The organism is Mycobacterium sp. P2_H7 (assembly GCF_056403275.1).
Genome location: NZ_JBFUFU010000014.1, coordinates 55,456 through 112,462, shown reverse-complemented (window position 1 = coordinate 112,462; position 57,007 = coordinate 55,456). Strand labels below are relative to the sequence as shown.

General features: G+C 67.6%; 56 protein-coding genes (1 of these 56 cut by a window edge). 25 read left to right on the top strand and 31 right to left on the bottom strand.

Annotated features, from left to right (window positions below; genetic code table 11):
* Both AC1DY7_RS21985 and AC1DY7_RS21980 read right to left on the bottom strand, forming a co-directional pair.
* Positions 1-1,396 carry the 5' portion of a DNA polymerase Y family protein gene (locus AC1DY7_RS21985; protein ID WP_477495922.1) on the bottom strand. 152 nt of this gene lie to the left of the window's left edge, so the window shows 1,396 of its 1,548 coding nt (coding positions 1-1,396); it begins with the start codon at positions 1,394-1,396; the stop codon falls past the left edge of the window.
* 28 nt (positions 1,397-1,424) lie between these two features.
* A complete protein-coding gene (locus AC1DY7_RS21980) occupies positions 1,425-2,120 on the bottom strand; it encodes a hypothetical protein (protein ID WP_477495836.1) in 696 nt (231 codons plus the stop codon).
* 337 nt (positions 2,121-2,457) lie between these two features.
* Between AC1DY7_RS21980 and AC1DY7_RS21975 the strand changes: the two genes are divergently transcribed.
* From AC1DY7_RS21975 to AC1DY7_RS21955, 5 genes are all read left to right on the top strand, one after another.
* Complete coding sequence (locus AC1DY7_RS21975; RefSeq protein WP_477495835.1) at positions 2,458-2,709, top strand: hypothetical protein; 252 nt, start codon at positions 2,458-2,460, stop codon at positions 2,707-2,709.
* A 32-nt stretch (positions 2,710-2,741) separates the two neighbouring features.
* The gene (locus AC1DY7_RS21970) at positions 2,742-4,376 is read left to right on the top strand and encodes a S53 family peptidase (RefSeq protein WP_477495834.1); all 1,635 of its coding nucleotides are present in this window, start codon (positions 2,742-2,744) and stop codon (positions 4,374-4,376) included.
* Positions 4,376-6,319, top strand: coding sequence for a zinc ribbon domain-containing protein (locus tag AC1DY7_RS21965; RefSeq protein WP_477495833.1), 1,944 nt, complete (start codon positions 4,376-4,378; stop codon positions 6,317-6,319). Before AC1DY7_RS21970 ends, AC1DY7_RS21965 begins: the two co-directional genes overlap by 1 nt.
* An 82-nt stretch (positions 6,320-6,401) precedes the next feature.
* Positions 6,402-7,391, top strand: coding sequence for an alpha/beta hydrolase (locus tag AC1DY7_RS21960; RefSeq protein WP_477495832.1), 990 nt, complete (start codon positions 6,402-6,404; stop codon positions 7,389-7,391).
* A gap of 80 nt (positions 7,392-7,471) precedes the next feature.
* On the top strand, positions 7,472-8,410 hold the full coding sequence (locus AC1DY7_RS21955) for a MerR family transcriptional regulator (protein WP_477495831.1): 939 nt from the start codon (positions 7,472-7,474) through the stop codon (positions 8,408-8,410).
* A 1-nt stretch (position 8,411) separates the two neighbouring features.
* On the opposite strand, the gene guaA is transcribed toward AC1DY7_RS21955, so the two are convergent.
* Entirely contained in the window at positions 8,412-9,965 is a 1,554-nt protein-coding gene (gene guaA / locus AC1DY7_RS21950; RefSeq protein WP_477495830.1) for a glutamine-hydrolyzing GMP synthase, read from the bottom strand.
* A gap of 105 nt (positions 9,966-10,070) precedes the next feature.
* On the opposite strand from guaA, the gene AC1DY7_RS21945 reads away from it, so the two are divergent.
* Entirely contained in the window at positions 10,071-11,519 is a 1,449-nt protein-coding gene (locus tag AC1DY7_RS21945) for a catalase (protein ID WP_477495829.1), read from the top strand.
* Between the two features lies 1 nt (position 11,520).
* Here the strand turns inward: AC1DY7_RS21945 and AC1DY7_RS21940 are convergent, their stop codons facing one another.
* Complete coding sequence (locus AC1DY7_RS21940; protein WP_477495828.1) at positions 11,521-12,072, bottom strand: TetR/AcrR family transcriptional regulator; 552 nt, start codon at positions 12,070-12,072, stop codon at positions 11,521-11,523.
* Positions 12,073-12,133: 61 nt separating this feature from the next.
* Here AC1DY7_RS21940 and AC1DY7_RS21935 point away from each other — a divergent pair, with 61 nt between their 5' ends.
* The 3 genes from AC1DY7_RS21935 (at position 12,134) to AC1DY7_RS21925 (ending at position 16,225) form a co-directional block, all read left to right on the top strand.
* Positions 12,134-13,045 (top strand): TauD/TfdA dioxygenase family protein, encoded by a 912-nt coding sequence (locus AC1DY7_RS21935; RefSeq protein ID WP_477495827.1) that lies wholly within the window; start codon positions 12,134-12,136, stop codon positions 13,043-13,045.
* Between the two features lie 85 nt (positions 13,046-13,130).
* Positions 13,131-13,865, top strand: coding sequence for a beta-phosphoglucomutase family hydrolase (locus AC1DY7_RS21930; RefSeq protein WP_477495826.1), 735 nt, complete (start codon positions 13,131-13,133; stop codon positions 13,863-13,865).
* Positions 13,862-16,225: a glycoside hydrolase family 65 protein gene (locus AC1DY7_RS21925; protein ID WP_477495825.1), complete on the top strand. Its 2,364-nt coding sequence runs from the start codon at positions 13,862-13,864 to the stop codon at positions 16,223-16,225. Before AC1DY7_RS21930 ends, AC1DY7_RS21925 begins: the two co-directional genes overlap by 4 nt.
* Before the next feature lie 10 nt (positions 16,226-16,235).
* On the opposite strand, the gene AC1DY7_RS21920 is transcribed toward AC1DY7_RS21925, so the two are convergent.
* Both AC1DY7_RS21920 and AC1DY7_RS21915 read right to left on the bottom strand, forming a co-directional pair.
* Positions 16,236-18,194: a YhgE/Pip family protein gene (locus AC1DY7_RS21920; RefSeq protein WP_477495824.1), complete on the bottom strand. Its 1,959-nt coding sequence runs from the start codon at positions 18,192-18,194 to the stop codon at positions 16,236-16,238.
* A 2-nt stretch (positions 18,195-18,196) separates the two neighbouring features.
* Entirely contained in the window at positions 18,197-18,898 is a 702-nt protein-coding gene (locus AC1DY7_RS21915) for a hypothetical protein (protein ID WP_477495823.1), read from the bottom strand.
* A 60-nt stretch (positions 18,899-18,958) separates the two neighbouring features.
* On the opposite strand from AC1DY7_RS21915, the gene AC1DY7_RS21910 reads away from it, so the two are divergent.
* Positions 18,959-19,585: a TetR/AcrR family transcriptional regulator gene (locus AC1DY7_RS21910; protein WP_477495822.1), complete on the top strand. Its 627-nt coding sequence runs from the start codon at positions 18,959-18,961 to the stop codon at positions 19,583-19,585.
* Here the strand turns inward: AC1DY7_RS21910 and AC1DY7_RS21905 are convergent.
* The 3 genes from AC1DY7_RS21905 to guaB form a co-directional block, all read right to left on the bottom strand.
* Positions 19,569-21,305, bottom strand: coding sequence for a GMC family oxidoreductase N-terminal domain-containing protein (locus AC1DY7_RS21905; protein ID WP_477495821.1), 1,737 nt, complete (start codon positions 21,303-21,305; stop codon positions 19,569-19,571). The genes AC1DY7_RS21910 and AC1DY7_RS21905 overlap by 17 nt on opposite strands.
* A 71-nt stretch (positions 21,306-21,376) precedes the next feature.
* A complete protein-coding gene (locus AC1DY7_RS21900; RefSeq protein WP_477495820.1) occupies positions 21,377-22,504 on the bottom strand; it encodes a GuaB3 family IMP dehydrogenase-related protein in 1,128 nt (375 codons plus the stop codon).
* Positions 22,505-22,527: 23 nt separating this feature from the next.
* Positions 22,528-24,072, bottom strand: a complete 1,545-nt coding sequence (guaB, locus tag AC1DY7_RS21895) for an IMP dehydrogenase (protein WP_477495819.1) — start codon at positions 24,070-24,072, stop codon at positions 22,528-22,530.
* A gap of 168 nt (positions 24,073-24,240) precedes the next feature.
* Between guaB and AC1DY7_RS21890 the strand changes: the two genes are divergently transcribed.
* Positions 24,241-24,645, top strand: coding sequence for a DUF5319 domain-containing protein (locus tag AC1DY7_RS21890; RefSeq protein ID WP_477495818.1), 405 nt, complete (start codon positions 24,241-24,243; stop codon positions 24,643-24,645).
* A 24-nt stretch (positions 24,646-24,669) separates the two neighbouring features.
* Here the strand turns inward: AC1DY7_RS21890 and AC1DY7_RS21885 are convergent, their stop codons facing one another.
* The 3 genes from AC1DY7_RS21885 to AC1DY7_RS21875 all read right to left on the bottom strand — a co-directional run bounded on the left by AC1DY7_RS21885 (position 24,670) and on the right by AC1DY7_RS21875 (position 27,425).
* Entirely contained in the window at positions 24,670-25,974 is a 1,305-nt protein-coding gene (locus AC1DY7_RS21885; protein ID WP_477495817.1) for an anti-sigma-D factor RsdA, read from the bottom strand.
* Positions 25,967-26,542 carry a sigma-70 family RNA polymerase sigma factor gene (locus tag AC1DY7_RS21880; protein WP_477495816.1) on the bottom strand — a complete coding sequence of 192 codons (576 nt, stop codon included), beginning with the start codon at positions 26,540-26,542 and terminating at the stop codon, positions 25,967-25,969. Before AC1DY7_RS21880 ends, AC1DY7_RS21885 begins: the two co-directional genes overlap by 8 nt.
* Positions 26,543-26,633: 91 nt before the next feature.
* Entirely contained in the window at positions 26,634-27,425 is a 792-nt protein-coding gene (locus tag AC1DY7_RS21875; protein ID WP_477495815.1) for a hypothetical protein, read from the bottom strand.
* A 400-nt stretch (positions 27,426-27,825) separates the two neighbouring features.
* Between AC1DY7_RS21875 and AC1DY7_RS21870 the strand changes: the two genes are divergently transcribed.
* Positions 27,826-28,116 carry a WhiB family transcriptional regulator gene (locus AC1DY7_RS21870; RefSeq protein ID WP_477495814.1) on the top strand — a complete coding sequence of 97 codons (291 nt, stop codon included), beginning with the start codon at positions 27,826-27,828 and terminating at the stop codon, positions 28,114-28,116.
* Between the two features lie 130 nt (positions 28,117-28,246).
* A complete protein-coding gene (locus tag AC1DY7_RS21865) occupies positions 28,247-28,687 on the top strand; it encodes an OsmC family protein (protein ID WP_477495813.1) in 441 nt (146 codons plus the stop codon).
* A gap of 15 nt (positions 28,688-28,702) precedes the next feature.
* On the opposite strand, the gene AC1DY7_RS21860 is transcribed toward AC1DY7_RS21865, so the two are convergent.
* Entirely contained in the window at positions 28,703-29,497 is a 795-nt protein-coding gene (locus AC1DY7_RS21860; protein WP_477495812.1) for a DUF6159 family protein, read from the bottom strand.
* Between the two features lie 230 nt (positions 29,498-29,727).
* Here AC1DY7_RS21860 and AC1DY7_RS21855 point away from each other — a divergent pair, with 230 nt between their 5' ends.
* Positions 29,728-31,044 (top strand): S1C family serine protease, encoded by a 1,317-nt coding sequence (locus tag AC1DY7_RS21855; RefSeq protein WP_477495811.1) that lies wholly within the window; start codon positions 29,728-29,730, stop codon positions 31,042-31,044.
* Positions 31,045-31,118: 74 nt separating this feature from the next.
* On the opposite strand, the gene AC1DY7_RS21850 is transcribed toward AC1DY7_RS21855, so the two are convergent.
* Positions 31,119-31,832, bottom strand: coding sequence for a cutinase family protein (locus AC1DY7_RS21850; RefSeq protein ID WP_477495810.1), 714 nt, complete (start codon positions 31,830-31,832; stop codon positions 31,119-31,121).
* Positions 31,833-32,022: 190 nt separating this feature from the next.
* On the opposite strand from AC1DY7_RS21850, the gene AC1DY7_RS21845 reads away from it, so the two are divergent.
* The 4 genes from AC1DY7_RS21845 to AC1DY7_RS21830 all read left to right on the top strand — a co-directional run bounded on the left by AC1DY7_RS21845 (position 32,023) and on the right by AC1DY7_RS21830 (position 33,629).
* On the top strand, positions 32,023-32,220 hold the full coding sequence (locus AC1DY7_RS21845) for a hypothetical protein (RefSeq protein ID WP_477495809.1): 198 nt from the start codon (positions 32,023-32,025) through the stop codon (positions 32,218-32,220).
* Positions 32,221-32,330: 110 nt separating this feature from the next.
* A complete protein-coding gene (locus tag AC1DY7_RS21840) occupies positions 32,331-32,501 on the top strand; it encodes a hypothetical protein (protein ID WP_477495808.1) in 171 nt (56 codons plus the stop codon).
* Between the two features lie 207 nt (positions 32,502-32,708).
* The gene (locus AC1DY7_RS21835) at positions 32,709-33,215 is read left to right on the top strand and encodes a hypothetical protein (protein WP_477495807.1); all 507 of its coding nucleotides are present in this window, start codon (positions 32,709-32,711) and stop codon (positions 33,213-33,215) included.
* A 102-nt stretch (positions 33,216-33,317) separates the two neighbouring features.
* A complete protein-coding gene (locus AC1DY7_RS21830) occupies positions 33,318-33,629 on the top strand; it encodes a DUF732 domain-containing protein (protein WP_477495806.1) in 312 nt (103 codons plus the stop codon).
* 119 nt (positions 33,630-33,748) lie between these two features.
* Here the strand turns inward: AC1DY7_RS21830 and AC1DY7_RS21825 are convergent, their stop codons facing one another.
* The 3 genes from AC1DY7_RS21825 to groES form a co-directional block, all read right to left on the bottom strand.
* Entirely contained in the window at positions 33,749-34,351 is a 603-nt protein-coding gene (locus tag AC1DY7_RS21825; protein WP_477495805.1) for a cupin domain-containing protein, read from the bottom strand.
* Positions 34,352-34,540: 189 nt separating this feature from the next.
* Entirely contained in the window at positions 34,541-36,160 is a 1,620-nt protein-coding gene (gene groL / locus AC1DY7_RS21820) for a chaperonin GroEL (RefSeq protein WP_477495804.1), read from the bottom strand.
* Between the two features lie 84 nt (positions 36,161-36,244).
* A complete protein-coding gene (gene groES, locus AC1DY7_RS21815; RefSeq protein ID WP_036421278.1) occupies positions 36,245-36,547 on the bottom strand; it encodes a co-chaperone GroES in 303 nt (100 codons plus the stop codon).
* A gap of 195 nt (positions 36,548-36,742) precedes the next feature.
* Here groES and AC1DY7_RS21810 point away from each other — a divergent pair, with 195 nt between their 5' ends.
* Both AC1DY7_RS21810 and AC1DY7_RS21805 read left to right on the top strand, forming a co-directional pair.
* Entirely contained in the window at positions 36,743-37,015 is a 273-nt protein-coding gene (locus AC1DY7_RS21810) for a WXG100 family type VII secretion target (protein ID WP_477495803.1), read from the top strand.
* Between the two features lie 6 nt (positions 37,016-37,021).
* Positions 37,022-37,783, top strand: a complete 762-nt coding sequence (locus AC1DY7_RS21805) for a WXG100 family type VII secretion target (RefSeq protein ID WP_477495802.1) — start codon at positions 37,022-37,024, stop codon at positions 37,781-37,783.
* Here AC1DY7_RS21805 and AC1DY7_RS21800 read toward each other — a convergent pair.
* From AC1DY7_RS21800 to AC1DY7_RS21755, 10 genes are all read right to left on the bottom strand, one after another.
* Complete coding sequence (locus tag AC1DY7_RS21800) at positions 37,737-38,021, bottom strand: hypothetical protein (RefSeq protein WP_477495801.1); 285 nt, start codon at positions 38,019-38,021, stop codon at positions 37,737-37,739. The two genes, AC1DY7_RS21805 and AC1DY7_RS21800, sit on opposite strands and share 47 nt — an antisense overlap.
* A gap of 234 nt (positions 38,022-38,255) precedes the next feature.
* Positions 38,256-38,705, bottom strand: a complete 450-nt coding sequence (locus tag AC1DY7_RS21795) for a nuclear transport factor 2 family protein (protein WP_477495800.1) — start codon at positions 38,703-38,705, stop codon at positions 38,256-38,258.
* Positions 38,702-39,760, bottom strand: coding sequence for a tRNA (adenosine(37)-N6)-threonylcarbamoyltransferase complex transferase subunit TsaD (gene tsaD, locus AC1DY7_RS21790; protein ID WP_477495799.1), 1,059 nt, complete (start codon positions 39,758-39,760; stop codon positions 38,702-38,704). The genes AC1DY7_RS21795 and tsaD overlap by 4 nt, the downstream gene beginning before the upstream one ends.
* Complete coding sequence (gene rimI / locus AC1DY7_RS21785; protein ID WP_477495798.1) at positions 39,753-40,205, bottom strand: ribosomal protein S18-alanine N-acetyltransferase; 453 nt, start codon at positions 40,203-40,205, stop codon at positions 39,753-39,755. Before rimI ends, tsaD begins: the two co-directional genes overlap by 8 nt.
* Complete coding sequence (gene tsaB, locus AC1DY7_RS21780; RefSeq protein ID WP_477495797.1) at positions 40,202-40,834, bottom strand: tRNA (adenosine(37)-N6)-threonylcarbamoyltransferase complex dimerization subunit type 1 TsaB; 633 nt, start codon at positions 40,832-40,834, stop codon at positions 40,202-40,204. Before tsaB ends, rimI begins: the two co-directional genes overlap by 4 nt.
* Positions 40,831-41,295 carry a tRNA (adenosine(37)-N6)-threonylcarbamoyltransferase complex ATPase subunit type 1 TsaE gene (tsaE, locus tag AC1DY7_RS21775; protein ID WP_477495796.1) on the bottom strand — a complete coding sequence of 155 codons (465 nt, stop codon included), beginning with the start codon at positions 41,293-41,295 and terminating at the stop codon, positions 40,831-40,833. The genes tsaB and tsaE overlap by 4 nt, the downstream gene beginning before the upstream one ends.
* On the bottom strand, positions 41,288-42,403 hold the full coding sequence (locus tag AC1DY7_RS21770) for an alpha/beta fold hydrolase (RefSeq protein WP_477495795.1): 1,116 nt from the start codon (positions 42,401-42,403) through the stop codon (positions 41,288-41,290). Before AC1DY7_RS21770 ends, tsaE begins: the two co-directional genes overlap by 8 nt.
* 5 nt (positions 42,404-42,408) lie before the next feature.
* Entirely contained in the window at positions 42,409-43,554 is a 1,146-nt protein-coding gene (alr, locus tag AC1DY7_RS21765) for an alanine racemase (RefSeq protein ID WP_477495794.1), read from the bottom strand.
* Between the two features lie 94 nt (positions 43,555-43,648).
* Positions 43,649-45,031, bottom strand: a complete 1,383-nt coding sequence (gene gad, locus AC1DY7_RS21760) for a glutamate decarboxylase (protein ID WP_477495793.1) — start codon at positions 45,029-45,031, stop codon at positions 43,649-43,651.
* A 12-nt stretch (positions 45,032-45,043) separates the two neighbouring features.
* Entirely contained in the window at positions 45,044-46,456 is a 1,413-nt protein-coding gene (locus AC1DY7_RS21755) for an NAD(P)H-hydrate dehydratase (RefSeq protein ID WP_477495792.1), read from the bottom strand.
* 145 nt (positions 46,457-46,601) lie between these two features.
* Between AC1DY7_RS21755 and AC1DY7_RS21750 the strand changes: the two genes are divergently transcribed.
* Positions 46,602-47,468 (top strand): alpha/beta fold hydrolase, encoded by an 867-nt coding sequence (locus AC1DY7_RS21750; RefSeq protein WP_477495791.1) that lies wholly within the window; start codon positions 46,602-46,604, stop codon positions 47,466-47,468.
* An 11-nt stretch (positions 47,469-47,479) separates the two neighbouring features.
* Positions 47,480-47,854 (top strand): hypothetical protein, encoded by a 375-nt coding sequence (locus tag AC1DY7_RS21745; RefSeq protein WP_477495790.1) that lies wholly within the window; start codon positions 47,480-47,482, stop codon positions 47,852-47,854.
* Here the strand turns inward: AC1DY7_RS21745 and AC1DY7_RS21740 are convergent.
* Together AC1DY7_RS21740 and AC1DY7_RS21735 are read right to left on the bottom strand one after the other, a co-directional pair.
* Positions 47,830-48,924 carry a GGDEF domain-containing protein gene (locus AC1DY7_RS21740; protein WP_477495789.1) on the bottom strand — a complete coding sequence of 365 codons (1,095 nt, stop codon included), beginning with the start codon at positions 48,922-48,924 and terminating at the stop codon, positions 47,830-47,832. The genes AC1DY7_RS21745 and AC1DY7_RS21740 overlap by 25 nt on opposite strands.
* A gap of 195 nt (positions 48,925-49,119) precedes the next feature.
* A complete protein-coding gene (locus AC1DY7_RS21735; RefSeq protein WP_477495788.1) occupies positions 49,120-50,202 on the bottom strand; it encodes a zinc-dependent dehydrogenase in 1,083 nt (360 codons plus the stop codon).
* 192 nt (positions 50,203-50,394) lie between these two features.
* Here AC1DY7_RS21735 and AC1DY7_RS21730 point away from each other — a divergent pair, with 192 nt between their 5' ends.
* Positions 50,395-52,365, top strand: a complete 1,971-nt coding sequence (locus AC1DY7_RS21730) for a PTS mannitol transporter subunit IICBA (protein ID WP_477495787.1) — start codon at positions 50,395-50,397, stop codon at positions 52,363-52,365.
* Positions 52,366-52,403: 38 nt separating this feature from the next.
* Positions 52,404-53,162 carry a DeoR/GlpR family DNA-binding transcription regulator gene (locus tag AC1DY7_RS21725; protein ID WP_477495786.1) on the top strand — a complete coding sequence of 253 codons (759 nt, stop codon included), beginning with the start codon at positions 52,404-52,406 and terminating at the stop codon, positions 53,160-53,162.
* On the opposite strand, the gene AC1DY7_RS21720 is transcribed toward AC1DY7_RS21725, so the two are convergent.
* A complete protein-coding gene (locus AC1DY7_RS21720) occupies positions 53,149-54,042 on the bottom strand; it encodes an alpha/beta fold hydrolase (protein WP_477495785.1) in 894 nt (297 codons plus the stop codon). The two genes, AC1DY7_RS21725 and AC1DY7_RS21720, sit on opposite strands and share 14 nt — an antisense overlap.
* Positions 54,043-54,047: 5 nt before the next feature.
* On the bottom strand, positions 54,048-55,919 hold the full coding sequence (gene glmS, locus AC1DY7_RS21715; RefSeq protein WP_477495921.1) for a glutamine--fructose-6-phosphate transaminase (isomerizing): 1,872 nt from the start codon (positions 55,917-55,919) through the stop codon (positions 54,048-54,050).
* A 165-nt stretch (positions 55,920-56,084) separates the two neighbouring features.
* Here glmS and AC1DY7_RS21710 point away from each other — a divergent pair, with 165 nt between their 5' ends.
* Positions 56,085-56,927, top strand: coding sequence for a dienelactone hydrolase family protein (locus AC1DY7_RS21710; protein WP_477495920.1), 843 nt, complete (start codon positions 56,085-56,087; stop codon positions 56,925-56,927).
* Positions 56,928-57,007 lie beyond the last annotated feature (80 nt).

The following is a 57,007-nucleotide window of genomic DNA, read 5'->3' as shown; positions in this document are numbered from 1 at the left end:
GCCACGGCCCGGCCCACCACTGCAATACCGCGGCCGATTCCGGGGATCGCAGGTGCACCGGGTCTGCGGAGAACAGCCCGCGGGTGGTCACCCGCACCGGATTACCTTCGGCATCAAGCAGTTCCACGGGATCGTCGAGCAGCACCGCAGGCGCGGGCTCGGGCAATTGCCCCGGCCACGGCTGGTGTGGGTCCGCCGCAGGCACCGGTTCGTCACCCAGCGCCGCGAAGGTGATGCGCTCGGCCGGTCCGCGGCCGCCGGACAGCACCGGAACCTGCACCGCCTCCGGCCCGAGCAGACCCTGCACCCGCACCAGCGCGCGCCGGGCCCGCAATCGGTCGTCGTCACCCGAAGATCCCCACAGTGGAAGCTGGAGTGCACCCGCCGAGACCACCTCCACCGGATGCAACCGCAGTGTGGTGATCGGGGCGGAAGGTCCAGGCTGCCCCAGGCTCCGCTTCGTCAGCCAGCCGTCGAGTTGCCAGCGCACCCGGTCGGCGGTGGCGTCCTCGGTCAACGGTTCGGCGCACCGCCAAACCCTGCTCAGCTCTTCCCCGTTGGCGGTGACCGCCTGGATGGCCAGCCTGGTGCAGCCCACGCCCGCCGACTCCAGACTGCGGTGCAACTCGCCCGCCAGGGACCGGCCGGCGAACGCCGCCGCATCCACCCGGTCGATCGGCGGGTCGCAATTCATCACCGCATCGATGTCGCGCTCCGGTTCACGCCCGGACGGGCCACGAGACTGTTCACCGCGGGCGAACCGGTGCGCGACGATCGCGTCCGCGCCGAACCGGGAGGCGACATCGCTGCGTTCCAGGTCGGCGAACTGACCGATGCTGCGGATACCCATGCGCCACAGCAGATCCGCCAGTTCATCCCGACCCGCTGAGGCCAAGCTCGGTTCGGTGGCCAGTTGCCGGATGGACAGCCCGGACAGGAATTGGGCGTCCTCCCCCGGTTCGACGATCCGGCCTGATCGCGCCGCGAACACCGCCGTGGACAACTGGTCCGCGATCCCGGTCTGGCATTCCGCCCCGGCCGCGGCCACGGCGTCGACCAACCGTTCCGCCGCGGCATGCTCGGACCCGAAATAGCGGGCGGCACCGCGCACCGGAAGCACCAGCAGACCCGGCCGCAATACCTCCGCCCGTGGCACCACCTCGTCCACCGCCGCCGTCACGTCCTCGAAATACCGGGCGTCGCGCGCCGGGTCGGCGGCACTGACATGCAGCTGCGGGCATCGGGCCTGGGCCTCCCGGCGCCGCAGGCCGCGCCGGACCCCGACGGCCCGGGCCGAGGCCGAGCAGGCGATGACCCGGTTGGCCAGCGTCACCGCGATCGGATCCGTCGGGGCCAGGGCGGCCGCCGAGGCCGCCGCCACCGCGGGCCAATCCATGCACCACAGCGCCAGGACCCGGGACACGTCAGCCACCCACGGCGCGCGCCAGGCCGGGGATCCGGCCGTGGGCACGGGTCACCAACCGCACCCGGCCGATTCGTCCGCATCCGGGTACCGGCCCGGCACCGCCCGCTCCGGTCACCTCATAGCCGCTGACGGTGGCATCCAGCCGGGCCTGGGCGCCGGGCCAGTCACCCCCGGCGATCAACAGCGTGCACGCCTTCTGCCGGGCCCGCGCCGTCACCGCACGGGCCCGGGTGCCCGGGACGGACCGACCCCCCAGATCGAGTACCACCAGATCCAGGCCGTCCAGCAGGACGGCGGCCACCTCGACCGGATCGGCACCGGGGTCCGGGATGACCGCGACGCGGCTCAGGTCGGCCCCCATCTCGGCGGCCGCCAGCAGACCGGCGCGTGGTTGTCCGACGATCGCGGCATGCCCACCGGCTGCCGTCACCGCGGCGACCATGCTCAGGGGTAACGACCGGGCGCCCGTGAGCACCGCCACCACCCCACGCGGCAACGCCCCCGAAAGGCCGCCGGCCAGGATTTCGGGAAGCTCCAGCAAACTTTCCGAGTCAGGGGCAGGATCGTCTGCGCGCACCCTTCCCCGACTGCGGCCAACCCCCTTCGCGGAGACTTCGGCCATCCTGCGGCGCAGGTGTTCGACCTGCTCAGCGCGGTTTGCCGGACGTGGATCCAGACTCGAAGCCGCTGTCACAACAGCCCCTCCCACACCACCGGTTTCAGTCGAATTCGAACATCTGTTCGATTGCTCGAGTAAACACCGCCCGGGGGTCACCGTCAAGCGCGGTTCCAGGGCCGGACCGAACCGCCCCGCACCGCCACCGACCAGCGACGGAAGGCCCTGTGTGATGCCTGTGCGACCGCGTCGGCCCTGCGCTAAAGTCTTTGCACCAGCACTCGCTTCGGACCGGGACTGGGGTACGGGACCACAGCGAATCGCCAGGTAGACTGCTTACGAACCGTGCGGAATCGCCAACGATTCCCCGAAGGCCGGCTCACACACCACTCGGGGGAGAGGTAAGGACCGCATCATGAACTCAAGTCTGACCCGTCGCGTCTCGGCAGCCATCGGGGGCGCAGCCATCCTGGCAATGATCGGCTTCACCGCCGCCTGCGGCAGTGAAGAGAAGAAGGCTCCCGAGACCTCGACCACCACGACGACCACCACCACGGCGCCGTCGGTCGAGCCGACCGAGAAGTCCATCAGCCCCAGTGGCGGCAACAAGTTCACGCCGACCATCAAGGCGCCGCCGGCCCCGACCGCCATCCCCGGCGACAACTGACACGCTGATACGAGTGAGCCGGGTCCGCTGACATGGCGGGCCCGGCACCTCGGAACGTGAACCGACACCGCACGGGCATCGCCCGCTGGTTACCGGCACTGATCCTCGCCGGCGCACTGCTCTTCGCCTCTGATCTGCCGATCAGCCGACATGTCTACGGGGCCAACGTCATCGACGGTCCCTATGCGTCGTTGCTGGCTGCCTCGACCGACCTCGGTCCGGCCCGGCCGCAACAAATCCAGCTGACGGCCACGCTCCCCGATCAACAACGCCCCAGTGAGCTCATCGACTGGACCCATGACCGGGGACTCTCGGTCTCCTGGCGCCCCACTGACGACTGGGCCATCGTCGAAGGCACACCGGATGCCGTCGCACGTGCCTTCGATGTGTCCGTGCACGACTACCGGGGCAGGCAAGGGCAGCAGTTCTACGCTTCCCCGCAACAGCCGTCGGTGCCGAAAGCGTTGCGCGACAACGTCACCCAACTCGGGCGAATCCTCGGCTACACCCCACACCACATGTCGCGCCCGGACATCCCACTGGACGTGCCGGACCGTGGGCTGACCCCGAGCGCCCTGCTGACGACGTACAACGCGGACAAACTGGCCACCGGTGGCTTCACCGGCAAGGGCATCACCATCGTCATCTTCGCGTTCAACGGCTATGACCAGACCGACCTGGACAGCTTCTCCACCATGTTCGCCCTGCCCAGATTCACCCCGGAGATGCTGGGCGACCCCCTCCCCGTGGCGCACGGCGAGACGACGATGGATCTCCAAGTGGCACATGCCATTGCGCCCGACGCCCGCAAGGTCGTGGTCAACGCACGGCCGACCGTCGAAGGCGACGGCGCCTACCAGAAGATCGGCAAACTGATGGAGGACACCGACCGTGCCTACCCCGGTGCGGTCTGGAGCATCTCGATCGGCTGGGGCTGCGACAAACTGCTCACCGCCGCCGACCTCGCGCCGGTCCGGTCGGCGCTGCGCACGGCCCAGTCGCACGGAACCACCGCCTTCAACGCAAGCGGCGACCTGGCCGGCCTGGAATGCAAGGGCGGCAGTGACTGGGATTCGGTACCCGGACCCGACGACGTCGGGCTGGATTCGGTGTCCTCGCTGCCCGAGATGACCAGCGTCGGCGGTACCACGCTGTCCACCGACACCCGCGGCGTCTGGCTCGCCGAGCAGACCTGGTTCGACGTCCCCCTGTCCCAGGGCACCGGCGGCGGAGTGTCCGCTCTGTTCGACCTGCCGCCCTGGCAGCGGATCGCGGCCGGACAGGCGCCCGCCGCGCGCAACACCGGAAAGCGGATGACGCCGGACATCTCGGCGGTCGCCGACCCGTTCACCGGGGTGAAGATCGTGCTCGAAGGCAACGTGGTGGTCGGGGGCGGCACCTCGCAGTCCGCTCCCATCTGGGCCGGCTTGACCGCGGTGATGGACCAGTACCTCCTCGCCAACGGCGGCGACCTGATCGGTGAGATCAACCCCCTGCTCTACCGGATCGCCTCCGGTGCCCCCCGACCGGCGTTCCGGGACATCACGCTGGGTGCCAACGCCGTCGACACGGCAGGCCCGGGCTACGACCTGGTCACCGGCCTGGGCACGCCGGACACGGACAATCTGGCCCGCAATCTCCTCATCGCACAGCGGGTCCAGGCCTGATGACCACCACAGACGACACCACCGCACCCGCACCGGGCATGGTCGAATGCCCGGTCTGCCAGGTCGACGTCCCCGCGGGCAAGTACTGCGGGCTGTGCGGTGTGCCCCTGTCCGAGCATCAGGCCGGCGACGGTCCGCACTGGTTGCGGGCGCGCACCTTCAGTGCCGCGCCCGGTCAGCATCTCCTGACACCGTCGGTCACCAGTTCCCTTTTCCCGCACCTGTCCCCGCGGTCGCGCAAGGCGTTCCTGATGGGCTTGGCGCTGCTCGTCGTGGCCCTGGTCGTCGCGACGGTGTTCCGGTTGCCCGCCGCGCTCATCACGGTGGCCTCCCTGGGCCTGCCGTTGCTGTTCGTGCTGTACATCCGCGAATCCGATCTCGCCGAGGACATTCCGCGCCGCACCCTGGCGCTCACGGCGACACTCGGGATCCTGCTCGGTGTGGCATGGGTGCTGCTGACCGGCGCCGTGGTGGCCCGCGCCTACGGTGTGCCACTGGGCGCGGGCATCGCCGGCGCGCGAATTCTGCGCGAAGGCATCGGTATTCCTGTCGGCAGCATGATCATCATGCTGGTACCTGCCGTGGTGGTCCGGCTGACCCGACCCGGCGCACGAGAAGCACTGGACGGCTACGCCATCGGCGCGCTGGGCGCCCTGAGCTTCAGTGGCGCAGCGACCCTGAGCCGGCTGGCTCCCCAGTTCACCACCGGCATGGTGGCCCGCGCCCGGCCGCTGGACGGTCTACTGGTCGAGGCGGGCATCCGCGGAATCGCAGTGCCGCTGACCGCAGCCGCCGTCGGCGGCCTGATCGGCGCAGCTCTCTGGTYCACCCGGCCGGCCACCAAGGTCGCCAAGAACCGCGGGTTCGTCCGCCTCACCCTGGTGTCGATCGCGGTGGTGGTGATCGCCGTCTACGCCGGACTCGGCCTGATCGATGTCGCCAGGGTGCCCCAATGGCTGCAGTTGGCCGTACACCTCACGCTGGCGATGCTCGCGTTGCTCGCGCTGCGCATCGGGCTGCACCTGTCGCTGTTGCACGAAGCACAAGACGACATGCGCGCCGACGAACCGCTGCTCTGCAACGAATGCGACCACGTCGTGCCGGATGCCCCGTTCTGTGCGAACTGCGGAGCCGCGATGCACGCGTCGTCGCGCAAGTCCCGTAACTCGCGGCGCCAGGAGCGGCCGATCCGGCTCGCAGAGGAGCAGAGCACGGGCCCCATCGTCGTGGGCCTGACCCCCGGATATTCGCTTCACGCCGGAACGTTCACCGCACCACCGCAGCGCAAGACGTCGTTCCGCTGGATCGCGCTGGTTCTGAGCACCGCGATCCTGGTGGTGGGCGGCGGACTGGTCGGGCTGTCCGGAGTGTTGCAGAAACCGTCGGTTCGTTTCGCATGCCCGCCCGACTGCGGACGGCCGCCGATGGGACAACCGGTGACCATCAACCCGCGTTTCACCGCCGCCGACGGCTCGTTCTCGGTGTCCTACCCCGCCACGGAGTCGGCGTACAAGGTCACCACCACCGACACCGGTGTGACGGCGGTCTTCGAGGCGAGCGACGGGGGCACCCTCCGTTTGTTCAGCGAGCCGGCTCGCGGCCGCTCCCCTCGGGATATCGCCAACGCGCTGGCGAGGAAGACCTTCCCCGACTTCAGGATCGCGTATGAGATCCCCAACGCGATGGTCGGCTATCAACCGGGATTCGGTTTCGTCGCCGACTGCTGGCCGCAGGGTGCCATGAGCAGCTACACCCGGATGCGGCTGGTGGTCCTGGTGGCCATCAAGAACGACATCGCCCTGATCGCCGGCGCCGGGGGCCCCTACCACGCGTTCGGGCCCGACTTCGGGTCCGGCAAACCGTCGGCGGTCGGCCTGGAAATCGCCTTGGACATGGGCAAATACGTCAACAGCTTCAGCTGGCGCGGCGACCCCCCGCGCTGAGCCTTCGCCACCAACGTTGACATTGACAAATGTCATCAATCGCTGCTGTACTCGACGGACGCTTCGACCAATGGAGGTCCGGATGCCCGTCGTTCCTGCGCCGATTCCCGCTCGCGGATCGCTTCAGTCCCGGGCGGCGGCCACCGTCGGCGGCCTCACCCTGCGCCCGCTGGGCGGTCTCCTGTCACCCGAACAACCGTGGGGGGTGTGGGCGGCGCGGCAGATCATCGCGGGCGTGATGGACACCTTCGGCCCATCCCTGTCCGGGGCCCGGGTCGAGCCCGTCGACGTCCGATTGCCCGACGGCCGTCGCGTTGTCGGCGAGTGGGTGTACGGACGCCCGGACATCGAGCACCAGGGAAGTGCCGTCTACTACCTGCACGGCAGCGGCTTCGTCCTGTGCTCACCGCGCACCCATCGCAGGCTGACGGCGTGGCTGTCCCGCCTGACCGGCCTGCCGGTGTTCTGTATCGACTACCGACTGGCACCCGAGTACCGATTCCCCACCGCCGCCACCGATGTGCGCTCCGGCTGGGACTGGCTGTGCACCGAACGCGGATTCGCCCCGGACCGCATCGTGATGGCCGGTGATTCCGCGGGCGGACATCTGGCCGTCGACCTGCTGCTGCAGCCCGACGTCCCACACCCCGCGGCACTGGCGTTGTTCTCCCCGCTGTTCGATATGACCTTCGGGCTGGCACGCACCCGCGACGCGCTGCGCCGCGACCCGGCGATCCGCCCGCGCGACGCCGCCCGGCTGGTCGGCCTGTACTGCAGCGCACACGAGATGACGCACCCCGGACTGACATTGGATGTCCGGAATGGACGCGCGCTACCGCCCACGCTGATCCAGGCCGGCGGAGCCGAGATGTTGCTCGGTGACGCGCGCAAACTGCACGAGGACCTTCGCGCTGCCGGCACAGAGGCCGAGCTGCAGGTCTGGCCCGACCAGGTGCACGTCTTCCAGGCCCTGCCCAAGCTCAGCCCCGAGGCCCGCCCGGCGATGCGCGGCGCGTCCGCCTTCCTCTCGGAATCGTTGCGGCGCAACGTGATCAGCAAGGTCGCGGGGTAAACGTCGCCGGCAGGCAGTATCGTCGACGGATGCCCGACTCCCATTTCGGCGACCGCGTCGCTGTCGGCGCGCCCGCGTAGATGCCACCGCCCAAGCCGCCACGGCCCCCGGTCGGCGCCATCGCGACCATCTTGGGCGGTCTGCGCCGGGCGCCGCAGCAGATCCGGCGTAGCTCACGCGATGTCGTGGAGACCGCGGTGTCACAGCTGTTCGACGCGGCGGTGCAACCCCACGGGGTGGCGGCATCGGGCGAATACCGCATCGAAGAGCTGGCGCGGCTGGCGAACACCACCACCCGCAACATCCGGGTGTACCGGGACCGGGCCCTGCTGCATCCGCCGCTGCGGGTCGGCCGGATCGCCCTGTTCAACGACACCCATCTGACCCGGCTGCGGCTGATCACCTCGATGCTCGATCGGGGATACAACATCGCGCACGTGCACGAAATGCTCGACGCCTGGGAGCAGGGCAAGGACATCGGCGACGTGCTCGGCCTGGAGAATGCCATCGTCGGCACCTGGGCGACGGAGAAGTCCGAGCGGATGCCGTTGGCGGCGGCCCGCGATCTGATCGGCGACGACGCCGCCTTCGACCGGCTGGTTGCCAACGGCGTCATCAAAATCGACGGTGACGGCGGGCTGGAGCGCAGCGACCGGGGAATCGATGACGAGGCAATCATCTTGCGGCCCAAGCTGATCGAGACGTTCAACGATCTGCGCCAGTACGGCGTCAGCATGGAGACCCTGGTCGGTGCGCATGAGCGGGTGTTGCCGCACATCGACGAGATCAGCTCGATTCTGGTCCGCGCCGGGGTGGACCAGCTGTCAGAGAAGATCAAGCCGGGGCAATCCCTGCCCGCCGACACCGAAGTGGCCGAGCTGATCACCACATTGGTCCGGTTGCGCACCCAAGCCGTCGCCGCCGTCACCGCAACACTGGCGTTCTCGATCGAATCGACGATCGAATCCGTCGTCGCTCAGATCCTGACCGAGTACGTCGGAAAGGACGCCCCGGAGTAGCTCACTCCCACTCGATGGTGCCCGGCGGCTTGCTGGTGATGTCCAGTACCACCCGGTTGACCTCGGGCACCTCGTTCGTGATGCGCGTCGAGATGCGCTCCAGCACGTCGTAGGGCACCCGGGTCCAGTCCGCGGTCATGGCGTCCTCACTGGATACCGGGCGCAGCACGATGGGGTGCCCGTAGGTGCGGCCGTCGCCCTGCACCCCCACCGACCGGACATCGGCGAGCAGCACCACCGGGCACTGCCAGATCTGGTGGTCCAGGCCGGCCGTGGTGAGTTCCTCGCGGGCGATCGCGTCGGCCCGGCGCAGGGTGTCCAGGCGCGGCGCGGTCACCTCCCCGACGATGCGAATACCCAGACCGGGGCCCGGGAACGGTTGGCGCGCAACGATTTCCTCGGGCAAGCCGAGCTCACGCCCGACTGCACGGACCTCGTCCTTGAACAACAAGCGCAGCGGTTCGACGAGTTTGAATTTCAAGTCGTCGGGCAGGCCGCCCACGTTGTGGTGACTCTTGATGTTCGCGGTGCCGGTGCCACCGCCGGACTCGACCACGTCCGGGTAGAGCGTGCCCTGCACCAGGAAGTCGATATCGAACTCGGACAAGGTGTCCCGCACGGCACCTTCGAAGGCGCGGATGAACTCGCGGCCGATGATCTTGCGCTTGCCCTCCGGGTTGGTCACCCCCGACAGTGCCTCCAGGAAGCGGTCGGCGACGTCGACGGTCACCAGATTGGCCCCGGTGGCGGCGACGAAGTCGCGCTGCACCTGGGCACGCTCCCCCGCTCGCAGCAGACCGTGATCGACGAACACACAGGTGAGCCGGTCACCAATGGCACGCTGCACCAGCGCCGCCGCGACGGCGGAGTCCACCCCGCCGGACAGCCCGCAGATGGCCCGACCGTCGCCGATCTGGGCCCGGACCGCCTCGATGAGCTGTTCGGCGATGTTGGCCGCCGTCCAGGTGGCACCGATCCCGGCGAAATCGTGCAGGAACCTACTCAGCACGTGCTGGCCGTGGGGCGAATGCAGCACCTCGGGGTGGTACTGCACACCTGCCAGCCGGCGGGCCCGGTTCTCGAAGGCGGCCACCGGGGCGCCGGCACTGGTGGCGACGACCTCGAATCCGTCGGGTGCCCCGGTCACCGCGTCGCCGTGGCTCATCCACACCGGCTGCGACGCGGGAAGCTCCGAATGCAGTTGTCCGCCAGAGACTTTCAGCTCGGTGCGGCCGTATTCGCTGGTGCCGGTGTGCGCCACGGTGCCGCCGAGCGCCTGGGCCATCGCCTGGAAGCCGTAGCAGATCCCGAACACCGGCACATCGAGGTCGAACAGCGCCGGGTCCAGCTTGGGCGCCCCTTCGGCGTACACGCTGGCCGGGCCGCCGGAGAGCACGATGCCCTGCGGGTTGCGGGCCTTGATCTCCTCGACCGTCGCGGTGTGCGGGATGACCTCGGAGAACACTCGGGCTTCACGTACGCGCCGCGCGATCAGCTGGGCGTACTGAGCACCGAAGTCGATGACGAGGACGGGGCGGGTCGGGTCGGATTCCACCTGATCAGTCTAGTGAGGCGACCTGGTCGGGCTGCCCGGACCCGTTTGTCGGCAGCGCCCGGGGGTATCCGGGAGAGCGCAGACCCTCTTACGAAAGGAGCGACGGTGACCGGGACCCAGCCCAAACCCACCACCACCGACGCAGGAATTCCGGTTTTCAGCGATGAGCATTCGCTGACCATCGGACCCGACGGCCCGATCCTGCTCCAGGACCACTATCTGATCGAGCAGATGGCGACGTTCAACCGGGAACGCATCCCGGAGCGGCAGCCGCACGCCAAGGGCGGCGGCGCGTTCGGCCATTTCGAAGTCACCCACGACGTCAGCGCCTACACCAAGGCCGCCGTGTTCCAGCCGGGCACCAAGACCGAGACCCTCACCAGATTCTCGACCGTCGCCGGCGAGCGCGGCAGCCCCGACACCTGGCGGGACCCGCGCGGCTTCGCGACGAAGTTCTACACCGCCGACGGCAACTTCGACATGGTCGGCAACAACACCCCGGTGTTCTTCATCCGGGATCCGTTGAAGTTCCAGCACTTCATCCGGTCCCAGAAACGGCGCGCCGCCAACAACTTGCGCGACAACGACATGCAGTGGGACTTCTGGACGCTGTCGCCGGAGTCCGCCCACCAGGTGACCTGGCTGATGGGCGATCGCGGGATCCCGAAGGACTGGCGGCACATGAACGGCTACTCCAGTCACACCTACAGCTGGATCAACGCCGCCGGGCAGATCTTCTGGGTCAAGTACCACTTCATCTCCGACCAGGGCGTCGAGTTCCTGACCCAGGACGAAGGCGACGAGATGGCCGGAGTCGACGGGGACGCGCATCAACGGGATCTGTTCGACGCGATCGAGCGCGGCGACCACCCGAGCTGGTCGTTGAAGATGCAGATCATGCCGTTCGAGCAGGCCAAGGACTACCGGTTCAACCCGTTCGATCTCACCAAGGTGTGGCCGCACGGCGATTACCCACTGATCGACGTCGGAAAGCTGACCCTGGACCGCAACGTCACGGACTACCACACCGAGATGGAGCAGGCGGCCTTCGAGCCCAACAACGCGGTGCCGGGCACCGGCCTCAGCCCCGACAAGATGCTGCTGGCCCGCGATTTCGCCTATGCCGATGCGCACCGCGCGCGGCTGGGGGTGAACTACCGGCAGATCCCGGTCAACACCCCGGTCTCCGAGGTGCACAGCTACTCCAAGGACGGCGCGATGCGGGTGCAGAACGTGTCCGATCCGGTGTACGCGCCGAACTCCTACGGTGGCCCCAAGGCCGATCCGGCCCGCACCGGCGAGCCGCTGTGGCATGCCGACGGCGAGATGGTCCGGTCGGCATATTCACTGCACGCCGAGGACGACGATTGGGGCCAAGCCGGGACGCTGGTGCGTGAGGTGCTCGACGACGCGGCCCGCGACCGGCTGGTGTCCAACATCGCCGGTCACCTGGCCAAGGGCGTGTCCGATCCGGTGCTGCAGCGCGCCTTCGAGTACTGGCGCAATGTCGACAAGCAGCTCGGCGACCGGATCGCCGACAAGTTCACACCCTGATTCACCCAGGGGCGAGAATGTGTGCCGCCGTCGCCCCGACGGCGGCACGCACCTCGTCCTCGGTCATCTCGTCCAAACCGACGGCCGATCGCAGGAACGGTTCGAACATCCGCCAACCGAGTTGCAGAGCAACAGCATTCGCGACGGCCATCCGGCCGGCACGGTCATCGGTCCCGTAGCTCGGCAACACCTTGTCCATCAACAGCGCGATGTTGGGGAACCGGGTCTGCAGCTGACCCACCGGGTAACCGTCGAGCAGCGCCCTGGCCATCACCCGGGTGTGCCGATCGGTGGCCGCCTCGATCGCCTCGGCAGGCGCGTCGTCCGACACCAAGGTGTTCAGACCGGACCCCAGGTGGTCCAGTACGGCGCCGACCAGATGTTCCTTGGTGCCGAAGTGGCGATGGATCAGGCCGTGGTTCACCTGCGCCCGCAGGGCGATGTCGCGCATCGACGTAGCCGTGGGTCCGCGCTGGGCGAACAGGTCGGCCGATGCCTCCAAGATGGCTGCCGCCACTTCATCGCGACCGGTCGGTGGCACGGCTGTAGTCACGTGGCTACACTAGCCTGTAGTCAGTTGACTACACAGGCTTCTGTCAGCGAAAAGGACCGCCATGACCATCACCGTCACGCAACTCGGCAGCCGCATCGGCGCCCGCATCGACAACGTGGAACTCGGCGGTGACCTCGCCGCCGGCGACGTCGCGGAGATCCGGGCCGCCCTACTGCGCCACAAGGTGGTGTTCTTCCGCGACCAGCAGCACCTCGACGACGACGGCCAGCAGGCCTTCGCCAGGCTGCTGGGCACCCCGATCGGTCACCACGCCTTCGGCCGCGACAGCACCGGCGTCATCGCACCCATCGACTCCGAATACGCCAAGGCCACCCGCTGGCACACCGATATGACGTTCATGCCCGACTACCCGGCCATCTCGGTGCTGCGCGCGGTCACCCTGCCCACCTACGGCGGGTCCACGCTGTGGGCGTCGACGGCCGCCGCCTACGACAGCCTGCCCGACCCACTGCGGCTGCTGGCAGACAATCTGTGGGCCCTGCACAGCAACCGCTACGACTACGCCGTGGCGCCGGTCGAGGAGGTCTCCGACACCCAACGTGCACTGCGGGAGATGTTCCAGAAACCGGACTTCCGCACCGAGCACCCGGTGGTCCGCGTACACCCCGAGACCGGCGAACGCACCCTGCTGGCAGGCGATTTCGTTCGGGGCTTCCTGGGCGTGGACAGCCACGAATCCCATGTCCTGGCCGAGATGTTGCAGCGCCGGATCACCATGCCGGAGAACACCGTCCGATGGAACTGGGCGCCCGGGGACGTGGCCATGTGGGACAACCGCGCCACCCAGCACCGCGCCGTCGACGACTACGACGACCAGCGCCGCGTCATGCACCGGGTGACCCTGACCGGCGATGTGCCCGTCGACGTGCACGGGGCCCGCAGCCGCGCGGTCGGGGAGACGGTGGCCAAAACCGGGGCGAGCGAAGCGACGGGGATTCGGAAGGCCGGATGAGTGTCACACCGGCGGCAAGCGTGAGATCGGCCTGAAACGGGCATTGTGGAGTGTTGGTATCCACGATGCGAAAGCGAGGGCCGCCATGCTGGGTCTGCCGGAAGGCGTGCACGCCTGTCTCTTCGACCTCGACGGTGTGCTCACCGACACCGCCAGCGTGCACAAGACCGCGTGGAAGACGATGTTCGACGACTTCCTGCGGACCCGGGAGGACCCGTTCGTACCGTTCGACGTCGACGGCGACTACCTCACCTACGTGGACGGGAAACGCCGCGAAGACGGCGTGCGCGACTTCCTCAAGAGCAGAAACATCGAGCTACCCGAGGGTGACCCTGACGATCCGCCCGACAAGGACACCGTCGAGGGCCTGGGCAACCGCAAGAACGACATGTTCCAGAAGGTGCTGCACACCGACGGTGTGGAGGTGTTCGACGGCTCCCGGCGCTACCTGAAGGCGGTGTCCGAAGCCGGTCTCGGCGTCGCCGTGGTGTCCTCCAGCGCGAACACCCGCGAGGTACTGGAGATCACCGGCCTGGCCCAGTACGTGCACCAGCGCGTCGACGGGGTCACGCTGCGCGAGGAACACATCCCCGGCAAACCCGCCCCGGATTCCTACCTGCGCGCCGCCGAACTACTCCAGGTGCCCGCCTCGGCCGCCGCGGTCTTCGAGGACGCGCTGTCCGGGGTCGAATCCGGGCGGGCCGGGCACTTCGGCGTCGTCGTCGGGGTGGACAGGGTGGGCCAGGCCGGTCAGTTGCGGGCCCACGGCGCCGATGTCGTGGTGACCGACCTCGCCGATCTGTTGGAGGCCGGCCGATGATCGACCATGACGCGTTTCCCATCGAACCGTGGCGTATCCGCGAGACGCAGCTGGATCTGGAACTGCTGGCGCAGGCCGAGTCCATCTTCGCGTTGTCCAACGGGCACATCGGATTGCGCGGCAACCTCGACGAAGGCGAGCCACACGGACTGCCCGGCACCTATCTCAACTCGTTCTACGAAACCCGGTCCCTGCCGTACGCCGAGACCGGATTCGGCTATCCCGAGGCCGGCCAGACGGTCGTCGACATCACCAACGGCAAGATCCTGCGGCTGCTTGTCGACGACGAGCCGTTCGACATCCGTTACGGCGACCTGGTCGAGCACGAACGGGTACTCGACCTGCGGGCGGGCACGCTGACCCGGGTGGCCCAGTGGCGCTCGCCGGCAGGCAAGCAGGTGCGGATCACCTCGACCAGGCTGGTGTCGCTCACCCAGCGCAGTGTCGCCGCCATCGAGTACATCGTCGAGGCGGTCGACGAATTCACCCGCGTCACAGTGCAATCCGAGCTCGTCGCGAATGAGGATCAGCCGGATACGTCCTCGGATCCGCGGGTGGCCGCCACGCTGGACCGCCCGCTGGAAGCGGTGTCCCACGAGCACACCGAACACGGTGGTCTGCTGGTGCACCAAACCCGCAACAGCCAGCTGATGATGGCTGCGGCGATGGACCACGAGATCGAGGTGCCTGGGCGCGTCGAGGTCAGCACCGAAGCGCGGGCCGATGTCGCCCGCACCACCGTCATCTGCGGGCTGCGGCCCGGACAGCAGCTGCGCGTCGTCAAATACCTCGCCTATGGATGGTCGAGCCTGCGGTCCCGGCCGGCGCTGCGCGATCAGGTCGCGGGCGCCCTGGCCGGCGCCCGCTACAGCGGCTGGCAGGGCCTGCTGGAAGCCCAGCGCACCTACCTGGACGAGTTCTGGGATGCCGCGGACGTCGAGGTGTGGGGCGACCCGGACTCCCAGCAGGCGGTGCGATTCGGGTTGTTCCACGTGCTACAGGCCAGCGCACGCGCCGAACGGCGCGCCATCCCAGGCAAGGGGCTGACCGGCACGGGCTATGACGGCCACGCCTTCTGGGACACCGAAGGATTCGTGCTGCCGGTGCTGACCTACACCAAGCCGCACGCCGCCGCCGACGCGTTGCGCTGGCGCGCAGCCACTTTGGAGTTGGCCAAGGATCGCGCCGAACAACTCGGCCTCGCCGGTGCCAGTTTCCCGTGGCGCACCATCCGTGGCGAGGAATGCTCGGCGTACTGGCCGGCGGGCACCGCAGCCTGGCATATCAATGGCGATATCGCGATGGCCTTCGAGCGTTACCGGCTGGTGACCGGCGACGAGACCCTGGAACGCGAGTGCGGGCTGGCAGTTCTGGTGGAGACAGCGCGGCTGTGGATCTCGTTGGGCCATCACGACCGCCACGGTGTGTGGCACCTGGACGGTGTCACCGGACCCGATGAGTACACCGCATTGATGAGTGACAACATCTTCACCAATCTGATGGCAGCGCACAACCTTCGGGTGGCTGCCGAGGCCTCCAACCGCCATCCCGAGGCGGCCTTCGCCATCGGCGTGACCACCGAGGAGACCGCGGCCTGGCGGGATGCCGCTGCCGCTGTGCACATCCCGTTCGACAGCGAACTCGGCGTACACCCCCAGTGCGAGGGATTCACCAACCTCGCCGAATGGGATTTCGTGACCAACAACGACTATCCACTGCTGCTGCACCAACATTACGTCCGGCTCTACCCCACGCAGGTGCTCAAACAGGCCGACCTGGTGCTGGCCATGCACTGGCAGAGCCACGCCTTCACCGATGAGCAGAAGGCGCGCAATGTCGACTATTACGAACGCCGCACCACCAGGGACTCCTCGCTGTCGGCATGTACCCAGGCGGTGCTGTGCGCGGAGGTGGGACACCTGGAACTGGCGCACGACTACGCCTACGAGGCGGCCCTGATCGACCTGCGCGACCTGCACCACAACACCCGCGACGGTCTGCACATGGCGTCGCTGGCGGGTGCCTGGATCGCCTTGGTGGCCGGATTCGGCGGCCTGCGCGACGACGAGGGGGTGCTGGCCCTGGACCCGCACCTGCCCGACGGAATCGACCGGTTGCGATTCCGGTTGCGCTGGCACGAGTTCCGGCTCACCGTCGATGCCACCCATGCGGAGGTGATCTACAGCCTGCGCGACGGCCCCCACACTCAGCTGACCATCCGGCACGCCGGTGTCGAGCTGGAACTGGACACCAGCGAGCCCACGACGGTCGCAGTGACCGCCCGTAAGCCGCTGCTCCCTGTCCCGCAGCAGCCGCCCGGCCGGGAACCGATCCGGCGCAGGCCGCTCGACGCGGAGTGAGCGCGCCGGCTCACATCTTGATGGCAGGCATCAGCCGGGTCATGTCCCACGTCCGGTTCCGCCGGGCCGACAGCGAGGAGATCGCCAATCCCCCGGCCCAGATGATCACCAGCGCCAGCACCGCCTGCCACAGCCGGTGATCGATACCTCCGAGGATCAACTGACGTAATCCGTTGACCCCATACGTCATCGGGTCGTAGTTGTGGAACACCTGGAACGGCCGCGAGGTCGTCTCCACCGGGTACATGCCACCGGCACTGACCAGCTGCAGCATCAGCAGCGCCATGATCAGCACCCGCCCCACCGCTGGGCCGACGAGGGCATTGATCGCCTGGGTCGCCGCGACGAAGGCGCACGAGATCAACACCATGAAGGCCAGCATCGCGACCGGATGCGCGGCGTGCATGCCCAGGCCGAACCGCACCACGCAGTACAGGATCACCGCCTGACAGAACGCGATCGCCACCGCGGGCAGATAACTGGCCAGCACCACCCGAATGGCGAGCACCTCCGCGACGATCGGCCGAGTCTGTAACGGCCGCAACACCATCCAGAGCACCAGTGCGCCGAAGAACAGCGCCAAGGTGATGAAGAACGGTGCCATGCCGGTACCGAAGTTGGGCGCGGCGTTCTCGTGGGCGGTATCCAGATGCACCGGCCCGCCGATGGTGCCGGCGATCGCGTCCTTCTGCTGGGCGCTCCAGTTCGGAACCTGTTTGGCGCCGTCGGCCAGCTTGGTCGCGAGCTCCGCCGACCCGGTGCGCAGTTGGCCGGTTCCGGTCTTCAGCTGCCCGGCACCGTCATCGAGTTTGACGATTCCGCTCGACAAGTCGGCGCTGCCGGAGGCCAGTTTCTGGGCACCGCCCCGCAGTTCGTTCAGCTTGTCGGTGAGTTCCCGGCCTTGGGTGCCCACCTGGTCCAGGCCGGTGTTCAGTGGGCTGCCCGGGGTGCGGATGGATGACGTCATGGATATCGCGGCGTTCTCCGCGTCGGTCAGCTGCTGGCGGATCTGCGGGGTGAACTGATGTGCTTGCAGCTGGTCCTGCACGCCGCGCAGCGTCCCGGCAGCGCTGTTGGCCAACGGATCTGTGCTGTCGGAGAGCTGGTTGATCACGGTGGCGAGGGAGGTGGCCGCGGTGTCCTGCGCAGTGGCGATGGCACCGATCTGATCGTTGGCCTGCCGCAGGGCGGTGGTGCCCTGCTGCAATTTGTCGGTGTCACCGCCCATCTGCGAGAGCGCCCGCGTCACCGCGATGAGCGGGTCGGTGGCCTTGGTGATGCCATCTGAGAGCTGTTTGGCACCGGCGGCAAGTTGCGCCGAGCCGGATCGTGCGGTGTGCAGACCCGTCGAGAGTGTGCCGGCCCCGTCGTCGACCTTGACGGCGCCGTCGGCGAGTTTCTGGGCCCCGTCGGCGGCCTGCTTGATGCCCGCACCCGACGAGACGACCACGGAGAGAACCTGGTTGACCGCCTGCCCGGATATCCGGGTGGACACCGCGTTGAGCACCTGGTCGGTAGCGGTGCGGCCGATACTCGAGGAGATGTAGTTGTTGGCGTCGTTGTAGATGGCGATCAGGTTCGCCTGTTTCGGCTGACCGGTCAGGGGTGAAGCGATGGCCGCACTGAAGTCCGAGGGCAATTCGAGCATGAAGTAGTACTTGCCGTGCTCGACGCCTGCGCGGGCCTCTTCGTCGTTCACGACATGCCAGTCCAGGCTGCCGTCGGCGGTGAGGCTCTTGGCGATCTCGTCGCCGGCATTGACCTGCTGACCGGACACCATCGCACCCCGGTCCGAATTGACCAGTGCGACAGGCATTTTGTTGACGTGTCCGAAGGGGTCCCAATACGCCCACAGGTACAGCGCGCCGTACACCAGGGGCAGCAGCATGAGCACCACGATGGCCACCCGGGTCAGCCGGCTGCGGGCGAAGCGTTTGATCTCGGAGCCGAAGGCGAGTCCTGCCAGCATGCTCAGTCCTTTCCGGTCAAGCTGCGATGGTCGTGCAGATCATGGGCGGGAGCGTCAGATCCCAGCGGATTGGTCACGCCCACAATGACGGTGCGCTGCTCTGCGAGGGCACCGAGACGCTGGACGGCCACCGCGCGGCGGTCGTTGTCGCGGACCTGTTCGAGGTCGCCGACCACCAGGATCGGCCGGTCCGAGAACTGCGCCAGCGTGACGCGGAGCAGAAAGAGGTCCAGGTCGGACAGTTCACTGATGAAGGTCGTGCCCGACGGCGGCGTGAGCTCACCGAACACCTCCGTCAGTGCGGTGTGACCGGCCTCGATCGGCACCTGCCGGTACCACGGCGCCAGCCAGCGACGCTGCTCGGCGAGGACGGTTGCCACCGTCACCGAGTCCTCCACTTCGTCGATATCGTCGAACGCCGCGATGGCACAGTGCCGACGGATGCTGCGGGGGGTGTGGTCCCCGCACACGCTGACGGTGCCGTGGCTGGGCTTGAGCCGGCCCGCCAGCGTCAACAGCAGGGCTGTCTGCCCCCACCCCCCTGGCATCTGAATGGCATGAAAGCCGCTGGTGAGCGACAGATCGACGTCGGTGAACAGCGCTCCGTGCTCTCCCTCGACGCCCAACCCGACGGCCGTGATCAACGCGGGACCGACGGCGTCGGGTTCGCTGCCCGCAGCGTCGGCATCCTGCACCTCTGCCATCTCAACACCCTTCGATACTGACTGGTATCCAGTCGATACTATCGAGTATCCTTTCGTCTCATGTCGTCTGTCAAACCTGCCCGAACCCGTCCGACGCGAGATGAGGTGCGCGACCGGATACTCGACGCCGCGCTGGGGGTTTTCGCCGCAGAGGGATTCGCCGGCACCACCATCGATGCAATCGGTCATGCCGCCGGCTTCACCAAGGGGGCGGTCTACTCCAACTTCGAGTCCAAGGACGAGTTGTTCCTGGCATTGCTCGACCGCCAGTTCGAGACGCGCAGCGCATTGATCGTCACCGCATTCGACGACGGCAAGGGTGACATCGCCGCGACGGCACACGCGTTGAGCCAGTCGATGCTCGCCTCGATCCACGACCAGAACCAGTATCAGTTGGTGCTTTTCGAGTATTGGCTGCGCGCGGTGCGCGATCCGCAGCTACGCGATCGGCTCGTCGCGCGTAGACAGGCGGCCGTCCGGCAGGCGATGCAGGTCGTCGAGATGGCCGGAACCGGCCTGCCCAGCCAGAAGCTGGCCGACCTCGCCCAACTCGTGGTCACCATCACCGCGGGCGTCGCGATGGAAGAGATCCTTCAACCCGGGGTCATCCGCCCCGACATGATCGAGCGCCTCATCACCAGGCTGCTCGAGTCCGTGCCCGGTGACCGTGTCAGCCCGCCGAGCTGACCGGATGAATCGGTAACCGGCGCAACGCACCTGGCGCATCGACGGGCACGACGGGGCGTACCGGCGGCACCGGCGCGAGGCGCTGATACGGCTGCCCCTGCGCGGGGCGCAGGTCCTCCTCGCCCTTGTTCGGCCACAGCGCAGCGGCCCGCTCGGCCTGCGCGGTGATCGAAAGGGACGGATTCACACCGAGATTCGCCGAGATCGACGCGCCGTCGGTGACGTACAGCGTCGGGTAGTTGTACACCCGGTGATACGGGTCGATGACACCGGTCTCGACGCTGTCGCCGATGGCTGCCCCACCGAGGAAATGTGCGGTGAGGGGAATGTTGAACAATTCACCCCACGTGCCGCCTGCCACGCCGTCGATCTTCTCGGCGATGCGGCGGGTCACCTCGTTGCCGGCCGGAATCCACGTCGGATTGGGTTCGCCGTGGCCTTGTTTGGACGACAGGATCCGCTTGCCCAGCGGTCCGCGTTTGGTGAACGTGGTGATGGAGTTGTCCAGGTGTTGCATCACCAGCGCGATGACGGTGCGCTCGCTCCAGTGCTGCGGATTGAGCAGCCGGATCAGACCGCGCGGATCCTCCCCTGCCAGGTTCAGGAACTGCCGCCACCGCGGCACATCGCTGCCGAGTGGCCCCGCGCCGTCGGTCATCAGGGTCTGCAACAGCCCCATGGCGTTGGAGCCCTTGCCGTATCGGCAGGGCTCGACGTGCGTGTCCGCGGTGGGGTGGATGGACGACGTGATGGCCACGCCGTGGGTCAGGTCACGCTCCGAGGACACCGTGAGGGTCTGGGCACCGACGATCGACTCGGAGTTAGTGCGGGTCAGCACACCCAGCTTGGCCGACAGTTTCGTGAGCTTGCCGGTGTCCCGCATCTTGAACAGCAGTTTGTGGGTGTTGTAGGTGCCCGCCGCGACGATCAGGTGGGTCGCGGTGAACGTCTTGCGCTTGCGGCGCAACTTGCTGCCGGTCCGCGCGGTGCTGACCTCCCACAACCCGTCCGCGCGCTGGGCGAAGCTGGTCACGGTCGTCATCGGATGTACCTGCGCCCCAGCGGATTCCGCCAGCCCCAGGTAATTCTTCACCAGGGTGTTCTTGGCGCCGTGCCGGCAGCCGGTCATGCATTCTCCGCATTCGATGCACCCGGTGCGGGCCGGCCCCGCGCCCCCGAAGTACGGATCCGGGACGGTCTTGCCCGGGGCCTTCTCGCCGTCGGCGCCGAAGAACACCCCCACCGGGGTGGCGACGAAGGTGTCGCCCACGCCCATGTCGTCGGCGACCTCTTTCATCAACCGGTCGGCGTCGGTGAAGGTGGGGTTCTTGACCACGCCGAGCATGCGCTGCGCCTGCTCGTAGTGCGGCATCAACTCCGAGCGCCAATCGGTGATCCCCGACCACTGCTTGTCCGCGAAGAAGGGCTCCGGCGGGACGTAGAGGGTGTTGGCGTAGTTCAGTGATCCGCCGCCCACTCCGGCGCCGGCCAGGATCATGCAGTTGCGCAACAGGTGGATGCGCTGAATGCCGTACATCCCCAGCTGCGGCGCCCACAGAAATTTGCGCAGGTCCCAGGAGGTTTTGGCGAAGTCGGCGTCGGAGTACCGGGGTCCGGCCTCGAGCACTCCCACCCGGTAGCCCTTCTCGGTGAGCCGCAGCGCGCTGACGCTGCCCCCGAAACCGGAGCCGATGATCAAGACGTCATAGTCAGGATGCATATGACCAGTATGACGCTACCGACAGGTAACTTCTAGACAGGAAGGCCTAACTTGTAAACGAAATCGGGCGATCAGGCTCCGACGGTCAGGCCGACCTTCTGGAATTCCTTGAGGTCGCAGTACCCGGCCTTGGCCATCGACCGTGCCAACCCGCCGACCAGATTCAGCGAACCGAACGGATCATCGGACGGGCCGTCGAGCACCTGCTTGAGCGGCGGGCGCTCGCCGAGCGCCACCTGCAGCAGCGCGCCGCGGGGCAACGACGGGTGAGCCGCCGCCGAGGGCCAGAACCAGCCGCCGCCGAGCGCCTCGGCCGCGGTGGACAGCGGAGTACCCAGCACGACGGCGTCGGCGCCGCAGGCGATGGCCTTCGCCAGGTCACCGGAGGTGTGGATGTCGCCGTCGGCCAGCACGTGCACGTACCGCCCGCCGGTCTCATCGAGGTACTCACGACGGGCCGCGGCGGCGTCGGCGATGGCCGTGGCCATCGGCACACTGATACCGAGCACCTCGTCGCTGGTGGTGACGCCCCGGGTCGAGCCGTAGCCCACGATGACGCCGGCGGCGCCGGTGCGCATCAGGTGCAGTGCGGTGCGGTGGTCCAGGACGCCGCCGGCGACCACCGGGATGTCCAGTTCGGAGATGAACGTCTTCAGGTTCAGCGGCTCCGCATCCTGCGCGACGCGCTCGGCGGAGATGATGGTGCCCTGGATGACCAGCAGGTCGATCCCGGCGGCCACCAGCGCCGGGGTCAGCGCCTGCGCGTTCTGCGGGCTGACGCGCACCGCGGTGGTCACCCCGGCCTCCCGGATGCGGGCGACGGCGGCACCCAGCAGTTCCGGGTTCAGCGGCGCCGAGTGCAGTTGCTGCAGCAGACGGATCGCGGCCGACTCATCGGTCGACGTCGCTGCGGTCTCCACGACCTGCGCGATCTTGTCCTCGACGTCGGCATGCCTGCCGATCAGGCCTTCACCGTTGAGCACGCCGAGACCGCCGAGCCGGCCCATCTCGATGGCGAACTCCACCGACACCAGGGCGTCGGTCGGGTGCGCCACGACGGGGATCTCGAACCGGTAGGCATCGAGCTGCCAGGCCGTGGACACGTCCTTGCTGGAGCGGGTCCGCCGGGACGGGACGATGTTGATGTCGTCGAGTTCGTAGGTGCGGCGGGCGGTTCTGCCCATGCCGATTTCAACCATGTCTCGCATATTGAAGGTGATCCCTATCGGGCGTAGTAGTTCGGCGCTTCGACAGTCATGGTGATGTCGTGTGGATGGCTTTCCTTCAGCCCCGCCGCGGTGATCTGGACGAACTGCGCCTGCTGCAGGTGCTCGATGGTGTCCGATCCCGTGTATCCCATGGCTGCGCGCAATCCACCCGTGAGCTGGTGGATGACGGTCGACAACGGGCCGCGGAACGGCACCCGGCCCTCGATGCCCTCGGGGACCAGCTTGTCCTCGGAGAGCACATCGTCCTGGAAGTAGCGGTCCTTGGAGAAACTCTTCTGGGTGCCTCGGCCCTGCATGGCGCCCAGCGAGCCCATCCCGCGGTAGCTCTTGAACTGCTTGCCGTTGACGAAGATCAGGTCACCCGGGGATTCGGCGGTGCCGGCCAGCAGCGAACCCAGCATCGCGGTGGACGCACCGGCGGCCAGCGCCTTGGCGATGTCCCCGGAGTACTGCAGGCCACCGTCGGCGATCACCGGGATGCCCTTGGGTGAGCAGGCGGCGACAGCTTCCAGGATCGCGGTGATCTGCGGGGCGCCCACCCCGGCCACCACGCGGGTGGTGCAGATGGAGCCGGGTCCGACCCCGACCTTCACCGCGTCGGCCCCGGCTTCGACCAGCGCGGCGGCGGCGGCGCGGGTGGCGACATTGCCGCCGACCACGTCGACCCGCTCGCCGACGACGGATTTCAGCCGGTGCACCATGTCGAGCACCAGTCGGTTGTGGGCGTGCGCGGTGTCGACGATCAGCACGTCAACTCCGGCGTCGGCCAGCGTCATGGCCCGGGTCCAGGCGTCGTCACCGATACCGACGGCGGCGCCGACCAGCAGCCTGCCGTCGCTGTCCTTGGTGGCCAGCGGGAACTGCTCGGTCTTGACGAAGTCCTTGACGGTGATCAGACCGGTCAGCTTGCCGTGCCCGTCGACGATGGGCAGTTTCTCGATCTTGTAGCGGCGCAACAGGCCGAGCGCGGCCTCGGCGGACACCCCGGCCTGCGCGGTGATCAGCGGCGCCTTGGTCATCACCTCGGCGACGGGCTTCGACTGGTCGACCTCGAACCGCATGTCGCGGTTGGTGATGATCCCGACCAGCGAACCTTCGGCATCGACCACGGGCAGGCCGGAGATGCGGAACCGGGCGCACATCGCGTCGACCTCGGCCAGCGTGTTCTCCGGCGAGCAGGTGACCGGGTCGGTGACCATGCCGGCCTCGGACCGCTTCACCGTCTCCACCTGGCCGGCCTGTTCGGCCACGGACAGGTTGCGGTGCAGCACGCCCATACCGCCGGCACGGGCCATCGCGATGGCCATCCGTGACTCGGTCACGGTGTCCATCGCCGAGCTCACCAGCGGCACCCTGAGCCGGATGCGCTTGGTCAGCTGACTGGACGTGTCCACGTTGGCCGGCACCACATCCGAGGCGGCCGGCAACAGCAGGACATCATCGAAAGTCAGGCCGAGCATCGCGATCTTCGTCGGATCATCACCACCGGTGGGCACCGGTACGGCGATAGGGATGCTGCTGCTTTCAACAATCGACATGGGTGGAGCCTCCAGGAACCAACACGGCCAAGCACAGGCGAGGATCTAAAGGGCCATCTTATCGGCACTGACCTCGATGCTCGTGACTACACCACCGCAGCGCACCTCGCGGGCGACACCAGCACGGACGGCTGGCGCGGATGTGGCGGGGCTGCGTAGGCTAGATCCGTGCGTGATGACCTCCCGCCGGGGCTGCCGCCGGACCCGTTCGCAGATGACCCGTGCGATCCTTCGTCGGCGCTCGACGCAATCGAGCCCGGCCTGCCGCTGGATCCGCAGGAACGCAGCGCTGTCGAAGCCGATCTCGCCGATCTGGCCGTGTACGAGGCCCTGCTGGCCCACAAAGGAATTCGCGGGCTGGTCGTGTGCTGCGACGAATGCCAGCAGGATCACTACCACGACTGGGACATGCTGCGGGCCAACCTGCTGCAGCTGCTGGTGGACGGCACCGTCCGGCCGCACGAGCCCGCCTACGATCCCGAACCCGACGCCTACGTCACCTGGGACTACTGCCGCGGTTACGCCGACGCGTCACTCAACGAGGCCGCATCCGAATCCGACGGGTACCGCTGACCAACTGATCGACCACACCCGAAGTCAGTGACCACCGGGGACGGTTGTCGTCGTCACGACCACCTCCGGCGTCCGCTGCGGCGCTGACGATTCCGCGGCAGGCGCTTTCGTCGTCTCCACCGGCGCCTGGACGGGCCGCTCGCTCTGCGGCGCCTGACTACGCGCCGGGGGTGCGCTGGGCTCCTCCTGCTGCACCGGCGGCGCCACCGACGTGGCCGGCGGCGGCGCGGCAACGCTCGGTGCGACCGTCGTGGTGGCGGTGCGCGCCACGGTGGCCTCGGTGGTCGTGGCGGCGCTCGGCGCCGCGGTGGTCGTGGCCGTCTGGGGCGCGACGGTGGTCGTGGTGGTCGTCGTGCGGGGCGCGACGGACGTGGTTGTGGTGGTCGGCGTCGTCGACGTGGTACTCGGCGCGGTCGAGGTCGTCGCGGTCGAGGTCGTCGCGGTCGAGGTCGTCGTGGACGGGGCGGCCGAGGTGGTCGTCGTCGTGGACGGCACGGACTCCGATGTCGTGGTCGCGGTTTCGGAGGTGGACGTCGTCGTGGTGTCCGACGGTGGCGTGGTCGTCGTCGACAGGGCCTCGGATCCGGTCGTCGTGGTCACGGTCGTCGTTTCCGGCGCCGTCGTCGTGGTGACCGTGGTGGTGTTCTCGATCACGGGCAACGGCAACAACGTCAGCGGCGAGGACGGCAGAACCGGCAGCGGCTCGCCTGCCGGCGGCAGGGTGGCCGCCGGATTCTGCTCAACGACCTTGTACGTCAACGAATTCCACTGCTGGATGAGCTCGGACTTGCGTTCGACGGTCTCGACACTCTGCACCTTCGTCGACAGCGCGGCCAGCCTGTCCTGGGCCTGATCCCACTGTCCGGTGTCGATCAACTGCTGCACCTGCTGCATCTCGGTCTGCGCCGCCAGCACCACCGCGTCGTCGCGGGTCTGCTTCTGGTCGCCGAAAAGCATGGCGTGCAGGCCGTAGAGACCCTCGCCGGGATCGGCGCTGTACACCACCGAGGCGAAGCCGCCGAGGCAGAGCACGGCTGCCGCAGCGGAGCCGATCACGGCCAGCGATCGCCGATTGCGGCGGCGCGAGGAAAAGTTCACGGCGTTCTGCAGCGCGGCCTCGGCTTCACGCGGCGGGACCACGTGGTCGATGGGCACCTGGCGGATCTCGTCGCGCCACCCGGACAGCAGGAAGGCGAGTTCTGCGTCGCCCTGGTCGGTGGAGAACACCGGCTGATCCGAGGCGAGTGCGTCGAGGAATTTGTCGGCGCGATTGATGTCGTTGAGCGAGGGATCGCCCCCATTGGAGGTCCAGCGACCGAAATCAGGCATAGTCGCCGCCCGCGGTGATCTCGGACTTCAGCTTGGCCAGGGCACGATGCTGCGCGACGCGAACGGCCCCGGGCGTACTGCCCACGGCCTCGGCGACCTCTTCGGCACTCATACCGACCACGACGCGCAGGATGACGATCTCGCGTTGCTTCTCCGGCAGGGTCGAGAGCAGCCGATCCATCCGGTTCGACGCCTCGGAGTCCAGTGCCCGTTGTTCGGGCCCGGCTTCTCCCGAGTACCGCTCGGGCACCACATCGGTGGGTTCAGAGCGGTTCCGCGCGGACGCCCGGTGGGCGTCTGCGATCTTGTGCGCAGCGATGCCGTACACGAATGCCAGGAAGGGTCGCCCCTGATCCTGGTAGCGCGGCAGCGCCGTGATGGCGGCCAAGCACACCTCCTGCGCAATGTCGTCTGCGGAGAGACCACTTCGTTCTGCTGACCCGATCCGCGCCCGGCAGTACCGGACGATGATCGGGCGGATGGTCTCCAGAACCACCCGAAGCGCGTCCCGATCGCCGGCCACCGCATCAGCGACGACAGCATCGAGACGTTCTCCCGAAATTGTCATCGTGGGTGATATCTCCAGCGTTACTCAGGGGCCACGGCCCGACAGGGTGTGCGTCAGATAAACAGTAACGATCGAGGCGGCCTGAACCGCGTCAGCGACGCGACCACACGCCGCCCCGCCGTCGCACAATCTCGGCGGCAGCGTCGCGAACAGCGGCGATGTGGGTCGGCGAATGCACGGTGCTGCCGATGTCGGCCAGCAGGCAGCCCAGCGCCCACCGCAGCGGGACGAGGCCGTAACGATCGGTGTCGGCCATCGCCGCGTCCGCGACGCGGCGCGCCTGATCGAGGCGGCCGTCGCAGCACAGCGCGGCCGCCAGCACCACCGCCGTCTTGACCGTGTGCCGCGGCGACCCGGTCGCCCCGGCCAGTTCGACGGCTCGTTCGGCGTGCGCGACGGCGGCGGTGCCGTCACCGCCGGCCATGTTGAGTTCCGCAGACACCCATTGCAGCCGCACCGGCTGCCGGGCGGGCACCGATCCGTCGAGCAGTCGCTGCGCGTGCCCGAGCAGGCGCGCGGACAGTGCCAGCCGTCCCACCCCCAGCGCATCGGCGGCCAGGCCCACCAGGGCGTCGACGCCGGCCTCAGGGTCTGCGCCCGCGGCCGCCCAGGCCCGACCGTCCCACCCGCGAGCCAGGTCGTGTCCGCCGAGCTGACGCAGGAACGATGCCCGGGTGCTGTGCGCCAAGGAGAGCAGCGGTCCCGGCGGTGCGGTGCGGCAGAGCTCCCCGAGATCGGCCATGGCGCTGGCGTAGCGTCCCTGACCGCCGGCGGCGACGGCCCGCAGCCACCGATCCCGCTGTGAGGTCGCCGCGCCCAGCGGCCAGAGGTCTGGATGAGGCCCGAAAGCGGCCTCGGCCAGGGACGTTGTCGTGGTGGTCATCGGATCCCGACGTTATCAACGTGGCCGGCGGGTGCCGGAGTCACGTGACGAACCCAACTTTGGTTAACACTTGATGGTCGAAATGTTTCCGGCAGATCAACGACGCCTCGCCTTCGCCGCGATTGCAAAAGCAGCGAACAGCGGAAATGCACACAAGCGTCAACTTTGCAGTGTTTGTTGAACACTCTTCTCGTTGCGTGCGGGTCGCAATGATGAACGTGATGTAAATTCTCACGCTGCTGCTATGCGGTTACGCACAAGACCTGGGTATTGACGATTTTTCGGTAGCCCTTCTACGTTGTGTGCACGAGTAGTCATCGGCGACAAGTGCTCGGATCGGTTCCGCGACTCACGCACCTACGCGTTTCGCGAATTAGGTGCGACGAGAGGGGTTTTCCAAATGCCACAGCCGCAGCAACTACCCGGACCCAATGCCGATATTTGGGACTGGCAAATGACAGGACTTTGCCGGGGCGTCGATTCATCGATGTTTTTCCATCCCGATGGAGAACGTGGCAGGGCCCGCGCCCAGCGGGAAATGCGCGCCAAAGAGATGTGCCGCAGCTGTCCGGTGATCACCCAATGCCGCTCACACGCCTTGGCGGTCGGTGAGCCGTACGGCATCTGGGGCGGATTGAGCGAGTCCGAGCGCGAGCTCCTACTCAAGCGCGGAATCCGCCGCACGGCCTGATACTCAGCTAACGGAGGAGCCTCGCCCGACGCCAGGGCGAGGCTCCTCTGTGTGTAAAGCCGGTTCCCCGCCGATCCGGCGGTGGTAGTTCTTGAGCGTCCGCGCGAATGCACCGCCCAGGAGGTCCCCCATGCCCGACCCGTCAGCCGAGGGCACCGTGGTCGTCACAGAGACCGGCACCGGCACCTACACGCAGGAGATCATTGCGGGAGATCACCGGCTGAGCGCCGACGAGCCGCGCCCGGTCGGCGACGATGCCGGTCCGACGCCCTACGACCTGCTGCTCGCAGGCCTCGGGGCCTGCACCTCGATGACGGTGCGGATGTACGCCGATCGCAAGAGCTGGCCTCTGGAGCAGGTGCGCGTGACGCTTCGGCACACCCGGATCCACGCCAAGGACTGCGCCGAGTGCGAGACCACGATCGGATGGATCAGTTCGATCGATCGGGAGATCGAATTGACCGGCGACCTGGACGACACTCAACGTCAGAAACTGATGGACATCGCCGAGCGCTGCCCGGTCCATCAGACGTTGACCGGCGAGGTCCGGATCGCCACCACACTGCGCTGACGGGGATCTCGGCGCTCACGACCGCGTGAAGGCATTCTGCACGAGCTTGCTGTCATATCCGGACGGAGCCTCACCGCTGACTGCGTACTGGTAGACCGCGACCCGGAAGATCCCGTTGAGTGCGCTGGAGATGACCGATACGACGATCACAGCGATGACACCGAGTGCGCCGACCGCCAAAGCCAGCGGCGGAATGCCCAGGGCGGCGAATCCGACACAGCCCACCGCCGTCACCAGAACAATCGCCATGATTGCCCACACAGTGAATGCGGTGATGGAGAACGTCCCGAAGGCGCCTTCGCCCCAGCGGGCTTTGACGACAGCCGCAGAGCGTTTGAGCGACTGCCACGGCCCGCCGCCCTCTAGTGCGATCACCGGGACGACGAAGAAGGTCGCGATCGCCCAAGCCGCCCCGGCGATCCAGGTCGCGATCTTGCCGGCGGCCGGTACCCGGTCCTCGATGAGTCGCAGAATCAGACCGACAGTGGCGGCGACAAAGGTCCAGGCCAGGATCGGGCCGATGAGGCGGCCTGCGGCCGACAGTCCTTCGCTCACGCTGGTGTCTTCGCCGCGCAGCGAGCGAGCAGCGCAGTCGGCGAGCGCGACGTTGAAGAAGATCGCGATGAAGGTCGACACGTAGGCGGTCACCGCGACGGCGATGTAGTAGACCGGGTTGTGCTCGTCGAACGTCTCAGTTTCGAATACACCGGTGACGAGGGCTGCGGGCACCCAGATCGCCAGCAACGCAAGGATCGCGAAGACCGTCGACAGCGCCGGGAACACCACCAGCGAACGGTCGCTTTTCAGCACACTCCAACTCTGCTTGGTGAGTGCCCAGCCACGTGAGATTCGACCCATCGACCCGCCCCGTCCACGGAAGTATGCCGAATCGTAACCATCGCGACCTGCATTTGGCGCGGCAAGGCGAAAATCTCGGCATTGTGCGAACAAACTCTCAGTCCAGTCTCAGCCGTCGCCGGATGATGGGGTTAAAGCAACTGTGCTGTTTGATGATTCAAGAAAGTGATGCACACGTCACGATGACAAGCCCTGAGCAGCAACCGTTTCAGCCACACGACCCGAACACCCCTCTGACCCAGCCGATCCCGCGTGTCTATGACTGGCGGTATGCCACCCGGCAACCGGTTCCTCCTTTCTATCAGGCTGCGCCGCAGCCTGATCGGGCTGCCACTCCGCGCAAGCGTTCCCGTGCCGGGTTGATCGCAGTGGGCGCGCTCGCCGTCGCCGTGGCCGGTGGCGGAATCGGTGCCACCACAGCGTGGTTCGCGCATCCCGAAAGCGCCACTCCCTCGCACGCGGTCGCGTCCCCGAACCCCGTCTCGAAGGCGCCCACGGCTCAGCCGGCCGCCAGCGCCCCCACCGGTTCCGTCGAGCAGGTGGCGGCCAAGGTCATGCCCAGCGTCGTGAAGCTGCGAATCGAGATGGGCCAGGGTGAGGCTGAGGGTTCTGGCGTCGTGTTGTCCTCCGACGGCCTCATCCTCACCAACAATCACGTGGCAGCAGCGGGCGCGGACAGCCCCGACGGCGCCCAGCCCGCAGCGATGGACGGCAGCGGGGCCACGCGGACGGTCACGTTCTCCGACGGCCGCTCGGTCCCCTTCACCGTGGTGGGTACCGATCCCTCCGGCGACCTCGCCGTCGTGCACGCCGAGGGCGTCTCCGGCTTGACGCCGATCGCGATCGGATCGTCCAAGGACGTCAGGGTGGGCCAGCAGGTGGTGGCCATCGGGTCGCCGCTGGGCCTGCAGGGCACCGTCACCACCGGCATCGTCAGCGCACTCAACCGCCCGGTGGCGGCCGGTGACGGCTCGGGCGGCGGCCAGGCTTCCGTGCTGGACGCCATCCAGACGGATGCGGCCATCAACCCGGGTAACTCGGGCGGCGCGCTGGTGAACATGAACGGTGAACTGATCGGACTGAACTCGGCGATCGCCACGTTGGGCGCGGGCCAGGGCGGCCCGGGCGGTGGTGGTGGCGGCGAGAGCGGCTCGATCGGGCTGGGCTTCGCCATCCCGTCGGATCAGGCCAAGCGCATCGCCGACGAACTCGTGTCCACGGGAACCGCCAGCCACGGTTCGTTGGGTGTGCAGCTCAGCGCCGACGCGCGGGCCGCCAGCGGAGCCGCCATAGCCAAGGTGGCCGACGGCGGACCGGCCGCGGATGCCGGCATCCCGGATGGTGTGGTGATCACCAAAGTCAACGACCAGGTCATCGACGGCCCAGAGGCTCTGGTCGCGGCCGTGCGCTCAAAGGCGCCGGGCGACAACGTCTCCCTGACCTATGAGGACCCGTCCGGTGCCTCTCAGACAACTCAGGTGACGCTCGGGAAGGCGTGATCATCCGCCGATAACCCATGACCAACGGCCGCCGCAATGTCCCCCATCCCCCTCATTGCGGCGGTCGTTTCCGTTTACGTGGACTGCTGAACGGACGGCGCCGACGGAGCCAGTTGCCGGATGACGAAATCCGCTGCCTGGCCCGCCATCCCGTTGTCCTTGTAGGCGCTGTGCGCCGCCCGGTCCAGGCTGATACCCGGCGAACACACCGGATCGCCCGGCGCACACAATTCGAGTGTCTTGCCCTGGTAGCGACCGCCGATCTCGATGGGCGGCGCGTCGTGGTCTGCGAGCCCGAGGAACAGCGGAGACGGTGTTCCGAACATCACGACCGCGGCAACGTGCGAGGCCACCGAGGCCGGCATGGGCCCGGAAATGCCTGCGGGAAGGGCGAATCCGGCGGGGACGGTGTCCATCGTGGTGTAGCCGGCCACCGCTGCACCTTGTGAGTACCCACCGAGGACGACCCTCGTGTCCGGACAGGCGGCGACCGTGGACTCGATCGTGTTACTGCCGTCGGCAATGCCCTGTGCCGCCTGCGTGAAGTCCAGCGACGCCGGGTAATTCACCGCGTCGGCTGTGACCGTTTCGCCCGGGAGCCGGGCAGTGAGCGCATCGACGAAGGCCTGGCCGGTGGCACCGATCCCCGGGGCCTCGAACGTCCCGCGCGCAAAGACGACCTCGACGTCCGGGCATCCGGGCGCCGCGGAGGCGGTGGCCTGCGGCCCGAGTAGCGCGGTGAGGGACAGCCCCGCGGCGATGATCGTGGATCCGGTGGCGAGCTTCATGGTGTGGCCTCCCTGGTTGGTGAGATGAGCCTCCCGTGATGACGCCTCCGCCACATCGCTGCTGGCAACCAGCTGTGAATACCGGCTAGCAGGTATCGCAGACGGAGGCCAACCAGGATGCCCCGAGCACCTCCGCGGGCAGACGATGGTCACACCTTCGACTCAGCAGGGGAACAGCATGAAGATCAACATGTTTCGAGCAACCGGCATCGCCGTCTTCGCGACCGCGGCAGCCATCGGTCTGGCACCCGCCGCGTCCGCCGCACCCGAGCCGGCATGCAGCCGGGTCAGCATCACCTGCGCGGGGTCGGGTGACTACAGCGCCAACTTCAGCCAGCCGGTGTCACAGCCGGACCCGTACGGCTTCCTGTTCTGGCAGCGGCCATAAGCGCGTTCCTGCCAGCGGTAGATCAATTTCTGCCTGCCGGAATGCGTCTGCCACACAACCCGTTTCAACCATCAGAGTAATAACGACAACAGAAGAAGAAGATGATCGACATGAAGAAGCTCTCCATCGCCACCATGCTCGCCACCAGCATGACCGCCGCAGTCCTCGGCCTGGCAGCACCCGCCCAAGCTGCGGTGCACAGCCCCGCCGGCCCCAGCTACAGCGTCGACAACCAGGACGAGGTCAACACCACCAACGGCTTCGTCGACCAGGCCTTCTGACCTGACAAACCCACAACACCCCCGGCCCCTGCGGCCGGGGGTGTTGTCGTCTGCGCCACCTCCGCACCGCGAGCCTGTAGTTACGCACGCCGCCACCTGACAAAAGCCGCCACAACTACAGCCTCGCGAGGGCCGCCGAGACGTCTGCGCGTAACCATTACGAGGCGAATGACGAATACAGTTCAGTGACCGCGAAGGGAAGCCCGAATGCCACACCCGCGTAGCCGTGCGACCGTCGTCATCTCCGCACTGGCGATCCCGGCCGTCCTCACCATCGCGCCGGCGCACGCCGACCCGCTGCTGCCCGGGTTCTGCGTGCCGGCCACCGGCGTGGACGGTGTGTGCACCGCGCGGCTGGCATCCGTGACGACCGATGTCGTCGACGGGACGATCACCGGGGCTCCGGTCGGCAGCACAGACACGGTAACCCTTGCGGGACAAGGGGATGTCTACCTGAAGTCCACGGGATTCGGCACCGTCCCGCCGGAGGCCGTGCAGAACTGGGACGCCACGCTCGACCGCGTGAACAGCCTCTCCGTGGACCCCAACGATCCCAGTTGGTACGGCAACGCCAAGTCCAAGGTGTTCCTGCCCAGGACCTTGAACGACCTTGCGACCCGATTCCCACCCGACAGCCTGGTGGTTCGGTTCGCGGCCGACGAAACCCAGCCGGGCACATTCCGGCTGGTTTCCATTCAGCCGACATTCCAGTAGCCGCGATTCCACGGCGGGCACGGGCCGGACGCGCCTAGAGTTCAGAAGTCGATCGCAAGTGCCGTGGTCAGCTACTGCGGCGGGATAACCGGGGGCGGGAACATGCGAAAACAGCTTGCAGGAATCGGGGCCGCGGCAATGCTTGCCGTTGGCTTTGTCGGCGCACCGTCGGCTCACGCGGACGACCAGTCTTTTCTGAACGAACTCCGCGCAAACAACTTCCCAGGTCTGACTTTCGCAGGCCAACAGATGCCCGACAGCGCCGCCGTGGCGCAGGGATACATGGCCTGCAATCGGATGCACCTGGGGCAGTCAGCAGATGACTTGATCGCGCAGGTGAACCCTGCCGACACCAACATCGGCCGCATGCTGGTGCACGCTGCGCAACACAATCTGTGCCCCGACACGCTGTGACGGTCACCTGACTGCGTTGCAGCGCAACGTTCACATGGACTAGTGGGCGTGGCCGTGCTGGCCGTCCCCGTGATCCTCGGCCTCGGCCGGCTTGTCGAAGACGGCCGTCTCGATGGTGTTCAGTGCGGGTCGCTGTATCGCCGATACGTCGATCGATACCCACGCGCGCGAGCCAGTGGTGCGAGAACCGGTCCAATCCCGCGCAGTGCGACTCCAGCGATTCCAGGCATCCCGATTTCGGCACGGAAATCGTGCATCACGAGGACCGCCTGCAGAAAAGTGGGAACTTGTGTACGCGGGTTCACTTTTCCGTCCCTGGCGAGGCCGAACCACGTCTCGAAGAACGTTTCAAGATCCAATGCCGGGTTTACCGTCACCGCGACGGCCGCTGATTCGGCGAACGGATTGCCCCACACATGGTCGGCGCCGCGCGGAACGATCACTGTTTCACCAGTTTCAGCCACCCGGGTCCTGCCCGTCGTCTTGATCTGAACCCGACCATCCACCACCTCGAATCGTTCTTCGGCATGCGGATGGATGTGAGGTCGAGGCAACGAGCCTCCGGGGGCCATATCGATTCTGACCTTGAGGTAGTCACCACCGGTCGTCGCGGCGGTTTCGAGGAAGGTCATGCGTTCCCCGGAATATGGATGCTCGATCATGTCTCCGACGTGTGCCATCTTCGATCCCCCCTGCACCGTGACGCTGTGTGGATCCGTCAATCAAAACACCCCCGGCCAACGTCTGAGTGTTTCTTCGGCAGCCACCCAAGCGCCCCATTCGGGGTTCACGAAGCCGGCATGGGTAGCGCTGTGGTCCGACGGCCACTGCCGTCCCGACGACGGCCAGTTCGCCAGAAACGAAAACACCCCCGGTCCAACAGGACCGGGGGTGTTTCGTAGAGCAACTACCTAGTGCGAGTGGCCGTGATGGCCGTGGCCGTCATCGGCCGACTCGGCCGGCTTGTCGACGATAGCCGTCTCGGTGGTGAGGATCATCCGGCCGACCGATGCGGCATTGAGCACCGCCGAGCGGGTGACCTTGACCGGGTCCACGATGCCATCGGCAAGCAGATCACCGAAGGTCAGCGTGGCGGCGTTGAAGCCCTGCCCGTTGGGCAGCTCGGCAACCTTGCTGACCACGACGGCACCGTCGAGGCCGGCGTTGGTGGCGATCCAGAACAGCGGAGCCGACAGCGCCTTGGCGAACACCTCGACACCGAGCAGCTCGTCGCCGCTCAGCGAGCTGCGCAGGCTGTCCAGCGCGGCACCGGCCTGCACGAGTGCGGCGCCACCACCGGTGACGATGCCCTCTTCGACAGCAGCCTTGGCCGCCGAGACGGCGTCCTCGACGGCTTCCTTGCGCTTCTTCAGGTCGGTCTCGGTGGCCGCGCCGACCTTGATGACGGCGACGCCGCCGGACAGCTTGGCGAGACGTTCCTGCAGCTTTTCGCGGTCCCAATCCGAGTCGGTGGACTCGATCTCGGCACGCAGCTGTGCGACACGGGCCTCGATGGCGTCCTTGGTGCCGCCGCCGTCGACGAGCACGGTGCTGTCCTTGGTGACGACCACGCGCCGGGCCGAACCCAGCACGTCGAGACCGGCCTCACGCAGCAGCAGGCCCACGTCGGGGTTGACGACCTGACCGCCGGTGACGACGGCGAGATCGTCGAGGAACGCCTTGCGGCGGTCACCGAAGAACGGCGCCTTGACCGCGACGGCTTTCAAGGTCTTGCGGATGGCATTGACGACCAGGGTCGACAGCGCCTCACCCTCGACATCCTCGGCGACGATCAGCACGGGCTTACCGGCCTGGGCCACCTTCTCCAGCAACGGCAGGAGGTCCGGCAGCGAGCTGATCTTGTCGCGGTGCAGCAGCACCAGCGCGTCCTCGAGCACCGCTTCCTGGGAATCGAAGTCGGTGATGAAGTACGCCGAGACGAAGCCCTTGTCGAAGCCGACGCCCTCGGTGACCTCGAGCTCGGTGTTCAGCGTCGAGGATTCCTCGACAGTGACGACGCCGTCGTGACCGACCTTGGTGATGGCTTCGCCGACCAGTTCGCCGACTTCCTCGTCACGCGAGGACACGGTGGCGACCTGCACGATGGACTTCTTGTCCGACACCGGGGTGGCAGCGGCCAGCAGGGCCTCCGACACGGCGTCGGCTGCCTTGGCGATGCCCGAACCCAGTTCGATCGGGTTGGCTCCGGCCGCCACGTTGCGCAGACCGGCCTTCACGATGGCCTGGGCCAGCACGGTGGCGGTGGTGGTGCCGTCACCTGCGACGTCGTTGGTCTTGGTGGCCACCGACTTGACCAGCTGGGCACCGAGGTTCTCGAACGGGTCGTCCAGGTCGATCTCGCGGGCGATGGTGACACCGTCATTGGTCACGACCGGTCCGCCGAACGCCTTGGCCAGCACCACGTGGCGGCCACGCGGCCCGAGGGTCACCCGGACAGCGTCGGCGAGCTTGTCTACGCCGGCTTCCAGGGCTCGGCGCGCAGTTTCATTGAATTCAATCTGCTTGCTCATAAATGTCCTTTGGGGAGGAGAACGCGGACCGCCCCGGACATCACCCGTGCGAACACGGGGATCTCCGGGGCGGGCACGGGGTGCTTACTTGTTGACGACAGCCAGCACGTCACGCGCGGAGAGGATCAGGTACTCCTCGCCGCCGTACTTGATCTCGGTGCCGCCGTACTTGCTGTAGATGACGGTGTCGCCCTCGGCAACGTCCAGGGGGATCCGCTTCTCGCCATCCTCATCCCAGCGGCCGGGGCCAACTGCGACGACGGTGCCTTCCTGCGGCTTTTCCTTGGCGGTGTCGGGGATGACCAGACCCGAAGCGGTCGTGGTCTCGGCCTCGTTGGCCTGAACGAGGATCTTGTCCTCGAGTGGCTTGATGTTGACTGCCACGATGGAGCCCTCCACTTAGTTGGGTGCGGGTCCGGTTGTCCGGGCCCTGCTGTTTTCCAGGTGTTCGGCAGACGCCCGTGCCCTCGCTCCGTCGTCGCGGGTGCCGGCGCTGGGGTTGGCCGCTGCCATCTAGCACTCTATACACGAGAGTGCCAGCGCTCAAGGATGGGCTCCGATAATCGGCGGAGCACTCCACCGGTGAACACCGACGAACTGATGGCGATCGTGACGCGGATAGCCGACTTCGAGCAGCGGATCGAGGCGATGGTCGCCGAGGTCGACCAGCAGGTCACCGGATTGCACGCCTCATGGGAGGGCACCGCGGCGGCGGCCCAGGCCGATGCGCACCGCCGCTGGGCGCAGGGCGCGCAGCAGATGCGCGAGGCACTGCAGGAGTTGCAGCGGGCCGGCAAGAAGGCCCACCAGAACTACACCGGGGCAGCTCAGGCCAACCTGACCATGTGGTCCTGATCGCCGATGGCGCCGCCCATCGTCGTCGACCCGGAAGCGCTGGACTCTGCCGGCCAGACCATGACCACGCAGGCCGGCGATCTCGGTAAGGCCATTCACGCACTCAGCGCCGCCCTCGGCGGTTGCGCGGGCATGTGCGGGAATGACCCCGCGGGCATCGTCCACGCCCGGTCCTACGACAACTCCGCGAAGTCGATGCTCGAAGCGATGATCGACCTCACCAACGGGATGGCCCGCACCGGTGACGCGGTGCGCACCAGCGCGGTCAACTACTCGCTCGCCGAGGTGGCATCGAACACCCACGGAAACGGCGGGCCGCCGCTCCCCGCGGTGACCCCGACCCCGCCTGCGAGCGCACCGCTGGCACCGTCTGCGCAGGGCAATTTCGACGGTGCACCACCGGGCTGGTCGTTGGTCGAGTCGTTTCTGGGCATGATCTGGCCGAATGGCGATTCCGGACAGCTGCGCGCGGCGGCGCAAGCGTGGTCGACGGCCGGCTCGGCGTTTCTGTCCACCGAAGCGGAGATGATCGGCGCCTTCGGAGTGGTTGCCGGGCAGCACGTTCCAGAAGGCGAGAAGACCGGCCAGGCGGTGAACGCGTCGAGCACCAACTCGACGACGCTGTTCAACCAGTGCGTCATCGTGTCGTCGAACCTCGTCGACTACGCCGGGCAGATCGACGCCGTCCACGCGGCGATCCTCGATCTGCTGTCCCGAATCGTCAATCCTCACCGGCATTCGGGAAGTGTGGGACATCATCACCGGTGAGGACAATGACGAGATCAAGAAGATCGCCGACGACATCCGCGTCGTGATCGACAATTTTCAAGTCCGAGGTGTCCGCCCTCGCCCAATTGTTGGCCCGATCGTCGCTGCCGCCGAAGCGGTCATCTCGGCGATGGCCCAGTACGTCAAGATGGAGCTCGAGCAGTTCGGCGACGCCGCCCACAACGTCCTCGCCGATGTGGTGAACAGCGCGGCGAGCTTCAGCAATGCGGCGCTGCACAATCCCCTCGATGCGCTCGCCATGGCCGGCGGCGCCGCGATGATGGGACTCGGTGCGGGACTGGAGGTTCCAGGTGTCACCTCCATGAAACCATCTGCCGCCATGAGGTTTTCACGGCCGACCAAGCTGCGGAGATCTTCATGGCGTTCTACCGTCACGATGCCCTGCCCGACGGTTACCCCTTGCGCCCGGTCGAGGGATACACCGCCGACAGCGACGCTTTCCGCCTCTGACCTATTGCCCGTACCGAGCGGGGTCGACGTTCAGATGCGCCGACACATCCCCGACCATCTCGACGTCCACGACGCGCTCGGTGAAGTACCAGCCGTCGTCGTCACAGGCGAACGCGTCTGCGTAGCGCCCAACCACGATCGGCTGCAACGGCACGGATTCGGTGTTCTGTACGACGACGAACGTGGAACGCGCCGTTGCTGTCTCGCCGTCCACGTCGACGATGGGATTGAGCACCAGGTGACGGGTGCGCGGACGGTTGCCGTGCTCGGGGTAACGGCGGGTGGTCATCGCGAACAGCCCGGCGATCGTCTCCGCACCCGACGCCGAGCCGGAGGCAGGACCGCCGAAGGTCGCGCGGCCCAACAACTGTCCGACGCCGTCGAAGTCGCCGGCGTCGATCAGCTCGGCGTAGGTGTACAAGAGCCGGGTCACGTCGTCCGACGGGCTCATGCCACTTGTCCCTTCACCACCGGCAGGCCGGGATCGCTGGCCACGCTCAGCGGGGACGGCGGCGCACCCGCGTCGATCAGGTGCGCAGCGAATGATGCGATCATCGCGCCGTTGTCGGTGCACAACCGCGGCCGCGGCACCCGCAACGTCAATCCCGCTGCGTTACAGCGCTCTTCGGCAAGTTCGCGCACCCGAGAGTTGGCCGCGACGCCGCCGGCGATCAGCAGCGTCGACACCCCCAGATCGGTGGCGGCACGCACCGCCTTGGCCGTCAGCACGTCTGCGACCGATTCCTGGAATCCGGCCGCCACGTCGGCGTGCACCGCGTCCGGGTGGCGCTCCATGTGCCGCGCCACCGCGGTCTTGAGCCCGGAGAAGCTGAACGTGTACGCCCCATCGCGCGGTCCGGTCATCCCGCGCGGGAACACGATGGCCGTGCGATCACCGGTGCGGGCCAGCTCGTCCAGCGGCCGCCCGCCCGGATAAGGCAGCCCGAGCAGCCGGGCCACCTTGTCGTAGGCCTCCCCCGCCGCGTCGTCGACGGTGCTGCCGAGTTCGACGATGGGCTCGCCGAGTGAGCGCACGTGCAACAACTCGGTGTGCCCGCCGGACACCAGCAGCCCCACGCATTCCGGCAGCGGGCCATGGTCATACACGTCGGCGGCAAGGTGCCCACCCAGGTGGTTCACCGCGTAGAACGGCACGCCCCAGGCCGCCGCGTACGCCTTCGCCGCGGCGACCCCGACCAGCAGAGCCCCGGCCAGGCCGGGGCCGATGGTGGCGGCCACCACGTCGGGACGGGTCACCCCGGCGGTCGCCAGGGCCCGGCGCATGGTCGGCCCCAGCGATTCCAGATGCGCGCGCGACGCGATCTCAGGCACCACGCCACCGAAGCGGGCATGTTCGTCGACGCTGGACGCCACCTCGTCGGCCAGCAGTGTGACGGTGCCGTTCTCCAGCCGGGCGATGCCGACTCCTGTTTCGTCACAGGAGCTTTCGATGGCCAGGATGATCTTTGGCGGCGGGCAGGAGCGCAGCGACTCGGGGTTAGGCATGAGGGTCTCGCTTCATGGTGTAGGCGTCGGCACCGCTGACCTTGTAGTACCGCTTGCGCAGGCCCACCGTCACGAAACCGACGCTTTCGTACAAGGTGATCGCCGCGTCGTTGTCGGTGCGAACCTCCAGGAACACCACGCCGCGGCCGGCGAACTCCAGCAGATCCGCCAGGAGCAGCCTGCCGATTCCGACGCCCTGGTGATCGGGGTCCACGCCGATGGTGTGCACCTCGTACTCGAACGGCGGTATCCGGCCCAGCCGGGCGATTCCGGCGTAGCCCACCAACCGTTGACCGTCCCGCGCCGCCACGTAGTGGGTGTGTCTGGCCTCCAAGGCCTGCAGGAATGCCGACGGCGGCCACGGGTCATCCCCGTCGAACAGCTGCGCCTCCAGTTCGGCACACCGATCCGCGTCCAATACGGTCAGTGCATCGATCACGGTCACGCCAGGCCCCGTTCGGCCAGCGACTTGGCGTCCGGGCGGCGCAGGTACATCGGCACCAACGGCTCCGGCTCGACGGACCAATCCACCACCACGGCAGCCAGGTCCGCGGACGACGGATACTCGGGTCCGATCACCGGAAGGCCGAACGCCGCGGCATGCACGGGCGATCCGGCCACCGCTTCCACCCCGTCGAACACCACATCTGCCGGTGCGCTCACGTCGGGGCCGCCGATGCGGACCCCATCGCGGTAACGCGCCCAGTACACCTCACGGCGGCGGGCATCGGTCACCACCAGGACATCCCCGCGAGTTGCGCCGCCGATCGCGTCCAGGCTGCACACGCCGAACACCGGGATGCCCAGCGCATGCCCGTAGGCCGCGGCGGTCGCCATCCCCACCCGCAGACCGGTGAACGGACCCGGCCCGCACCCGACCACCACAGCATCCAGATCGCCCATCGTCCTGCCGCTGTCAGCAAGGGCGGCAAGCACATTCGGGGTGAGGCATTCGGCGTGAGCCCGGGCGTCCACGGTGATCCGCTCGGCCAGCATGGTGCGGGTGTCCCCCACCGAGACGATCCCGGCCGTCACCGCAGGCGTCGCGGTGTCGATGGCGAGCACCAGCGTCATGCCACACTCCATTGCCACGTCGCGGTTCGGGTGTCGGTCTCGGCGTCGCGCTCCAACCGGATGTCCAAATGGTTGTCCGACAGCCGCTCGGCCAGCCCTTCGCCCCATTCCACCACCACGACGGCATCCTCCAGATCGGTGTCCAGATCCAGCGAATCCAGTTCGCCGAGAATGTCATCGGTCTGGTCCAGCAGCCGGTAGATGTCCACGTGGATCAGGGCGGGGGTTTCGGCCCGGCGTGCCGGATGCACGCGGGCCAGCACATAGGTCGGCGACGTGACCGGCCCGTCGACATCCATCGCCTGCGCAATTCCCCGGGCCAGCACCGTCTTTCCCGCGCCCAGCGGCCCGGCGAGCACCACCACGTCCCCGGCGCGCAGCTGCGCACCCAAGCGAGCCCCGAGCGCGATCGTGTCACCCTCGGTCGGGAGTTGCGCCGTCCCGCCTTCCCGTTCAGCCATGCCGGGCCCGCGCTTTCAGGCGCCGGGTCAGTGCGATGAGCTTGGACGGGGTGGCGCGTTCCACCAGTCGCACCAGGGCGTCGTCGATGACTTCGGGCTGTTCCAGCTGCACCAGATGCCCGGCACCCTCGACGACCACCAGTTCCGATTTCGGCAGCGACACCGCCATCTCCTGCGAGTACTCCATCGGGGTAAGCAGATCATGGTCACCGCACGCGATGAGCGTCGGGACCTTCGCCAGGGTCTTGAGTCCGGCCGTCTCGTCGTGCACTTCGAGGGCGTGCAGGAATCCGACCATCGTCGTCATCGACGTTTCGTGCATCATCTTCTCGGAGAACGCGACGACGCTGCGGCTGACCTTCTCGTCACCGTACGAGGCGGCCCGCAGGACCGGGCCGATGACCGATCGGGCGGCGCCGCGGCCGTGGTTCACCGTCTTGGGCGCATAGCGGACGGCGAAGCGGGCGGCCTCCAGGGCCGGGTTGCGCAGGATCTCCCCGAGCGGTGAGCGCGAAACCCCTTCCGCTGCAGAGGCGATCATCGCCGCGCCGACGATCCGGCTGGGGTAGAGCTTCGGGAACTGGCGGGCATGTGAGAGCACCGTCATGCCGCCCATCGAGTGGCCGACCAGGACGACGGGACCACGGGGTGCCATCACCGCGAGGACCGCTTCCAGGTCCTGACCCAACTGCGGGACCGTGAAGGTGTCGGGTGGGGCATCGCCGGACAGTCCGTGGCCGCGCTGGTCGTAGAACACCATGCGGACCTGGTTGCCCCACTGTTCGGCGAGCCGGGCGCGCTGGAAATGGAAGGCGCCCATCCGAAGACAGAACCCGTGCGCGAACACGACGGTCAGCCGCGCGTCGGCGGGCCCGACCTCGCGTACCGCGAGCGGTACCCCGTCCGGGGTGGTGACGACGACGCTGCGGTCGGCCTCGATCAGCTCGAAATCCTCGTCCAGAAACGGGTCCTCGTCGGCGATCCGGCGTGCGACCGACCGTGCCACCGACACTCCGGCGCCTGCTCCCACCGCGACCAGTCCGGCGAGACCGGCCAGCCAGGGCGCTCTGCCCCGGTCGGGGTGCGGCCGGGTCTCGTCGTCGGTCACCGGTGTCAGCCCGCCTCGCCCTTGTAGACGCGGGTGACCCGGCCGCGGGGGCTCGTGACCACCTCGTAGTTGATGGTGCCGAGCAGGTCGGCCCAGTCCTGCGCGGTGGGTTCGCCATGGTCGCCGGGTCCGAACAGGACAGCCTCGTCGCCGACCTGCACGTCCGGGGTGCCGGGGCCGAGGTCGACCACGAACTGGTCCATACAGATCCGGCCCACGTTGGGCCGGCGGCGGCCGTTGATCAGCACTTCCAGTCGCCCGCTCAGCGGCCGGTAGACACCGTCGGCGTAGCCGATGGGCAGCAGCGCCAGGGTGGTGTCGTGCGGGGCGACCCAGGTGTGGCCGTAGGAGACGCCCTCCCCGGCCGGAACGGAACGAAGAAGGGCGACAGGACATTTCAGCGTCATCGCGGGCCGCAACCCCATGTCGCCGAGTTCGGGGATGGGGCTCTGGCCATAGAGCGCGATACCGGGCCGGATCATGTCGTAGGCCAGGTCGTGGCGCGTCATCGCCGCCGGGGAACTGCACAGGTGCGCGATCTCGAAGTCCACCCCGGCCTCGCGGGCCGCTTCACGCATCTCGTCGAACCGCCGCACCTGCCGGTCCGTGGCCTCCGGATGGGCAGGGTCGTCGCCGTTGGCGAGGTGACTCATGATGCCGCGCAATCGCAGCGCTCCCTCGGCCGCACCCGCGCGGAGCGCCGCGAGCACCTCGGGCAGGTCGGCGGCCGCCACACCGTTGCGGGTCATGCCGGTGTCGACCTTCAGCGTCACCGACGCTGTCACCCCGGTGTGCCGCGCCGCGTCGAGCAGTGCGTCGATCTGGGCCGGCGAGGACACCGCGATCTGCACGTCGGCAGCCACCGCGGCCGCGAAATCGGCCCCAGGCGCATGCAGCCACGCCAGGATCGGGGCGGTGATGCGATCGCGGCGCAGTGCCAGCGCCTCCTCGACGGTGGCGACCCCGAGTTCACTGGCTCCCGCGGCCAGGGCGGCGCGTGCCACCGGCGCCGCTCCGTGCCCGTATCCGTCGGCTTTGACCACCGCCATCACCGCGGCCGACCCGGCGTGACCACGGAGAACGCCCACGTTGTGGGCCACCGCATCGAGATCGATGAGGGCCTGGGCGCCGAGAACGTCGGTAGTCTGCATCGCCACCATTTTCGCATGCCCGCGAAGGCGGGCTTGTTAGCGAAGCGCGCTCGAGATGTCCATCACATGCGCACCGTCGGCGGGCCCGCGTCACTCAGTGCGCGAACGGCTGTACCTCGTCGAAGTGACCATTCGGCTTGAGCTCATCCAGGTGACTCAACGCGGTGATGGTGTCCTCTTTCAACGCCCTGGCCAGGTCCGCGGAGAAGCCTTCCCGCACCACCACCCGCAGCACGGTGACGTCCTCGGCGCCCTCGGGCATGGTGTACGCGGGCACCTGCCAGCCGTAGGCCCGCAGCGCGTGCGACACGTCGAACTCGGTGTAGCCGGGGTCGCCCTTGAGCCGGAAGCTGATCACCGGGATGGCCGACCCGTCGGTGATCACGTCGAAGTGTTCGCTGGCCCGCAGCTGATCACCGAGCCAGCGCGCGGTCTGCGACAGACACTGCATGACCTGGGTGTATCCGGCGCGGCCCAACCGCAGGAAGTTGTAGTACTGACCGACCACCTGGTTGCCCGGGCGGGAGAAGTTCAGGGTGAAGGTGGGCATGTCGCCGCCCAGGTAGTTGACCCGGAAGACCAGATCCTCGGGCAGGTGCTCCTTGTTGCGCCACACCACGAATCCGATGCCGGGATACGTCAGCCCGTATTTGTGGCCGCTGACGTTGATGGACACCACCCGGGGCAGCCGGAAATCCCATTGCAGATCCGGATGCAGGAACGGGACCACGAAGCCGCCGCTGGCCGCGTCGACGTGCACCGGCACGTCCACACCGCCGCCTGCGGCCAGCTCATCCAGAGCGGCGCAGATCTCGGCGATCGGCTCCAGCTCACCGGTGAAGGTGGTGCCCAGGATGCCGACGACGCCGATGGTGTCCTCGTCGACGGCCCCGAGGACCTGTTCCGGAGTGATGACGTAGCGGTCCTCGGCCATGGGCAGGTAGCGCGGTTCGACGTCGAAGTATCGGCAGAACTTCTCCCACACCACCTGGACGTTGGAGCCCAGCACCAGATTGGGGGTGCGCCCCTTCCAGTCTTTTCCGACCTTGTCGCGCCAACGCCACTTGAGTGCCAGTCCGGCCAGCATGACGGCCTCACTCGAGCCGATGGTCGACACGCCGACCGCCGTGGACGGGTCGTCGTCGCGCAGGTCCTCGGCGTGGAAGAGGTCGGCCACCATGGACACGCAGCGCGCCTCGATGGCGGCGGTGGCCGGGTATTCGTCCTTGTCGATCATGTTCTTGTCGAACGTCTCGGCCATCAGCTTGTCGGCCTCGGGTTCCATCCAGGTGGTGACGAAGGTGGCGAGGTTCAGCCGGGAGCTTCCGTCGAGCATCAGTTCGTCGTGGATGAAGCGATATGCCGCTTGGGCTTCCATCGAATCGTCGGGCAACCGCAGCGAGGGAACCGGATCCGTGGACAACCGCCCCGTATAGGCGGGCGAGATGGACGGTCCGGGCGTGTGCCGAGGTGGCATGTGTTGTCCCTTCTAGAGTTTCGCGACGGATGAACGAAGATGAGCCAGGATTCCCTCTGCCGAGGTGGGCGCCGCGCGCGGCCCGGGGTCGGCGGCGGCCAGTCCCGCGGCGCGGGCGTGTACGAATGCCGCCATCGCGGCGGCCTCCGCGGCCGGCAGGCCTGCGGCCAACAGCGCGCCGATGACGCCGGACAGCACGTCGCCGGATCCCGCTGTTGCAGACCATGATTGACCTGCCGGGTTCAGGTAGGTCACCGCCGCGGGGTGCGCGATGACGGTGACATTGCCCTTCAGCAGCACCGTGGCGCCGAAACGCTCGGCGAGTTCCTGTGCGGCACCGACGCGGTCGGCCCCGACCGGGTGCCCGGCCAGCCGCTCGTACTCGCCGGCGTGCGGGGTGAGAACCGTGGGAGCGGTGCGGGCTCGCACCAGGTCGGGCTGGGCCGCCAGCAGGGTCAAGGCGTCGGCATCGACGATCACCGGCAGGTCGGTGCCCAACGCGAAACGCACGGTCCGCGCGGCAGATTCGTCGGTGCCCAGGCCGGGACCCACCACCCAGGCCTGGACCCGTCCGGCGGCATCGGGTCGGGGCGCGGCCACCACCTCGGGCCACCGCGTCACCACCTCTGCGGCCGCGCTACCCGCGTACCGCACCATGCCCGACGTGGCGGCCACTGCCGCCCCGGTGCACAGGAGGGCGGCACCCGGATAGGTGGCCGACCCGGCCAGCACGCCGGTGACGCCCTGGCTGTACTTGTCGTCATGCGGCCCGGGCATGGGCCAGCGTGCCGAGACGTCACCCGCCTCGAGACTGCGCACCGCGCTGGGCGGCAACCGAAGTCCGATGTCGATGAATTCGATACGCCCGCACTCCCCCAGTGCGTGCACCGGTTTGAGGCCACCGAAGGTCACCGTCAGCGCTGCCCGGACGTGTGGGCCGTCGGCGGCCCCGGTCTGCACGTCGAGGCCGCTGGGAATGTCGACGGCCACGACGGGCGCGGCACAGGCGTCGAACACCACTGCCGCGTCGGTTCGCAATGGGCCGCGTCCCGAGATTCCGACGACGCCGTCGATCACCAGGTCGGTCGCCGGGGGGATCGCCGCGACGACGCGGCCACCCGCCCGGCGGAATGCCGCGAGTCCGGCGGCGTGGGCGCGGTCCGGGTTGAGCAGGACCGCCGTCGCCGTCACCCCGCGGCGGCGCAGCAGGGCGGCCGCCCACAAGGCGTCACCGCCGTTGTCTCCGGATCCGACCACAGCACAGACCTGGCGGCCTGCGACGGCGTGAAAACGGGCCCGCAACTCGGCAGCGACGGCAGCCGCCAGGCCGTGGGCCGCGCGCCGCATCAGCGCACCGTCTGGCTGGGATGCCAGCAACGGCGCCTCGGCCGCGCGGATGACATCGGCGGTGTAGTAGTGGCGCATCTGCCCCCGTTCACAGTCGATATGCGCGCGCGCCAACACGTTACGCGCCGACCCTGATCCGCGGGCCCGATCGTCCTCGCCCGGGATACCACTAACCTTCTAAATAGGCTTGATAGGTTATAACGCCTGGGGTTGACTCAGAGTCATGACCACCCACCATCGCCATGCGCAGATCGCCGGCCGCCAGATCTTCTACCGCGAGGCCGGCCCGGCGGACGCGCCGGCGGTGGTGCTGCTACACGGCACACCGGCCAGTTCGCACATGTATCGCAACCTCATTCCTGCGCTGGCCGACAGCTATCGCGTCATCGCACCGGACTATCCCGGGTTCGGCCACTCCGACGTGCCACCCGTCGGCGAGTTCGCCTATACCTTCGACACGCTCGCCGACCATGTCGACGCCCTCCTCGATCATCTCGGGCTTACGCGGTACGCGATCTACGTCCAGGACTACGGCGCCCCGGTCGGGTGGCGACTGGCCCTGCGCCACCCCGACCGCATCGCCGCGGTGATCACCCAGAACGGCAATGCCTACGAGGAGGGCTTCGTCGGTGACGCCATGGAACCGTTGTTCGCCTATGGACGGGATCGCTCGCCGGCCCATGCCGCCGTGTTGCGGAATCTCATCAGCCTGGACGGCGTCAAATGGCAGTTCACCCATGGGGTTTCGGACACCAGTGTGGTCGATCCGGATGCCTGGATGACGGCCCACGCCGCGGTGGCCGCCACCGAGCAACGCGTGGCGGCGCAACTCGAACTGTTCGCCGACTACATCACCAACGTGGAGCTCTATCCGCGTGTGCACGAATACTTCCGCAGCAGCGCGGTACCGCTGCTGGCGGTCTGGGGCCGCAATGACCCCATCTTCGGCCCGGACGGTGCAACTGCCTTCGGTCGCGATCTGCCCCACGCGCAGATCAACCTCCTCGACGGCGGCCACTTTCTGCTCGAGAGCCATCTCGACGAGGCGGTGGCCCTGATCCGGCCGTTCCTCGGTGAACATCACGGCTAAAGTGACCGCTCATGACCTACGGCTACCCGCCGTTTCCACCGCCCCCACCGGTGAAACCGCCGCGCTCCGGCGTCGATCTCGGCATCTCCATCACGTTGCTGGTGCTGACATTCGCGGGCGGTGCGGTGGCCGCATTCTTCTCGGTGTTCATGCTCGCCTTCACCGACTACTGCCCGCCGGAGAGATGCGATATCGATGCCGGGGTCACCGCGGTGCTCACCGGATTCGGGATCGCCATCTTGATTGCCATCGCAGGCACGGTGATCAGCATCGTGCAGATGGTCCGCCGCGCCCGGGCCTGGCCGTGGGCGACCGGCACGCTGGTGCTGTGCGGCCTCGCCTGTGGGCTGGGAATGGCGGCCTATATCGCAGCGGTGGGCGGCTGATCCGCGCCGACGACGTTGTCACCACCGGCACGCTTGGCGGTGAACATCGCTTCGTCGGCGTGAGCGATCAATTCGGCAAGGACCTCCACTGGGTCACCGGTTCCGGCAAATCGGTCCCGAGGCACCCCGACGTACCCGACGCTGCCCGTGACCGCGGCGCGGTCTGCCGGCCTGGCCAGCACGAGCCGCAGACTTTCGGCAACGGAGCGACTCTCTCCGGGACCGACGAAGTCGACGACGACGAACTCCTCGCCTCCGACGCGCGCCACCAGGGCCGTGCCGTCGACGACCGAATTCAGGCGGCTTCCCGTCCGGACGAGGACCTCGTCTCCGGTTGCGTGCCCGAAGGCATCGTTGACTTTCTTGAAGCGATCCAAATCGACGACAGCCACCATGATCTCGGGTGATCCCTTTGGGCCGCGCCGCAGGAAGTCCGCGAGGTGGATGAACAGGCCACGGCGGTTGAGCAATCCGGTCAGCGAGTCGGTCTCGGCTTCATTGGCGTCGTTGCGCAGCACCCAGATGCCGAATTGCGTGGTGACGGGCGCGACGGCGAGTGCCGTGCCGGCCAGCGCCCTGGCAATGATCAGCGGAACGTCGCCGTTGACCTCCGAGGCAATCTGGACCGAGATCAACACCATCGCGATGGTGACCCAGATGGTGTGCAGCACAATAATTTTCGGACCGTCGAAAAAGACGATGTAGAAGGAGACCAGGATCATCGCACTGAGCGCAAAGACTCCCGCCAGGCCACGGATGTTCAACAGCGACGCGATGAGAACGCCGACGTCGAGGTACACCAGGATGAAGCGGGACAGCCGCCGCGACGGCCACGGCCGCACCCACCAGACCACCGCCCAGGCGAACAGGGTGACGGCGAATCCGATGGAGACAGCCCGGGCGTAGCCCGTCGGCGGTGCACTGACCGAGAACTGGGCCACCGCAATCACGAGACCGATGGCGATCAGCGCGCCGCCGACCAGGAGTTGGATCAGGCCGCCCAGCGACCGTTTGGCGAAATACTCGACCTGCCCGTCGTAGTCGACCGGTGTAGTCCACCACTCGATCAACGAACGCGCTATGGCACGACGTGCCCTGGCATCTAGCAGCAACCCCACGCCCCCACGGAGTCAACATTGACGGATGCCCACAAGTGGACCCCGGCGTGGTCGCGACGCGATTTTCGCTGAACAGAAGGGGCATATCGGCAGGCAGTCACGACAATAGAGCATGTCGTGTGGTCTGCACCACCGCGCAGTGTCGACCTAGCGGACCCCGGCCCCCACCGCGCTGGGCTCGACGGTGACCTTGATGGCTTCACCCTTCTTGACGATGTCGAAGGCGTCGAGCACGTTGTCGATCGGGATGTGCCGGGTGATCAGATCCTTGACGGGCACCTGGCCGGTCGAGATGTACTGCAGGGCGCGCTTGTTGTGTTCCGGCGCGGACCCATTGGCGCCGTGGATGTGCAACTGGCGGTAGTGCACGACGTTGGAATCGCACGTGATGGTCGGATCGGTCTTGGGCAGTCCGCCGAAGAACGAGATCCTGCCGTTGCGTGCGGCCATCGCGATGGCCTGCTCCTGGGTGATGTTGGCCGCGGTGGCGGTGATGATGACGTCGGCACCACGGCCGCCGGTCAGCTCCATGACCCGGGCCACCACGTCGACTTCGGCGGCATTGATGGTCTCGTCGGGATGCACCGCGTCGGCGGAGATCTTCAGCCGGTGATCGTTCACGTCGACCAGATAGATGGGGCCGGCGCCGTGTACGCCACGGGCGATGCGGATGTGCATGCAGCCGATCGGTCCGGCGCCGAACACCACGACGGTGTCGCCCTCCTCGATGCCGAGCAGATCCTGGGCATTGATGGCGCATGCGAACGGTTCGGCAGCGGACGCCTCGTCGAACCCGACATTGTCCGGAATGCGGTTCAGCCCATCGACTTTGAGCACCTGGCGCGGCACGATCATGAACTCGGCGAACCCGCCGTCGTACTGGTAGCCCACCGAGGTCTGGTTCTGGCACACCGCCATCCAGCCCTTGCGGCATTCGTGGCATTCGCCGCACGGCACGGCCGCGATCACCTGCACCCGGTCGCCCGGTTGCCAGTTCGCGCCGTAGGTCGCATTCACGTTGGCGCCGACCTCGACGATCTCGCCGGCAACTTCGTGACCGAGGGTGCGGGGCGGCGTCAGGTTCTGGTGCCCGTTGTGGAAGATCTTGACGTCGGTGCCACACGTCGAGCAGTTGCGCACCCTGATCTTGACCTCGTCGGCACCGCACTGCGGCTCCGGCACGTCTTCCAGGCGGACGTCTTCGGGCGCGTAGTAACGGAGAGCTTTCATGACTGATCCTCCAGTGTCTGCGACGGCTGCTGATGTGACCATAACCGCAGAACGGTCATAAATCCACAGGTTTCTCTGCCCATTTGCGTGTGAATGCTTGCCTTTGTGCCCACTTGTGCGGTTAACTTGCGGGTATGTGATCGGCGTCACCCATCCGCCGGCAGAACACTGGACTAACTCGGAGGTCACAAGATGTCCCTGGTTGATACCCCCACCGAAGCGCCGCGCACCGGTGCGCGCGTGCGGGTGCAGAAGCTGGGCACCGCGCTGTCGAACATGGTCATGCCCAACATCGGCGCGTTCATCGCCTGGGGCCTGATCACCGCCTTGTTCATCAAGACGGGTTGGCTACCGGGCATCTTCAGTGACCTGCAGGACCCGGGTGGTTGGGTCGCCAAGATCGGCGGCTGGGGCGACTACGACGGCGCGGGCATCGTCGGCCCGATGATCACCTACCTGCTGCCGATCCTGATCGGCTACACCGGCGGGCGGATGGTGCACGGCAACCGAGGCGCGGTCGTCGGCGCGATCGCCACCGTCGGCGTGGTCACCGGCGCCGACGTGCCCATGTTCATGGGTGCCATGATCATGGGCCCGCTGGGCGGCTGGGCCATGAAGAAGCTCGACGCCCTGTGGGAAGGCAAGATCCGGCCCGGGTTCGAGATGCTGGTGGACAACTTCTCCGCAGGCATCCTCGGCATGATCCTCGCGGTGTTCGGGTTCTTCGGAATCGGGCCGATCGTCTCGGCCTTCACCCGCGGCGCCGGAAACGTCGTCGACTTCCTGGTCAGCCACGACCTGCTGCCGCTGACGTCGATCTTCATCGAGCCCGCCAAGGTGTTGTTCCTCAACAACGCCATCAACCACGGCGTGCTCACCCCGCTGGGCACCACGCAGGCGCTGGAGACCGGCAAATCCATCTTGTTCCTGCTGGAGACCAATCCCGGGCCCGGCCTGGGAATCCTGCTGGCGTTCACCGTCTTCGGGCGCGGCATGGCCAGGGCCTCGGCTCCGGGCGCAGCGATCATCCAGTTCTTCGGCGGCATTCACGAGATCTACTTCCCCTACGTGTTGATGAAGCCGAAGCTGCTGGCCGCCACCATCCTCGGCGGCATGACGGGTGTCTTCATCAACGTGCTGTTCGGCTCCGGACTGCGCGCCCCGGCCGCGCCGGGATCGATCATCGCGATCTACGCGCAGACCGCCAGTGGCAGCTTCCTCGGCGTCACGCTGTCGGTGCTGGGAGCCACCGCGGTGTCCTTCGCCGTCGCCGCCGTGCTGCTCAAGACCGATCGCGCCACCGACGACCCGGACCTGGCCGCGGCCACCGCGGAAATGGAGGCACTCAAGGGCAAGCGCTCCAGTGTCGCCGCCGCGCTCATCGGCGGGGACCCCGGCAGGATCAGCAACATCGTGTTCGCCTGCGACGCCGGAATGGGCTCCTCGGCGATGGGTGCATCGGTGCTGCGCAAGAAAGTTCAGGCCGCAGGCTTCGGCGACGTCAAGGTCACCAACCAATCCATCGCCAACCTGACCGACACCTACGGTCTGGTGGTCACGCACCGCGATCTGACCGATCGGGCTCGCTTACGCACGGCGTCAGCCATCCATGTGTCGGTCGACGATTTCATGAGCACCCCGCGTTACGACGAGATCGTCGAACTGCTGGAGCAGACCAACGGCACCGGCACCGCCGCCCCAGCCGAACAGCAGGCCGAGCCGGCCGAAGCCGCCGATGACGTGTTCCGGCTCGACTCGATCGTGCTGAACGGCTCCGCCTCCAACGCCGACGAGGCGATCACCGAGGCCGGCCGAGTGCTGGTGGCCGCCGGCGCCGTGGATCCGTCGTACGTCGATGCGATGCACGAACGGGAGAAGTCGGTGTCGACGTACATGGGCAACGGTCTGGCCATCCCGCACGGCACCAACGAGGCCAAGAGTGCCATCCGCAAGACCGGCATCTCCTTCATCCGCTATACCGACCCGATCGACTGGAACGGCAAGCCGGCCGAGTTCGTCGTCGGGATCGCCGGGGCGGGCAACGATCACATGGCGCTGCTGACCCGGATTGCGCACGTGTTCCTGGACAAGGATGAGRTAGCCCGGCTGCGGCAGGCCAACTCCGCCGAGGAGATCCGGGCCGTGCTCAGCGCGACCAAGTAAGTTCGCAGGGGCCCCGCCCGCCGAGCAGAATGACAGCCGTGGATTCAGAGAGCCGCCAGACTCGCATCGTCGAATTCGCCCGCACCAGGGGGCGCGTCGAGGTGCTTCCGCTGGCCGAGGAGCTTCAGGTCGCGTCCGAGACCATTCGTCGCGACCTGAAGGTCCTCGCGGGCCGCCGTCTGCTCAAACGTGTGCACGGTGGTGCGGTGCCCCTGGAGACCGTCGCCTTCGAATCCGCGGTGGAATATCGCAGTCAGGTCGACCTGGCCCAGAAACACCGCATCGCCACCGCGGCGGCCGACTTGTTGCACGGGTCCGAAACCGTCTACCTGGATGAAGGATTCACCCCGCGGCTCATCGCGGAGAAGATCGCCGGCCGGGACCTCACGGTGGTGACGTCTTCACTGTGGGCAGCAGAGGCGCTGGCGCACAGCGACACCGTGACGGTGCTTCTACTGGGCGGCCGGATGCGCGGCAGAACCCTTGCGACGGTGGACCATTGGGCGGTGGATCGGCTGCGCACCCTGGTGATCGACGTTGCCTACCTGGGCACCAACGGGATCACTGTCGAGCACGGGCTGACCACACCGGACCCGGCCGTCGCCGCCGTCAAGCAGACAGCCGTGCAGGTCGCCGGGCGCAGGATTCTCGTGGCGGCACATACCAAGTTCGGCGAGACCAGCTTCTGCCGATTCGCCGAGGTATCGGACTTCGAAGCCGTCGTCACTGGATCCGAGCTGTCCTCTGCCGAGGCACATCGCTACGAGGCCTTGGGACCCAGCGTCATTCGGACCTGAGCCGGTCGACACCGTCCCAGAACCGATGCGCCCGCCCGGCGATCTCGTCGGGGAACTCCCCGTTGATGGCGTGCGAAGCCGACGGCCAGAGCTCAACCTCGCCGTGCCGTAACAGTTTCCGGGCAGCATCCGCCGCGAGGCGGCCGTCGTGAATGACGCTGCGCCCGGCGATGAGCGCCAGCACCGGAATGTCCAACGCCCGCAACTGACCATCGGTGAACCTGGTGGGCGCGGGCTGGTGCAGCGCGAAGTCGGTTGTCCCGGCGTCGATCAACGCCGCCACCGGGCTGTGTTCGGAGACGTCCGCGCCGCCGGCGATCCAGCGCAGCACGCGACGGCGCAGCCAGTCCGGTGTACTCCGCAGTCCCATCGGGGCGACGGCCAGCATGGTGCGAATCGGGATGGGCGCGAACGTCAGCACCGGATCGAGCAGGGTCAGCGAAGCGACCCGCGCGGGGTTGTGCACGGCATAGTTGACCGCCGTCCACCCTCCGAACGACACCCCCATCAGATGGACGGAATCCAGTCCCAGCCCGACGAGCAACTCTCCGAACCACCACGCCTGGTCCCCGGGGCCGGTCAGCGGCAACCGCTGGACCGACAGTCCGGGTTCGCCGAGCAGGTCCACACAGTAGACCGTGCGGTGCGCCAGCAGTCCGGGCAGATTGTCGGCCCACATGGGCGTGGACGCATTGCGGCCGGGCAGCAGAACCACGGGGCGTTCACCGCGGACCGGGCCGAAACGATACGCCCGGACGGTGCCGAACGTGGTTGGCACATCGACACATTCACCCGTCACCGAAAGCGCGGCCATCGCCAATTCGTAGGCCGTGCGGAAGTGCGCGCGGGCCGACTCGCTACGCCAGCCACCGACGCTCACCGCAACTACTCGACGGTCACCGACTTGGCCAGGTTGCGCGGCTTGTCCACGTCATAGCCACGCGCCTGGGCCACGCCCGCCGCGAACACCTGCATCGGTATCGTCGACAGCAGCGGCTGATACAGCGTGGACACCGCCGGGATCTCGATCAGGTGGTCGGCATACGGCGCGACGGTGTCGTCGCCCTCTTCGGCGATGACGATGGTCACCGCGCCGCGGGCCTGGATCTCGCGGATGTTGCTGAGCAACTTGGCATGCAGGGTCGCCGAATTCTTCGGCGACGGCATCACCACGATCACCGGCAGGTCATCCTCGATCAGCGCGATCGGGCCGTGCTTGAGTTCGCCGGCGGCGAAGCCCTCGGCGTGCATATACGCCAACTCTTTGAGCTTGAGCGCACCTTCGAGCGCCACCGGGTAGCCGACGTGGCGACCCAGGAACAGCACCGCCGAGGACTGCGCGAACCGGCGTGCGAGTTCTGTCACCGGCTCCATGCACGTCAGCACGCGAGCCACCTGATCGGCCATCGCTTCCAGATCGTGGTATTCGCGGGCCACCTCGTCCGGGTACTTGGTTCCCCGAGCCTGCGCAAGGGCAAGTCCGACAAGGTAGTTCGCGGTCAACTGCGCCAGGAAGGTCTTGGTGGACGCGACCCCGATCTCCGGACCGGCGCGGGTGTAGAGCACCGCGTCGGCCTCCCGCGGAATCTGGCTGCCGTTGGTGTTGCAGATGGCCAGGACCTTGGCCTTCTGCTCCTTGGCGTGCCGCACCGCTTCCAGGGTATCGGCCGTCTCGCCCGACTGGGAGATGGCGATCACCAGCGTGCTGCGGTCCAGAACCGGGTCGCGGTACCGGAATTCGCTGGCGAGCTCGACTTCCACCGGAAGCCTGGTCCAGTGCTCGATGGCGTACTTGGCCAGCATCCCGGAGTGGTAGGCGGTGCCGCAGGCGACGATGAACACCTTGTCGACCTCGCGCAGCTCCTGGTCGGACAGGCGCTGCTCGTCGAGCACGATGCGGCCGTCGACGAAGTGGCCCAGCAGGGTGTCCGACACCGCGGTCGGCTGCTCGGCGATCTCCTTGAGCATGAAGTAGTCGTAGCCGCCCTTCTCGGCGGCGCTGAGGTCCCAGTCGATGTGAAACTCGCGGGCCGGTGCGTCATCACCCGCGAAGTCCGTCACCCGGTACCCGTCCGCGGTGATCACGACGGCCTGGTCCTGGCCCAGTTCGACGGCGTCGCGGGTGTGCTCGATGAAGGCGGCCACGTCGGATCCGACGAACATCTCGCCGTCGCCGACCCCCACCACCAACGGGGTGGACCGGCGGGCCGCGACGATGGTGCCGGGTTCGTCGGCGCAGGCGAACACCAGCGTGAAATGTCCCTCGAGCTGGCGCAGCACCGACAGCACGGAGCCGACGAAGTCGCCGGCAGTGGCACCCTCGCGATACGCGTGGGCGACCAGATGTACGGCCACCTCGGAGTCGGTGTCGCTGGCGAACTCGACGCCGGCGGCCTCCAGCCCGGTGCGCAGGGCGGCGAAGTTCTCGATGATGCCGTTGTGCACGACGGCGAACTTGCCGCTCGCGTCCCGGTGTGGATGCGCATTGCGGTCGGTGGGCCGGCCGTGGGTGGCCCACCGGGTGTGTCCCATGCCGGTGGTGCCGGACAACGCGGCGGGATCCGCCGCGCGGGCTTCGGTGATTGCTTCCTCCAGATTGGCCAGCCTGCCCGCTCGGCGCCGCACCACCAGGCCGCCGTCGCCGTCGAGCAGGGCGACGCCCGAGGAGTCATAACCCCGGTATTCCATCCGCCGCAAGGCATCGACCACAATCCCGCAGGCGGGGCGCCGTCCGACGTAACCGACGATTCCACACATGGTTACCCAGGGTAGTGCAGCGCCCGGCCACCCCCGGCCAACCGCGGGCCCGCGCGACGCGGCGATCTCAGCGGGCAGCACCGCCACCACGCCGAAGGCCGAGGAGAAGGTGGTACCCGTCACCACGTGACCGTGGTCACCGCACGGTTGACGTACGGTCTACGGGTGGCCAGCACGAAGAAGCTTTTCGCAGCTCTCACCCGGCGCGGCCCGCACCGGGTACTCCGCGGCGACCTGGCCTTCGCCGGCCTGCCCGGCGTGGTCTTCACCCCCGAGTCGGGGCTGGGGCTGCCCGGCGTGGCGTTCGGCCACGACTGGCTGACGGGCGCCGAACGCTATGCGGGGACCCTGGAACATCTCGCCTCGTGGGGCATCGTTGCGGCGGCACCGGATACCGAGAAGGCGCTGGCCCCGTCGGTGCTCAATGCCGCCTTCGATCTGGGCACCACGCTGGACATCATTGCCGGGGTGCGACTGGGAACGGGCAAGATCAGCGTTCATCCGGGCAAGCTGGCCGTCGCCGGGCACGGTTTCGGCGCCTCCGCCGCGGTGTTCGCCGCGGCAGGTATGCAGAGCAGGCTCGCAGCCGCGGCGGCGCTGTTCCCGGCCGCGTCCAGTCCGGGGGCCGAACAGCCGGCCGCCGGGTTGAAGCTGCCCGGACTGATCCTGCGCGCGCCGTCCGACGGCACCTCCCTGCGGTCCAATGCCGATGCGCTGGCAGGCGCCTGGAGCACCGCGACGACGCGCACGGTCAGCAAGGCCGAAGCGGGCGGACTGGTCGAGGGCCGGCGCCTGGGCAAGGTGGTCGGTCTGCCGGGCGCCGACCGCGGCACCCAGAAGTCGGTGCGGGCGCTGCTGACCGGGTATCTGCTGTTCACGCTGGCCGGCGACAAGGCCTACAAGGACTTCGCCGACCCCGAGATCACCCTGCCCAAGACCGCCGAGATCGACCCGGAGGCCGTCCCCGCGACGCTCGAGGACAAGTTCGTCGCGCTGCTCAAGGGCTGACCCGGCCCTGAACGTCCCGCTTTGTGCGACCTGGTCCGGTTCGCCCCGCGCGTCGCGGACGAAACGGCACACACCGTTCA

Bases quoted from the DNA above. Each gene is read 5' to 3' on its own strand.
- groL (WP_477495804.1), bottom strand. From the start codon at position 36,160: ATGAGCAAGCAGATTGAATTCAATGAAACTGCGCGCCGAGCCCTGGAA.
- AC1DY7_RS21805 (WP_477495802.1), top strand. From the start codon at position 37,022: ATGGCGCCGCCCATCGTCGTCGACCCGGAAGCGCTGGACTCTGCCGGC.
- AC1DY7_RS21905 (WP_477495821.1), bottom strand. From the start codon at position 21,305: ATGCATCCTGACTATGACGTCTTGATCATCGGCTCCGGTTTCGGGGGC.
- alr (WP_477495794.1), bottom strand. From the start codon at position 43,554: ATGCAGACTACCGACGTTCTCGGCGCCCAGGCCCTCATCGATCTCGAT.
- AC1DY7_RS21745 (WP_477495790.1), top strand. From the start codon at position 47,480: ATGACCTACGGCTACCCGCCGTTTCCACCGCCCCCACCGGTGAAACCG.
- AC1DY7_RS21885 (WP_477495817.1), bottom strand. From the start codon at position 25,974: ATGCCTGATTTCGGTCGCTGGACCTCCAATGGGGGCGATCCCTCGCTC.
- guaB (WP_477495819.1), bottom strand. From the start codon at position 24,072: ATGTCGATTGTTGAAAGCAGCAGCATCCCTATCGCCGTACCGGTGCCC.
- AC1DY7_RS21850 (WP_477495810.1), bottom strand. From the start codon at position 31,832: ATGAAGCTCGCCACCGGATCCACGATCATCGCCGCGGGGCTGTCCCTC.
- AC1DY7_RS21755 (WP_477495792.1), bottom strand. From the start codon at position 46,456: ATGCGCCACTACTACACCGCCGATGTCATCCGCGCGGCCGAGGCGCCG.
- AC1DY7_RS21955 (WP_477495831.1), top strand. From the start codon at position 7,472: ATGCCACCGCCCAAGCCGCCACGGCCCCCGGTCGGCGCCATCGCGACC.
- AC1DY7_RS21735 (WP_477495788.1), bottom strand. From the start codon at position 50,202: ATGAAAGCTCTCCGTTACTACGCGCCCGAAGACGTCCGCCTGGAAGAC.
- AC1DY7_RS21930 (WP_477495826.1), top strand. From the start codon at position 13,131: ATGCTGGGTCTGCCGGAAGGCGTGCACGCCTGTCTCTTCGACCTCGAC.
- glmS (WP_477495921.1), bottom strand. From the start codon at position 55,919: ATGTGTGGAATCGTCGGTTACGTCGGACGGCGCCCCGCCTGCGGGATT.
- AC1DY7_RS21865 (WP_477495813.1), top strand. From the start codon at position 28,247: ATGCCCGACCCGTCAGCCGAGGGCACCGTGGTCGTCACAGAGACCGGC.
- AC1DY7_RS21960 (WP_477495832.1), top strand. From the start codon at position 6,402: ATGCCCGTCGTTCCTGCGCCGATTCCCGCTCGCGGATCGCTTCAGTCC.
- AC1DY7_RS21830 (WP_477495806.1), top strand. From the start codon at position 33,318: ATGCGAAAACAGCTTGCAGGAATCGGGGCCGCGGCAATGCTTGCCGTT.
- AC1DY7_RS21900 (WP_477495820.1), bottom strand. From the start codon at position 22,504: ATGGTTGAAATCGGCATGGGCAGAACCGCCCGCCGCACCTACGAACTC.
- AC1DY7_RS21920 (WP_477495824.1), bottom strand. From the start codon at position 18,194: ATGCTGGCAGGACTCGCCTTCGGCTCCGAGATCAAACGCTTCGCCCGC.
- AC1DY7_RS21910 (WP_477495822.1), top strand. From the start codon at position 18,959: ATGTCGTCTGTCAAACCTGCCCGAACCCGTCCGACGCGAGATGAGGTG.
- tsaE (WP_477495796.1), bottom strand. From the start codon at position 41,295: ATGGCTGAACGGGAAGGCGGGACGGCGCAACTCCCGACCGAGGGTGAC.
- AC1DY7_RS21870 (WP_477495814.1), top strand. From the start codon at position 27,826: ATGCCACAGCCGCAGCAACTACCCGGACCCAATGCCGATATTTGGGAC.
- tsaB (WP_477495797.1), bottom strand. From the start codon at position 40,834: ATGACGCTGGTGCTCGCCATCGACACCGCGACGCCTGCGGTGACGGCC.
- AC1DY7_RS21855 (WP_477495811.1), top strand. From the start codon at position 29,728: ATGACAAGCCCTGAGCAGCAACCGTTTCAGCCACACGACCCGAACACC.
- AC1DY7_RS21935 (WP_477495827.1), top strand. From the start codon at position 12,134: ATGACCATCACCGTCACGCAACTCGGCAGCCGCATCGGCGCCCGCATC.
- AC1DY7_RS21840 (WP_477495808.1), top strand. From the start codon at position 32,331: ATGAAGAAGCTCTCCATCGCCACCATGCTCGCCACCAGCATGACCGCC.
- gad (WP_477495793.1), bottom strand. From the start codon at position 45,031: ATGCCACCTCGGCACACGCCCGGACCGTCCATCTCGCCCGCCTATACG.
- AC1DY7_RS21915 (WP_477495823.1), bottom strand. From the start codon at position 18,898: ATGGCAGAGGTGCAGGATGCCGACGCTGCGGGCAGCGAACCCGACGCC.
- AC1DY7_RS21795 (WP_477495800.1), bottom strand. From the start codon at position 38,705: ATGAGCCCGTCGGACGACGTGACCCGGCTCTTGTACACCTACGCCGAG.
- AC1DY7_RS21970 (WP_477495834.1), top strand. From the start codon at position 2,742: ATGGCGGGCCCGGCACCTCGGAACGTGAACCGACACCGCACGGGCATC.
- tsaD (WP_477495799.1), bottom strand. From the start codon at position 39,760: ATGCCTAACCCCGAGTCGCTGCGCTCCTGCCCGCCGCCAAAGATCATC.
- AC1DY7_RS21845 (WP_477495809.1), top strand. From the start codon at position 32,023: ATGTTTCGAGCAACCGGCATCGCCGTCTTCGCGACCGCGGCAGCCATC.
- AC1DY7_RS21880 (WP_477495816.1), bottom strand. From the start codon at position 26,542: ATGACAATTTCGGGAGAACGTCTCGATGCTGTCGTCGCTGATGCGGTG.
- AC1DY7_RS21925 (WP_477495825.1), top strand. From the start codon at position 13,862: ATGATCGACCATGACGCGTTTCCCATCGAACCGTGGCGTATCCGCGAG.
- AC1DY7_RS21975 (WP_477495835.1), top strand. From the start codon at position 2,458: ATGAACTCAAGTCTGACCCGTCGCGTCTCGGCAGCCATCGGGGGCGCA.
- AC1DY7_RS21835 (WP_477495807.1), top strand. From the start codon at position 32,709: ATGCCACACCCGCGTAGCCGTGCGACCGTCGTCATCTCCGCACTGGCG.
- AC1DY7_RS21875 (WP_477495815.1), bottom strand. From the start codon at position 27,425: ATGACCACCACGACAACGTCCCTGGCCGAGGCCGCTTTCGGGCCTCAT.
- AC1DY7_RS21750 (WP_477495791.1), top strand. From the start codon at position 46,602: ATGACCACCCACCATCGCCATGCGCAGATCGCCGGCCGCCAGATCTTC.